The following is a 51,496-nucleotide window of genomic DNA, read 5'->3' as shown; positions in this document are numbered from 1 at the left end:
TCTTCAGAGATCTGACCTGCGAGCGCCTGCGTCGAGGCGTGTTCACCAGCGTGCCCGAACTGGTCGCTGCCATTGATCAATACGTCCAGCACCACAACACAGATCCCAAGCCGTTCATCTGGACCAAGAGCGCCCGTGACATCCTGCAGAAGGTCATCCGGGCGAATTCCAAGATAAGTTCCAAACAGAACGAAACACTACACTAGGATGCTCATTGATGGGTGCAGCCCGCCCTTGTTGGGGTACGGTGTGCCAAGCTCGTAAAATTGGGGGTATAAATGGGGGTAGATCATGACTAACAACAGCGTCGCTCGCCTTGGAGCCCACGTCTTTCCTAGTGCTGGCGTGGCAATTCCGCATCAACGTGTGACTCTTCCGTTTTAACGTCTGAGCCGGGGCACAGCCCGGACACAACAGGGGTCGCCGCCGGGAGGCGGTGATCCTTCACGCTTGAGGGCCTTTGCCGCCGCTCAAGGCGCTCAGCCAAACGGCCGATAGCACCTCATCCAGCGTTGCTGGCAGGGTGGTTGACTGCAAGGTGACGCACACGTTTGACCGTGGAGCCAGTCATGTCCCTGAGCAGCTTGATGCGCCGATTCACCATCCGCACCCGCATGATGGGTGCCATCGCGATGGTGTTGTCACTCCTGTTGACCGTCGGCGTGGTCGGGCTTTTGGGCCTGCACCGCACCATCGACGAGTCCAGGCATCACGCCGAACACACCTTCTCGGAAATGACCGAGCTCGCTCACATGCGAGAAGCCAGCGCCCTGATGCGGCTGGAGGCGATCCGCGTGGCGATGTTCGCATCGGTGGGTGACATGGGCGGCTTCAAAGACCATGCCAAGGCGTGGCAGGAGCAGGCGGAAAAGCTCAAAAGTGAATCCAGCTCGATGCTCGAAGGTCCCGAGGACGAGGACAACCCGATCGTTCGCGCCTTGCAGCAGGATCTCCAGGCCCACCAGTCCACGATGCAGGGGCTGATTCAGGCCATCGGCACCGGTCAACTCGGCGGCGACAACGTACAGCCCAAGGTGATGGCCGCCATCGCGCTGGCCGACCCGATCGGCCCCAAGCTCGACCAGATCGACCAGATCATGTCTGACGAATCCGTTGAGGGGCAGGCTTCGCTGGCCGAGCATGCGCAGTGGACACAGGGCGTGTTCATCGCCGTCATCCTGGTCGCGGCCCTCATCGTCACCCCCCTGACCCTGGTCAACCAGGAGTCGATCTGCAAACCGGTGGAGGCCGCGCGAGATGTGGCGCTGTCGATCTCCAAGGGCAAGCTCGACAACCGCATCCGCATCGATGGGGAAGACGAAGCAGGCGACCTGCTGCGCGCCCTGGAGCAGATGCAATCTGGCCTGAAGAACATCGTGGTGGAGGTTCGGGAGTCGGCACAGGCCATTTCAGTCGCCTCGACAGAGATCGCATCGGGGAACATGGATTTGTCAGGCCGCACGGAAACCGCCGCGTCCAGCCTGCAGCAGACCGCCAGCAGCATGGACGAGCTCACGCAGACGGTGCGCCAGAACGCCGATGCGGCCGGTTGCGCCAATGGCATTGCCCACGAGGCGGCCGATGCTGCCGAGCGTGGCAATGGCATCGTCTCGGGTGTGGTCTCCAGCATGGACGAGATCCAGCGCACGAGCCAGCGCATCCACGACATCATCAGCGTCATCGATGGCATCGCCTTCCAGACCAACATCCTGGCGCTGAACGCCGCCGTGGAAGCGGCCCGCGCAGGCGAGCAAGGCCGCGGCTTCGCGGTGGTGGCCAGCGAAGTGCGCAGCCTGGCTCAGCGCAGCGCGAGTGCCGCACGCGAGATCAAACAACTCATCCAGGACTCGGGCGAAAAAGTGGCTTCGGGCTCCAGGCTGGTGCAGGAAGCTGGCCACGCGATGGAGGCGATCATCGGCAGCGTGCAACGGGTCAGCCAAACCATTGGCGAAATTTCCGTGACGGCGTCCGAGCAGAGCAATGGCATCGGGCAGATCAACCTGGCGGTGGTCAACCTGGACCAGATGACGCAGCAAAACGCGGCGCTGGTGGAGCAATCGGCCGCCGCTTCGTCCAGCCTGCAGGAGCAGGCCGAGCGACTCAAGCAGACGGTTGCGGCTTTCCAAGTCTGAGCAAACAGGAGCCGAACATGGCACAACTCACCTTCAAACGGATGCTGTGTGGCCTGGGCACGATCGCCTGCCTGAGCAGCTCGCACGCCGCTCGCCCACTGACGGTGGACGACACCGGCGTCAACGAGGTCGGCACCTGCCAGCTCGAATCCTGGCGGGACCACGAGCATGGCTCGCGGCACGTGCACGTCGCCCCGACCTGCGGTGTGCTGCCCGGCCTGGAGCTGAACCTGGAGGTGGTGCGCAGCTCCCCCGCCAGCGAGCAGTCGCAAGGGCGCTTCCTGGGCTTTCGCTGGGTGCCGCAGTCGGCCAAATGGGGCGAATGGCAGTTCGGGCTGAAAGCCGGCTGGCTGCAGGAAAAACCGCCCGAGCAAAAACGCTGGCAGGACGGTGACTGGTCCGCCGCCGTGATGGCATCCAGGCCCCTGAGCGATTCGGTGACGCTGCTGATCAACGTGGGGCACAGCCACCTGACCGACCAGCAGCAGAAGCTGACCACGCATGGCGTGGCCCTGATGTGGAACCTGTCGCCGCGCTGGATGCTCTACGCCGAAGCGCTGGGCGACACCCGGCACACCGTGCAAAAGGCGCGGGCCTGCGCTACTGGGTGATCCCGGAGGTGCTGGGGCTGGATGTGACCGCCATGCGCACCAATTCGCGGGCCGACTCGCGCATCTGGGGCATCGGGTTTGGCTGGTACGGCATCCGGTTCTGACTTGAACACAAGAGAGCCCTTCAGTTTTCCGGCAACCTGGCCGATACCCAAGTCTGAGAGCATTGAACCGGTGTGCGCCCCGCTCGGCGCACGAGGACCCCAAGAGGACCGACATGGAAACCCTGCAAGCCGCCCCCCAGACCAGCTCCCCCGCTCGCAGCGATGCAGCCTCATCCGCGGCAGGCTTGGGTGCGCGCCAGAACAACACCCGCCAGGTGCGCCATGCCGCCACGGGTCGTGAATTCCTCACGTTCCGGCTGGGCTCCGAAGAGTACGGCATCGACATCCTGAAGGTTCAGGAGATCCGATCCTACGAGCCGCCCACCAAGATCGCCAACGCCCCCGCCTACCTCAAGGGCGTGGTCAACCTGCGCGGCGTGATCGTGCCGATCGTGGACCTGCGCGTGAAGTTCAACTGCGTGCGCGATGACGGCCAGTCCGACATCGACAGCTTCACCGTGGTGATCGTGCTCAACGTCAAGGGCCGCGTGGTGGGTGCGGTCGTCGACTCCGTCAGCGACGTGATGCAACTGGCCGAGCAGATGATCCAGCCGGCCCCGGAGATGAGCGCCTCGGTGATCGACACCAGCTACATCACCGGCATCGCCAACATCAACGAGCGCCTGCTGATCCTGATGGACATCGAGTCGCTGATGGGCAGCGCCGAGATGGGCCTGATCAACAGCCTGACCTCGCACTGAGCGTCACCCTCGCGGCGCGCGGGCCCATGGGCCCAGGAAAACGCCGCGAGAAGCTGCACCAAGCCGAGCCACCGCGCTCGGCTTTTTTGTCAGTCGGCGCGGCGCAACGTCATGGCCACGGGGCGCGCCAGCACCCCTCGCAGGCTCCACCAGCCAGCACCCCAGGCCAGCAAGGCCCCGACGAAGGCGCCCACCAGGGGCCACCACCAGGGCGCCGTCCAGGGGAACTCGAACACCCGCGAAGACAGCGCCCAGCCGATGGCCAGCGATGCCGACGCAGCCAACGCACCCGCCAAAGCGCCCAAGCCGATCAGCTCGAACCGCTGTACGCGCGCCAGCAAACCCTGCGTCGCGCCCAGCGATCGCAGGACGGCCCACTCGCGCGCCCGGCGCTCGCGCGAGGTCATCAGGCCGGCCATCAAGACGATCAGCCCGGCCGCCAGCGTGAACGCGAACAGGAACTCGACCGCCGTGATCACCTGATCCAGCACCGACTGCACCTGCGCCAGCGTGGCCGTCACATCGACCACGGTCACGTTCGGGAAGTCCTGCACCAGGTTTCGGTCCAGCACAGAGCCCGCCGGCATGCGAAAGGCGGTGATCCAGGTCGCGGGCCAGTTGGCCTCGGCGGCCCTGGGGGTCATCACGAAGAAGTTGACCCGCATGGACGACCAGTCCACCCGCCTCAGGCTGGTAATGCGGCGCTCGTCGAATTGGCCGGCCAGGTCAAAGCGCAAGGTGTCACCCAGCTTCAAACCCAGGGTTTGGGCAATGCCTTCTTCCACGCTGAAAGCGTTCGGCTCCTCGGGCAGGAATCGCCCACCGACCAGATCGTTGCGACGGGGCGGCTCCACGGCGTGACTGAGGTTGAACTCGCGGTCGACCAGGCGATGGGCCCTGTCATCGACGAAATCTTGCGGCCGCACGGGTTTGCCATTGATGGCCACCAGGCGGCCACGCGCCATCGGGAACCAGTCGTATTGGCCCACCCCGCCCTTTCGCAAGGCCTGCTGGAAGGCTTCGACCTGGTCCGGCTGAATGTTGATGACGAAACGATTGGGGGCGTCAGGTGGGCTGGCGGCCTTCCAGCTGGTGATCAAGTCGGTGCGGATGAGCACCAGCAGCATCAAGGCCAGCAGGCCAATGCCCAGGGCACACACCTGAACAATGCTGTGGCCCGGCTGCGCCGTGACCTGGCGGGTGGCCAGGCTCAACCAGTTGGGCAGGCGCTCGCCATGGCGCTCGACCGCTCGACGCAGCAGCACGATGGCGAGCCCGCCCAACAAGGCAAACAGCGCCATCGCGGCCACGAAGCCGCCCAGGGCGATGGCCCCCATCCGCAGGTCGCGGGCCACGGCCAGCAACAGGCCGAACAGCGCCACGGCACCAAACAGCCCCATGGCCGCCGACCAGGGCCGCAAGCCGCCCAAGTCGCGACGCAGCACGCGCAGGGGCGGCACGCTGGCCAGTTGCAGCACGGGGGGCAGGCCAAAGCCCAGCGTCAGCAGCACGCCCACACCCACGCCGAGCCCCCAGGGTTGCCAGCCAGCCTGCGGCAGACTGACTATGACCAGGTTGGCCAGCAGCTCCACAAAAACCAGGTGGAAGGCCCAACCCAACATCAGGCCCAGGGCGCTCGCCAGCAGGCCCACGAACAGGAACTGCAGGCCGTAGATCCAGGCCATGGTGCGCTGGGGCACGCCCATGACGCGCAACAAGGCGCAATCGTCGAGGCGGCGCTGAGCGAAGTCCCGCGAGACCAAGGCCACCGCCACCGCCGACAGCAGGGCCGCCAGCAAAGCCACCAGTCGCAGGAACAGGCCGGCTCGGTCCAGCGTGGCGCGCATTTCCGGGCGCCCCTGGTCCAGCGTTTCGACCTTCAGACCACGCAATGCCTCGATGCGCTCGCGGCTGTCAGAGACAAAACGCTGCACGGCTTGCGCGGCCCGCCCGTTATCGGGGCCTGACGCGTGTTCGGCATCCACCGCGCTGGTGAGTGCCGCCTTCGGCCCCTTGGCGGCTTCTGGCTCCTCTGAGCCGACCGGGGCCTGCGAGTCGCCCGCACGCGCCGGCCCCGCCACCAGCAGGCGGTGGGTCACGCGGCTGGCGGGCTGCACCAACTCCGTCGAGGCCAGGTCGGACTCGCGGATCAGCACACGCGGCGAAAAGTTGATGAACCCGGCCCCGCGATCAGGCTCGCTCTGTATGACCGCTGAAATGATGAAACTGCGCTCACCCAGCCAGAGCGAGTCACCCACCTGGAGGTTGAGTGCCAACAAGATGCCTGCATCGACCCAGGCGTGGCCCGCCTCAGGCCCCCCCGCCGGCGCTGGGCCCGTGGGTTGGACTTGTCCGTCGGGCTGCAAGGCGCCGAGTGTGAGGCGGCCGCGCAAGGGATGCCCGGCGCTGACCGCCTTGACAGCCGCCAGGCGAGCTTCGCCACCTTTGTCGTCGGGGGCGCGGGCCATGCTGGCCATCACCGAGGTGCGCGCCACCCGCAAACCCAGTTGCACGGCACGTGCTTCGAACTCGGCCGGCAGGGGCTGGTCTCCCACCACCACGGCGTCCGCGCCCATCAACTGGGCGGCGTCCCGACTCAACCCGCGCTCGATGCGGTCCGCGAAGAAGGCCACCGCCGTGAGCGCGGCCACGGCGAGCACCACGGCCACCAGCAGGAAACGCATGCTACCCGAGCGCAGGTCGCGTCGGGTCTGCAGCAACGCCCAGCGCCAGGCGGCAATGCGGAGGGTGGGCGCTGTTTCTGTTTGGTTGGTCGGCACGGTCTCGGGCATCGGATGAACAAGGGGCGAGAAAATCGGCCCTGGGTTGGCACACCAGCGGGCATCATCGCAGCATTCCCTCGGCCCTGCGCAGCATGAGGTCGGACGCTAGACTGGACGCATGTCTGCCGCCCTGCCCTCGCCCTTGCCCACGCTTTTCTTATCGCATGGATCGCCCATGATCGCGCTGGAGCCCGGCCCGGCAGGTCGCTTCATGCAGCGCTTGGGCCCCGCCATCGCGCGCGCATGGGGCCTGCCGCGGGCCATCGTCGTGATGTCTCCACACACGGCCACCGCCACGCCTTTCGTGCTGGGCGGCGCGCACCATGAAGCCATCCACGACTTCGGCGGATTTCCACCCGAGCTCGACGAGGTCCGGTACGACGCCCCGGGCGAGCCAGAGCTGGCCAGGCGGGTGGCTGGGCTGCTGAACCAGGCCGGGGTACCGGCGCAATGGACGCCCCACGGTGGGCTGGATCACGGCATCTGGACGGTGTTGATGCACGCCTTCCCCGATGCGAGCGTGCCCGTGGTGCCCTTGTCACTGGTGCCGTCCATGAGCCCCGACGAGGTGTTCGCCTTGGGTCGAGCCCTGCGCTCGCTGCGCCAAGACGGCGTGTTGGTGATCGGCTCGGGCAGCCTGACGCACAACCTGCGCCGATTCTTCACCCGCCCTGCGCCGGTGGATGCGCCGGAGGAGCCCGATTGCGCCGCTTTTCGGGCCTGGGTGAACGAGCGCGTCCAGGCGGCCGACTGGCCCGCCCTGCTCGCCTACCGCCAGCTGGCCCCGCACGCCATCGCCATGCACCCGACGCAGGAGCACTGGTTGCCCTTTTACTTCGCTGCGGGCGCGGCCTGTGATGAAGAGGCGACCACGCCCGAGCTGGCGGTGCGCCTGCATGCCAGCGTCACCCACGGCCACCTGGCCATGGATGCTCACGGCTTCGGTCAGGCCGCTGCGAAGCTCTCGAACGTCTGATCGAGCCGCGCCAGCCAGCCCGCTTTGGCCTGCTCGGTCACGAAGCTCGCCTCAATGCTGTTGCGCGCCAGGGTGTAGGCCTCGCTCACGCCCAGAGGCAGGGCCGCGAAGGTGGCCAGGTAGTTTTGGTTGACGTAGCCGCCAAAGTAGGCTGGGTCGTCCGAGTTGATGGTGACTTTCAGACCCGCGTCCAGCAGGGTCTTCAGGTTGTGCTGGGCCATGTCACCGAACACGCACAGCTTGATGTTGGAAAGCGGGCACACCGTCAGCGCCGTGCCCTCACGCGCCAGGCGCTTGACCAGCTCCGAGTCTTCAACACAACGTACGCCATGGTCGATGCGCTCGACGTGCAGGATGTCCAGCGCGTTGACGATGTACTCGGGTGGGCCTTCTTCACCCGCGTGAGCGACCAGGTGCAGGCCCAGCTGACGGCAGCGCTCGAACACGCGCGCGAACTTTTCTGGTGGGTGACCGCGCTCGCTCGAATCCAGGCCCACACCGATGAACAGGTGCTTGAACGGCAGCGACTGCTCTAGCGTCTCCAACGCCGCCTCTTCTGAGAGGTGGCGCAGGAAGCACATGATCAGCGAGGCGCTCACGCCCAGCTCCGCCTTGGCACGCTCACAGGCCGAGGTCAGGCCCTTGATCACGACCTCGAACGGCACGCCACGGTCGGTGTGGGTCTGCGGGTCGAAAAACATCTCGACGTGCACGACGTTGTCAGCCTTCGCCTTGAGCAGGTAGTCCCAGGCCATGTCGTGGAAGTCCTGCTCCTTGAGCAGCACCGACGCACCGGCGTAGTAGATGTCCAGGAAGCTTTGCAGGTCGGTGAAGGCGTAGGCCTGGCGCAGCGCCTCGACGCTGGGGTAGCTCAGTTGCACGCCGTTGCGCTGGGCCAGCGCGAAGATGCGCTCGGGCTCCAGCGAGCCTTCGATGTGCAGGTGCAGCTCGGCCTTGGGCATGGCGGCCAGCAGCTCGGGCAAGCGCGCGGCAGGGATGCGGGCAAAGGTGTCGGCGGACAGGGTCATGGTCGATCCGGTGGGTTCTTGAATCGTGGGGAGATCGCCCCGCTCGCCCTCGTGGAGCGCGGCCGGGCCATGGAAGCAGTGTGCCGGACTCAGCCGGCGGCGGCAAACACGGTGCGGCCGGCCACCAGCGTTTCACGCAGGTTGCGCTCGTCGCCCAGGGTCATCCACACGAAGACGCGCTCGTGCAGTTCGCGACACAGGCCGTCGCGGTGGCGGGACACGTCGTCGCGCGCCCAGTCCCACACCGTGAGGTCGGCATGGCGCCCGGGCTCGATGGCGCCGATTTCATCCTGCAGGCCCAGCGCTCGGGCGGCGCCCAGGGTGGCGGTGTAGAGCGCCTTCCAGGCCGTCAGGCGGGTGCCTTGCAGGGCCTGGATCTTGTAGGCGTCCTGCATGTTGCGCAGCATGCTCAGGCTGGTGCCGCCGCCCACGTCACTGGCCAGGCTCACGTGCAGGCCATCGCGCTGGGCCTGGGCCCAGTCGAACAGGCCGCTGCCCAGGAACAGGTTGGAGCTGGGGCTGTGGGCGATCTGGGCACCGTGTTCTCGCAGCACGGCTCGGTCGCGCTCGTCCAGCCAGATGCCATGGGCCAGCACCGCACGCGGGCCGATCAGGCCGTCACGGTCGTAGACGTCGAGGTAGCTGCGGGCGTCGGGGTAGAGCTCCATCACCCACTTGACCTCGTCGCGGTTCTCGGCGACGTGCGTCTGCATGTAGGTGCCGGCGTAGGTCTGGCACAGGCGACCGGCCATGGCCAGCTGCTCAGGGGTGCTGGTGGGCGCAAAACGCACCGTCACGGCAAAGGCGTTGCGCCCCTGACCGTGCCAGCGGTCGATCAGGTCAACGCAATCGCGCTCGGCTTGTTCGACGTCATCGAGCAGGCCCTCGGGCGCAAATCGGTTCATCAGCACCTTGCCGGTGACCAAGCGCATCTGGGCGGCCTCGGCGGCTTCGAACAAGGCTTCTGCGCTGACTTTGTGAACCGTCGGGAAAACCACGGCGCTGGTCGTGCCGTGGGCCCACAGGACGTTCAGGAAGCGATGAGCGCCTTCGCGAGAGACGGCGGGATCGGCGTAGCGCCGCTCGGCCGGGAAGGTGTAGGTGTTGAGCCAGTCCAGCAGCTCGGTGCCGTAGCTGGCGATGACGTCGAGCTGCGGGCAATGCACGTGCGTGTCGATGAAGCCGGGCAGGATCACCTTGCCCACCTGCTGCTCCACCGGCCCCCCTTCCCAGCCGGCCGGCAGGGCTTCATCGGGCGACAGCACCGCCGCGATGCGACCGGCGTCGATCAGCACGCGATGGCCGGGGCGCCAGCGCACGCCGGGTGATTCCTGCGGCGTGGCAAAGCCAGGGTCGTCGGTGAAGTCCAGCAGGTCGCCCTGGAGGATGCGGCGTGAAGATGCGGAAAGGGTGTCGGTCATGGGACTTGTGGAGTCAACCCACCTGAGCAGCAAGGCCCATGCCGGGTTCATCTTCGCGGCGCGGGGGGCGCTGGTGGGCCAGTTGCATCACCTTGGAGGGCAACTCGTTCTTCAAGGTGTGGTCCGACCACACCTGGCGCCAGCGGCGCGCGCCTGGCAGGCCGTTGTAGAGCCCCAGGATGTGGCGGATGACCTGGTGCCAGCGCACCTCGCCATGCGCCCAGCCCTTGGTGCGCGCCATCTCGCGCTCGACGTAGGCCACCATGGCGGCCTCCACGCCTTCGCGGGTCAGCGCCTCGGAGCGCTTGGCATGGCCGAAGAACTGCTCGTCCCACTCCGACAGGATCCAGGGCGTGTGATAGGCCGCGCGCCCCACCATGACGCCGTCAAGCGTCACGCCAGGCAACTCGGCGTCGGGCTGCAGTTGCTCCAGGCAGGCGGCGTTGTCGGCCAGGCCGCCGTTGAGCACGATGGTCAGGTGCGGGAAGTCGCGCTTGAGCTGGTGCACGGTGCCGTAGCGCAGCGGCGGGATCTCGCGGTTTTCCTTCGGGCTCAGGCCCTTGAGCCAGGCGTTGCGCGCGTGCACGATGAAAACTTGGCAGCCGGTTTCGGCCACGGTGCCCACGAAGTCGCGCACGAAGTCGTAGGACTCGCTCTGGTCGATACCGATGCGGTGCTTGACGGTGATGGGCAGCTTCGGGTCGCCATCGACGGCGTCGATCATCGCCTTGATGCAGTCGGCCACCAGCGAGGCCTCGTTCATCAGGCAAGCCCCGAAGGCGCCGCGCTGCACGCGCTCGCTGGGGCAGCCGCAGTTCAGGTTGACCTCGTCGTAGCCCCATTTCAAGGCCAGCCTGGCGCATTCGGCCAAGTCGGCCGGTTCGCTGCCGCCAAGTTGCAGGGCCACCGGGTGCTCGAATTCATCGAAATCAAGGAAACGGTGCATGCCGCCGTGGATGATGGCCCCGGTGGTCAGCATCTCGGTGTAGAGGCGCGCTTCGCTGCTCAGCAGGCGGTGGAAATACCTGCAATGGCGATCGGTCCAATCGAGCATGGGCGCCACGCAGGCGCGCCATGGCGAGGCTTCAGGGAGGGTTGAGACAGTGGGGGAATCGGACACAAGAGAAATTTGCTACGGAAATCGACGAAACCTGCCCTGTCACCCTTCAATCGTGGGGCCGATACAGGTAGTTACGCAGGATGAAATCAAAATAAGATGAACAAGGGCGTCCGTTCAGCGGACAGGTAAGTTCCGTGGATTTTCGGACACTCACCGGCGGGCCGCATCGAGCCTTGCCTCCCACACAAAAAAACACCTCTCGGAAAACAGGACAGGACGTCATGACTCAGCCCACCTACCAGCCCAGCGTGACGGCACCGGACTTTAGCCCAAGCCCCTTGACCCTGCCACCAGCCCCGGTGCGCTGAGATGGCCGCCCACCGCCCCAGCACCGACATGCCCACCCGCCACCTGTTCCCCCTTCGCCAGACCTTGCAGCGGGCCGCTCAGCGCTGGCCCGATGCCCCCGCGCTGTCGAGTGGCCAACAGGTGCTGAGCTACCGGGTGCTGGCCGACCTCGTGGCCCGCCGCGCCGATGCCTGGCGCGCCGCAGGACTGGTCGCGGGAGACCGCATCGGCATCGCCGCCAGCCGCAGCATCGAGACCATCGTCTCCATCGTGGCGGCCGTGGAGTCGGGCCTGGCCTACGTGCCGCTCGACCTGGGCTACCCGACCGACCGCCTGCAGGCCATGCTCGACGACGCCCAGGTGCGCGCCGTGGTCGGCGAGCCCGAAGCGCTGGAGACCCTGCAGTCGCGCCTGGACGCGCTGCCCAGCCTGGCTTCGCCCCGCCCGGCCGGCCCCGCTCCCCACGCCGCCGATGGCGACCTGGTCTATGTGCTGTTCACCTCGGGCTCCACCGGCCGCCCCAAGGGCGTGGCGATGGGGCTGGCGCCGCTGGCCCACCTGACCGCCTGGCATGTGACCCACCCCCGACTGGGCCAGGCCGCGCGAACGCTGCAGTTCGCGCCGCTGTCGTTCGACGTGCACTTCCAGGAAATCTTCTCGACCCTGGCCACCGGCGGCACGCTCGTGCTGCCCGACGACGCCGACCGCCGCGACCCGGCGCGTCTGCGCGCCTTGCTGGCACTGGAGCGCGTGCAGCGCCTGTACCTGCCCTATGTGGCCCTGCAGATGCTGGCCCAGGCCGATGCCGACGCGCACACGCATGCCGGCGTCCTGCCCTTGTCGCTGCAAGACGTGGTCAGCGCTGGCGAGCAACTGCAGGTCACCCCTGACATCCGCGCGCTGTTCGGCCGCCTCAGCGGGGCCGTGCTGCACAACCACTACGGCCCGACCGAGACCCACGTCGTCACCGCCTTCGAGCTGCAAGGCGATGCCGGCGCGTGGCCTCAGATCCCGGCCATCGGCACCGCCCTGCCTCATGTGCGCGTGTGGCTGCGGCCGGTGCAAGATGACGATGCCGCCGAGCCCCACACCGCCGCGAGCGAGTTGGCCCAAGGCGAGCTGATGCTCGGCGGCGACACCTTGGCCGAGGGCTACCTGGGCCGCCTCGACCTCACGGCTGAGCGCTTCCTCGACCACCTGCCCGGCCCCGATGGCGTGCCGGCCCGCTGGTACGCCACTGGCGACCTCGTGCGCCAGGCCCCCGACGGCACCCTCACCTACCTCGGCCGCGCCGACCAGCAGCTCAAGGTCGATGGTTTCCGCATCGAGCCCGGTGACATCGAACTGGCCCTGATGGCCCACCCGGGCATCCAGGACGCCGTGGTCACCGCCCCGACGGACCCGGATGGCAGCCGCGTGCTCACGGCCCACGTGGTGCTGCGCCCCGGCTCGGCGCCCGCCGACCAGACCGTCACCGCCTGGCGCGCGTGGCTGCGCGATCGCCTGCCCGAGTACATGGTGCCCGTGCGCTTCGCCGTGCTGGACAAGCTGCCGACCACGCCCAGCGGCAAGATCGACCGACGCGGCCTGCCTTCGGCCATGCCGGCTGCCCCGGCTTCGGGTTCAGTCGGCATGCCCTCGTCAGGCGAGCCGATCGACCGCCTGCGCGCGCTCTGGCTCGAACTGCTGGGCCTGGATCACTTGCCCGACGACGCCAACGTCTTTGACCATGGGGCCCGCTCGCTGCTGGTCATGCGTTTCGTCGGCCGCGCCCGCGAGCAAGGCATCCAGCTCAACGTGGCCGATGTGTACGACCGCCCCACGGTGGCGGGCCTGAGCGCTCTCCTCACCTCGCAAGCCAATGCAGGCAACGGTGAGGCCGGCGCCGCCCGCGCTCGTCGCCAGGCCACCTCGCCCACGGGTGAAGGCATGGCCATCGTCGGCATGGCCGCGCGCGTGGGCACCGCGACGGACGTCGACACCTTCTGGCAGCAATTGCTCGACAACGTCGAGACGCTGCGGCGCTTCCGCCCCGAAGAGATCGACCCCTCGGTGCCCGCCGCACTGCGCGACCAACCCAACTTCGTGGCCGCGCGCGGCGTGCTGCACCAGGCCGATTGCTTCGACGCCGGTTTCTTCGGCCTGTCGGCGCGCGAGGCCACGCTGACCGACCCGCAGCAACGCCTCTTCCTGGAGCTTTGCTGGAGCGCGCTCGAACACGCCGGCATCGACCCGAGCAAGCTGGGCGGAGACGCGGGCGACCGCGTCGGCGTCTACGCCGGCACCGCGAACAACGCCTACCTGCCCGCCATGCGGGCCGAGAACCCCGAGCTGATCGCGCAAGCCGGCGAGTTCGCGGCCATGCTGGCCAATGAAAAAGATTACGTGGCCACCCGCGTGGCCCACCGGCTCAACTTCAATGGTCCGGCGGTGTCCATCCACACCGCGTGCTCGACCTCGCTGGTCGCCATCGCCCAGGCCTGGCACGCGCTAGCCCAGGGGCAGTGCGACATCGCGCTGGCCGGCGGAGCGACGGTGATCGTGCCGCAGCTCGGCGGCTACCTGCACGTCGAAGGCGGCATGGAATCGGCCGATGGCCGCTGCCGCCCTTTTGATGCCCTGGCGTCGGGCACGGTGTTCGGCAGTGGGGGCGGCGTGGTCGTGCTCAAGCGGCTGTCGCAAGCCCTGGCCGATGGCGACACCATCTACGGCGTCGTCGAAGGCGTGGGCCTGAACAACGATGGCGGCGACAAGGCCAGCTTCACCGCGCCCAGCGTCAGCGGCCAGGCTCAGGCCATCCGCATGGCGCTGGAGCACGCCCAGGTCAACGCGCGCAGCATCGGCTACGTCGAGGCCCACGGCACCGGCACGGCGCTGGGCGACCCCATTGAGGTGGCAGCCCTGTCGCGCGCCTGGTCGCAGGACACGCGCGACACGGGCTTTTGCACCCTGGGCTCGGTCAAGGGGCACGTCGGGCACCTGGTGGCCGCGGCCGGCGTCATCGGCCTGATCAAGGCCACGCTGTCGCTGCACCATGGCCGCATCCCCGGTACGCTGCACTTCGACCAGCCCAACCCGCAGATCGACTTCGCGCACTCACCCTTCCAGGTCTCGGCCCAGGCGCTGGCGTGGCCCCGTGGCGAAGCACCTCGCCGCGCGGCCGTGAGTTCGTTCGGCGTCGGCGGCACCAATGCACACGTGATCGTTGCCGAGGCGCCTGCCAGCGCCCAGCAAAAACTGCCCGATGCCCCCGGCCTGCAACTGCTGCCGATTTCGGCGAAGCACCCCGAAGCCTTGCTGCAACGTGCCAGGGACCTGGCCGACCACCTAGAGCGTCACCCCGATCTGCCGCTGGCCGCCGTGTCCGCCACGCTGATGCGCGGTCGCCAGGCGATGACTCAGCGGCAGTGCGTCGTGGCCGAGCACCGCGACGAAGCCATCGCCGCGCTGCGCGCAATTGCCCAAGGCCAGCCCGCGCAACGCGGTGGCCGCATCGTCTTTGCCTTCCCGGGCCAGGGCTCTCAGCACCCCGGCATGGCGCGCGAACTGGTCACACAGTTCCCGGCTTTCCAACATGCTTTCGACGAGGTGCTGGCCGCTACGCCCCACGAGCTGGCCGCCACGCTGCGTCGCCTGCTGGTCGAGTCCTCCCCCACCGACGAAGCGGCAGCCGCCGAACTGGCCGAAACGCGCCTGGCCCAGCCGGCGCTGTTCGCCGTGTCGCACGCCATGGGCGCCTGGCTCAACAGTCTTGCCATCCGCCCGCACGCGCTGATCGGCCACAGCATCGGCGAATACGCCGCCGCCTGCTTCGCCGGTGTCATGACCCCGCAAGACGCCATTCGCGCCGTGATCGAGCGCGGCGAAGCCATGTTCGTGCAGCCGGCCGGCGCCATGCTGGCCGTGCGAAGTGGCCTGGCAGCCTTGCAACCGCTGCCTGCCAACATCGACGTGGCCGCGCTCAATGCTCCCGAGCTCACGGTGCTGGCCGGCCTGCACGCCGACATCGACGCGCTGGCCACAACGCTGGAACAACGAGGCATCGCCGTCACGCGACTGAAGGTGTCCCACGCCTTCCACAGCGCCTCGATGGAGGGCGCCCTGCCCCGCGTGCAAGCGGCCCTGGCGCGCGCCAAGCTGTCGGCGCCGAAGCTGACCACCTATTCCTGCGTGAGCGGAGCCCCCCTCAGCACTGAGCAAGCCACCGACCCGGCCTACTGGGCCTCGCAGGTGCGCGCGCCCGTCGCCTTCAGCCAGGCCGTGCAGGCCGAGCAAGCCTTGGGCGACGTCACCTTCATCGAGGTCGGCCCGGGCCAGGCGCTGACCGCGCTCATCCGCCAGCACCGCATCCAGGGTGCATTGCCCAAGGTCATGCCCTTGCTGAGCAACGCGCAAGCCGCCCTGCCACCCGCACGCCATGCCCTGCAGGCGCTGGGCCAGCTCTGGTGCCTGGGCCTGTCACCTGCCTGGCCGCTGCCCGCGCGCACCCCGCGTGTGGCGCTGCCCACCTACCCATTCCGCCGCGAGGTGCATTGGTTCAAGCGCCGCACAGCCGTGCCCGCACCGATCGCTTCCGAGCCCACCGTTTCCAGCCTCACTGCCACGACCACCATGAATCGACTGCCCCGCATCGAGCAAGAAATCGTCCGCATCCTCGCCGATGTGGCCGGCCTGCCGCCAGAAGCGACTGACCGCAGCGCCACCTTCGTGGACCAGGGGCTGGACTCGCTATCGCTGACCCAGGCAACCCTGGCCTTCGAGCAGACCTTCGGCATCCGGCTGCGTTTCCGTCGCCTGCTGGAAGACCTCGACACGCTGCCCAAACTGGCGGCTTTCTTCGATGGCGAGTTGCCGGCCGAACGATTTGCCGAGCCCCCTCCCGCGGCAACCGAGTCATGCTCGCAAGCTTCGCCCCAGGCGCCCTCGGCCACCGTGACACAGGCGGTTGCCCTGCCCCCGCTGCCACCAGCGGTGGCTGCCAGCAGCGGCCTGCAAGCCCTCATCCAGCAGCAAATGGCATTGATGCAGCAGCAACTGGCGCTGCTGACAGGGCAGCCCTTGCAGGTTGCGCAGACCGCTCAGGTTGCCGTCAAGGCACAGACCGAGGTCGCGCTAGCACCAGCCACCCCATCGCAAGCCGCGCCAAGCGCCACCTCCACCGACGCGCAGCCGAGCAAGAACACCCTCGTCGAGAAGCCATTCGGCGCCTCGGCCCGCATCGTGCTGACAGCCCAGAACGAATACACGCCGGCACAGCAGCAGTGGATCGACGATTTCATCCGCCAGTACAACGCCCGCACCGGCAGCTCCAAGTCCTTCAGTCAAAAACACCGCAAGGTGATGGCCGACCCGCGCGTGGTCACGGGCTTCAACCCGCAGTGGAAAGACCTGGTCTACCCCATCGTGGCAGACCGGTCCGAAGGCGCGCGCATCTGGGACATTGATGGCAACGAGTACATCGACCTGCTCTCGTGTTTCGGCGCCAACTTCCTGGGCTACAAGCGCGAAGACGTCACCCAGGCCATGATCGACCAGCTGCACAAGGGCATCGAGGTCGGCCCGCAGCACCCGCTGGCAGCGGATGTCGCGCAGTTGATCTCCGAGTTCACTGGCATGGAGCGCGTGGCTTTCTGCAACACCGGCTCGGAAGCCGTGATGGGCGCCATGCGCATCGCGCGCACTGTGACGGGCCGCAAGAAGATCGCCATCTTCAACAACAGCTACCACGGCATCTTCGACGAGGTCATCGTGCGCGGCACCAAGCAGCTGCGTTCGCTGTCGGCCGCGCCAGGCATCCTGGCCAACGCGGTCGAAAACATCCTGGTGCTTGACTACGACAGCCCCGAGTCGCTGGAGGTGCTGCGCAAGTGCGCTCACGAACTGGCGGCCATCATGATCGAGCCGATCCAGAACAAGTACCCGACCCTGCAGCCCACGGCCTTCGTGCAGCAATTGCGCGAAATCGCCACCAAGGGCGGCGCTGCGCTGATCTTCGACGAGGTGGTCACGGGCTTCCGCGTGGCCCCCGGTGGCGCGCAAGAGTTCTACGGCGTGCGCGCCGACATCGCCACCTACGGCAAGATCATCGGCGGCGGCCTGCCTTTCGCGGCCATCGCGGGCAACAGCCTGTGGCTCGATGCGCTCGACGGCGGCCAATGGCGGTACGGCGACGACTCCTACCCCGAAGCAGGCGTCACCTACTTCGCCGGCACCTTCGTGCGCCACCCGCTGGCGCTGGCCGCGGCCCACGCTTCGCTGTTGCACATCAAGCGCAGCGGGCGCTCCCTGTACCAGACCATCAACTCGCGCACGCAGCGCATGGTCGACCGCATCAACGCGGCCTTCGCCAGCCGTGGTGCGCCGGTCAAGGCCGTGCACTGCGCCTCGCTGTGGCGCCTGCAGTGGGACGACAACGTCCGCAACATCAGCCTGTTCTACTACCTTGCCCGCTTCAAGGGCCTGCACCTGTACGAGCAGTTCGGACACTTCGTGACCGAGGCCATGACCGATGCCGACTGCGACCGCATCGCCGACACGTTCCTGCAGGTGATGGATGAATTGATCCGGCTGGGCTTCATCGCACCACGCACCACGCCTCCCTCCATCACCGAATCTGGGTCGGCAACGACACGAACCAGCACGACGCCAGCGCTCACCTCATCGGCCCTAACGCCTGGCCAGACCGAGCGTTGGCTTGCTGCCATCTACGACCCCGCGGCCCGCATGGCGCTCAACGAGTCGTTCTGTGTCACGCTGAAAGGCGACGTGGATCTGCAGGCACTCAAGCAGGCGCTGAGGGACGTCCTCGAACGGCACGACGCGTTCCGGCTCCGGTTCGACCTCGACCAGCCGATGCAGATCATTGACCCCTCTGCCCAGGTTCCGATCGACGAGGTCGATCTGCGTGCATGGTCTGACAGTGAGCAAGCCCTCGATCAACACGGCTGGCAGGCTGCTGCCATCGAGTTCCCACTGGATCAGGCTCCGCTGGCGCGTGCCAGCATCCTGAGATTGGCCGATGGCCGCGTGGTGGTTCACCTGGTTGCCAGCCACCTCATCTTTGATGGCTGGGCATCGAGTGTCTTCAACACCGAGCTGGCCCAAGCCTACCAGGCTCGCAGGATGGGACACGCGCATGCGTGGGTAGAGGCTGAGTCCCCATTGAGTTTTGCCAACACCGAGCATGCCCGCTTCGAGCAGGACGATGGTCGATCAAGCGCGCGACACTGGTCTGAGGTGCTTCAAGCGCTGCCCACTCCAATCTCTCTGGGTGACAAAACACCCGTTGGCCTGCGCGCGTTCTCAGGCAACACGGTTCGCGCACGCCTCGACGGTGATCGTCTGACTCATCTGCGAGCGCAAGCGAAGTCACAAGGCGCCACGCTCTTTCAATGGTTGTTGCAGTCCGTGGCAGAGCTCATCTGCCAGGAAAGCGGCCAACGTGACATGGTGTTGAGCATTCCGTTTGCCGCACAAAGCCTGCAACGCCATGGCCCGCTGGTGGCTGACGGCGTGCTGGACCTGCCCATCCGTCTGCAAGTGAAGGATGGGGAAGCGCTGGCAGACAGGGTTCGCCGGACCAAAGCCGCCCTCATGGACGCCATGGAGTTCCCATTGATGACCCAAGGCACCGCAGCGCGGGCCCTGGGTCTTCAAGCCGAAGGCAGCAAGCCCCCACTGACATCGATCTACTTCAACCTCAATCCCAAAGTTGACCTTTCTGGCTGGGCTCCGCTACAAGCCTCGATGCACGAAGGCCGAAAGCGGGGGCTGCTCAGCGAAGTCTTCTTCAACTTCTACGAACAATCCGATGCACTGACACTCGACCTGCATCACAGCAGCGAACATCTGAGCCTGGAGCGGGCACAGGCACTGGTCAGCCGTCTGATGCAGATCCTGGCACCGGCCCCGGCAGCAACGGCGGTGTCCATCGATAAGCGCCTGCTTGACTGGAACCTGACCGACCGGGCCCTGGATGCGCACGCTCGCATCGAAACCTGGGTGAGCCTGCAGGCGCAACGCTCCCCGTCGCGCATTGCGGTGGTGACCCATGAAGGTCAGCTCACCTATCAGCAACTCGATGCACAAGCCAACCGCATCGCCCGTATGCTGCAATCCCGAGGCGCTGCGCCAGGCCAACGCGTGGGCATCAGCCTCCCACGGGGGCAGCACCTGCTTCCAGCGATGCTGGCGGTGCTCAAAACTGGTGCCGCGTACGTCCCGATGGATCCTGGGTTTCCAGCTGAGCGGCTGCAAATGATGGCCGAAGATGCCGGCCTCACCCTGGTGGTCACGCACTCCACCTGTGCAAATGCAAGTGGTCTGCCCCGATCCATGCAGGTGCAGCTCGATACCGACGCTCGACTGCTGGATGCCTCGAGCGATGCACCAACGCCTTTGTTCACCGACACCGAAGCAGCTGCCTACGTGATCTACACATCGGGCTCAACAGGCCGCCCCAAGGGCGTGGCCGTTCCCCATCGCGCCGTGTGCAATTTCTTGGCATCCATGCAGCGCGAACCCGGCCTGCAGGCGTCCGACCACTTGCTGGCCGTCACCACACTGAGCTTTGACATCGCTGTCCTGGAGTTGATGTTGCCCTTGGTCACAGGCGGCACAGTGGTGCTCGCAACACGTGATCAGTCCATGGATGGCGAAGCCCTCATGGCACTGATGGCGCAACAAAACGTCACTGTGATGCAGGCAACACCCACCACCTGGCATCTTCTGCTGGATGCTGGCTGGCACCCTCGCACAGGCTTCCGTGCGCTCGTGGGGGGGGAGCCGCTTCCGCCCTCGCTCGCCTCAGCACTGCTGGCGAAGGGCATCGACGTCTGGAACATGTACGGCCCCACAGAAACCACCGTGTGGTCGACCTTGGCGCACATCACCGATGCCGCAGCCAAGATCACGATCGGGCACCCCATCGACAACACGCAAGTCTGGATCCTGGACGAGCGCCTGCAGCCCCTGCCGGTGGGAGCCGAAGGGGAAATCTGCATTGGTGGCGATGGGGTGGCTTTGGGCTATCACGGGCGTCCCGACCTGACGGCAGAACGCTTTGTCACGGTACCTTGGGGCCCTCGACCGGGTCGCCTGGTCTATCGCACGGGCGACCTTGGTCGGTGGCGCGAAGACGGCCAGATCGAACACCTTGGCCGAATGGACTTCCAGGTCAAGATTCGCGGCTACCGCATCGAGCTCGGCGAGATCGAGGCCCAACTGGAGAAGCAGGCAGGCGTGTCTCGTTCCGTGGTCGTGGCCCGCGAGATCACCCCGGGTGACCTGGCATTGATCGGCTACGTCGTGCCGCAAAGCGGCGCTGCGCTGGACACGGCTGCGCTGCGCAACAGCCTGCGCCACACCTTGCCTGATTACATGGTTCCGCGTTCGGTGCTGGTGCTGCCGTCGCTGCCTCTGCTGCCGAACAACAAAGTAGACCGCAAGGCATTGCCCTTGCCCGCGGGTGCCCACGCGCCGACGGAGGCGTCGCCTGCCACCACACCGCCCGCATCGCCAACGGCCAGCGGCCCGGTTGCACAAGCCACCGAAACCGTGGCCCAGGAAATGGGCAAGTTGCTGGGCCGCGATCGCCTGGGGGCCAACGATCACTTCTTTGAGCAAGGTGGCCACTCCCTGATGGCCGCGAAACTGTCTGCGGTGCTGTCCAAGGCACTTGGACAGCGCCCAGGCCTGCGCGTGATCTTCGACAACCCCACACCAGCCAAGCTGGCAGCCGCCCTCGTTCAACTGACGGCTGCGCAGGGCAACTCCCCTGCCAGCACAGCGCCGATCGATGCCATCCCCATTCGCGCAGACCAGTCGACGGCACCCTTGTCGCAGATGCAGGAACGGGTGTGGTTCCTTGAGAACCTCACCCCCGGCACGGTCGTCCACAGCATCCCCACTGGACACCGCCTGCTGGGGCCACTCGACATCGAGGCGTTCAATCAGGCGTGGCGCATGCTCATCCAACGCCAGAGCGTGCTGCGCACGGTGGTCGAACGCACGGCCAATGGCGATGTCCAGCGCATCCTGCCCGAGTTGCCCTTCAGCCTGATCCCATTCGACGACTTCAGCAAGTTGCCGGAAGAAGAGCGCAAGCCGGCAATGAACAAGGTCATCGCTGAGTTGGTGGAAACGCCTTACGATCTGGAGAAGGGTCCCCTGTTCACAGCCCGACTGTTCCGTTTGTCTCCCGAAGAGCATGGCCTGCTGTTCCAGGCTCACCACTTGATCTGGGACGCGTGGTCGTTCGACCTGCTGTACGTGGACCTGCCAGAGCTTTACAGCGCCTGCCTGGATGGCCGCCAGCCCAACCTGCCGACACTCACGGTCAGCTATGGCGACTTCGCCGCCTGGCACAACGAGTGGATGGCTGGCCCAGAGCTTCAGCGCCAGTTGAGCTACTGGCGGGAGCAGCTCACCCCGCTGCCTCCGCCCCTGGATCTGCCGCTTGACCACCCCCGTCCAGCCATCATGTCTGGACGAGGCGGCTCCTTCCAGTTCAATCTGGCCAAAGACGTGACCGATGCGCTGCGTGCGCAGGCCCAACAGCAAGGGCGAACGCTCTACATCACCTTGCTGGCAGCATACGCGCTGGCCTTGCATAGGGTCAGCAAACAGCACGACTTTGTCATTGGCACACCCGTGCGAGGGCGTGAGCAGCCAGCGTTGGAGCACCTGATGGGCTTCTTCGTCAACATGCTGCCATTGCGCATGCGGCCCAAAGACGACATGACACTGCCGGCCTGGCTCAGCGCCGTGCATCGCCAAGTGGTGGACGCGTTCTCCTACCCCGATGTCCCCTTCGATCACCTCGTGCACGTCATGCAGGTGCCGCGCGACCGGAGTCGCCCCCCCATCCACCAAGCGTCGTTCTCTTACCAGGATGTCCGTGAACGCACCACTCGCTGGGGCAACGTGGACCACCAGCGCATGCCCACGCCCATGCTGGGTGCTGCACAAGATCTGTCGCTGTGGTGCGTGGAAACTCGCAATCACATCGAATTCGTGTTCACGTTCAATGCCGATGTGCTGGACACCAGCTCCGTCGGAGCTTTCGCGAAGGCGCTGGAGCGGCTGCTGCGTGAAATCGTGACCGACCCGGATCGTCCTCTGTCCCGATACGATTTCTCCCCTGGGGCAACGTCGGACGCACCTCCTGCAAACGCTCCTTCCACGGCCGCGTCAACACCCAGCGGCATTGCCACGACCTCCTCTGCCGAATCGGTGGAGTCGGCCATTGCCGAGATCTGGCGCGGCCTGCTCGGGCTCGATCGATTCGACATCGACGAGGACTTCTTTGACCGCGGCGGCCACTCGCTGCTGGTGATGCGCGCGGTGACGCAGATCCGCAATCGCACGGGCAAGCCGGTCAGCGTCCACACCATCTTCGACAACTCCACTCCGCGCCGCCTGGCCCAGGCGCTGAGCGCAACGATGACTCCGGCACACCCCACTGCGGAGGGTGCCCAGCCCATCGGTGCGCCAAGCGCTGCCCCCCAGGTGATTCCTCACCGTGGCGACACGACCACAGCACCGCTGTCGCAAATGCAACAACGGCTCTGGTACCTCGAAAACCTGACGCCGCACAGCGTCACGCATCACATCCCCTCCGCTCACAGGCTCGATGGCGAGCTCGATATTCAGGCCCTCGCTCAAGCCTGGCAGCAACTGCTGGCCCGGCAAGCCGCATTGCGCACCGTCATAGGGCGCACGCCCACAGGCGACCATCAGCAGGTGCTGCCCCGACTGGATGCGCCCTTGCTGCCACTGGAAGACCTCAGTCACCTGACAGAGTCCGAGCGCGAATCCACTCTGCGTCACCGCATGGGCGAACTCGCCATGCAGCCGTTTGACCTCGAGAAAGGTCCGCTTTTTGCCATCCGCTTGTTCAAGCTCTCTGATCGAGACCACGTCCTGTTCTTCTTGGTCCATCACCTGATCTGGGATGGGTGGTCGTTCCAGGTGTTCAACGACGAACTGTCGGAGTTGTACAGCGCTGCCATGGCCGGACGTCCGGCACAGCTGCCTACGTTGCCCGTCACCTACGGCGACTTTGCCGCCTGGCACAACAAGTGGATGAGCGGCGAGGAACTTCAGCGCCAAACTGCGTTCTGGCAGGCCCGGATGACACCAGCGCCGGCGCCGCTGGCCCTTCCCACCGACCGATCAAGGCCTCCCCTGATGTCTGGGCAGGGTGCCTCTTGCACTGTTCACCTCGACCAACAAACAACTCACCAACTGCGAGAGGCGGCGCAACGTCAAGGGCGAACCTTGTTCACCACGTTGCTGGGGGCCTTCGGCTTGTTGCTGAACAAGCTCACCGGTCAGGAAGACCTGGTCATCGGAACACCAGTTCGAGGGCGAGACCATGCGGAACTGGAGTCGCTCATCGGCTTCTTCGTCAACACCTTGCCGCTGAGACTGACGCCCCGCGCCGATCTGACCCTATCCGACTGGTTCGCGCAGGTACAGCGCAGCACCATTGATGCTTTGTCACATCCGGACGTGCCGGTTGACCACCTTGTTCGGACCTTGCAGTTGCCACGAGACGCCAGCCGTGCACCGCTGTATCAGGCCCTGTTCTCATACCAGGATGCCCGCGAGCGCCACACGAACTGGGGCAATGTCGAGCACAAACGGTTCGATGTCCCGATGGTGGGCGCCGCACAAGACCTGGCCTTGTGGTGCGTGGAAACGCCCAACGACATCGAATTCACGTTCAACTACAACACGGACATCCTCGACGAAGGGACCGTGCAACTGTTCGCACAACGGTTGTCGCACCTGCTCAAACAGCTCTCCAGTCACGCGAACACGCCACTGAAAGACATTTCGGTGCAATCGGAGCAGGAGACCCTGCAACTGAGGCAGTGGAACAGCACGTCCATCCAATGGCCTACCACCGCTGCGAACATGATCGACCTGCTGCTGCAACAGCAGCATGCGTCATCCAGCGAAATCGCGGTGAGCCTGGCCGGAGAGCGCTCACTCAGCCACGCTGAGCTTTGGGCTCGAGCAGCGCAAATCGCGCACCATCTGCGCGCCCAGGGCCTGGGCCGAGGAAGCCTGGTTGGCGTGTGCATGCCGCGCTGCCCGGACATGCTAGCAACGACGTTGGGCATCCTTCAAGCAGGCGCAGCTTACGTGCCGCTCGACCCCGACTACCCCGCAGAGCGACTGAAACACATGGCCGAAGATGCTCGCCTGGCCTGGGTGGTCAGTCGCTCAGACACCATGCAAGCCTTTGCCTGGCCACGGGAGAGAACCCTGCTGACGGACATCGACGATGCCCTGCTGCTGCTGCAGCCGACCCGCGCACCAGAGCCAGATGCCTCCCTCGATGCCAATTCATCCGACGCCGCCTACGTGATCTACACATCCGGCTCCACGGGCAAGCCAAAAGGCGTGGTGGTGCCACACGTTTGCGTGACCAATTTCCTGCAAAGCATGGCTCGGGAGCCTGGATTGCGGGCTGGCGAACGTTTGCTGGCAGTGACCACGCTCAGCTTCGACATCTCGGTGCTGGAACTCTTCCTTCCCCTGCTCGTCGGAGCAGAAATGGTGCTGTGCCGCAGCGATGACACCCGCGACCCATTCCAGCTCAAGGCGCTGGTGGAAGACGACATCAGCACGATGCAAGCCACACCCAGCACCTGGCACGCGCTCATCGAATCTGGATGGCAGGGGCACCCCGGCTTCACAGCGCTGGTCGGAGGAGAAGCGCTGCCAGCATCTCTTGCATCGGCCCTGCTGGCGCGTTGCGGTGCGGTCTGGAACATGTATGGTCCTACCGAGACCACGGTGTGGTCGACATGCTGGCGCGTGTCTCACCCTGAACGCGGTGTGCGCATTGGTCGGCCCATAGCCAACACCCAAGTGCACGTCCTGGATGCTCAAGGACAAACATGCCCCGTCGGAACACCTGGCGAGATCTGCATCGGCGGAGTAGGCGTCACGGCAGGTTACCTGTATCGCCCGGAACTCACAGCAGAGCGGTTCATTCGAGACCCCTTCCATGCAGCCCCCCATGCCAGGCTCTATCGCACAGGGGACCTGGGACGATGGGGGACAGAGGGTGAACTGGAGCACCTGGGCAGGCTGGATCACCAAGTCAAGGTGCGAGGCCATCGCATCGAACTCGGCGAGATCGAGGCCGCCTTGCTGAGCGACCCATCCATCGGGCAAGCCATTGTGATGGCGCGAGAGGACCTGCCCGGTGATGTGCGACTCGTCGCCTATTGCGTCCCGCGAACCCTGCACGGACTGCAAACCGATGTGACAGCACTGAGGGCTCAGCTGGCGACCATGTTGCCCGACTACATGCTGCCGCAACACATCGTGCTGCAGACGGATCTGCCAAAGCTACCCAATGGCAAGGTGGATCGATCAGCCTTGCCTCGCCCCACGGAATCCGCCCATCGAACTTCACCCACCCGACGCAACAGGCGCGAACCCACCACGGCGCTTGAAGTGGCGATGGCGGCCGTGTGGCAAGAACTGATTGATACCGATGACATCGGCCTTGACGACAACTTCTTCAACCTAGGAGGCCACTCGCTCCTGGCCATGCGTGCGGTCACCGAAATCAAACGTCGGACAGGGTTGACCATCAATGTGCGACGACTGATTTTCGAAACCCTGGGGCAGTTGGCCGCCTCCGAATCTGCCACACAGCCGGCTCGACAGACCGACGTGGACCACCCCGCCCAGGACACCCCGAAGCAAGCGGTGCAACCGTCGACCGAGGCCAGCAAAGGTGGCTGGTTCAGCCGCTTGCTGGGACGTTGATCCCGTGCCGACACCGAGCCCTTTCCTGCTCTGAGATGACACCATTTTTCTTTGGCCCAGCCGAGCGCAGGCTCTATGGGGTCTACCACCCGCCGGCCCCGGCGAATCGCACCGCTTTGCAAGTGTTGCTGTGCGCCCCCTTCGGACAGGAGGCCGTTCGCACACACCGCCTGCACAGGCTCCTGGCGGAACAGTTGGCGCGCCAAGGATTCCACGTCATGCGCTTCGACTACCACGGCACAGGAGAGTCCTCGGGAGAAGACACCGAAGGCTCGCTGGCGCAGTGGCAAGAAGACATCCTGGCCGCCCAAGAAGAGCTCGGTCGCCGCACACGAGCACGAGAAACCGTGTGGGTTGGCGCCCGCCTTGGAGGCACGTTGGCACTGCTCGCCTCGGCGCGCAGTGCCACGCCCCCCCTGCGCATCGTTTTGTGGGAGCCTGTCCTGGACGGCCCGACATATGTTCAAGAGTTGGCTATCGCCCACGTCAAGCACACGTTTGATCCGTTCATCCATCGACACAAGCCCCAAGCCGAACTGCGTCACGAAGCAATGGGGATCGGCGTGAGCGATGCCTGGCTTGCCGAAATGCGGAGCGTCTCTCTCGAGCGAATCCACCCGTCGTGTCTTCAGGCCTGCTATCACGTGGCAACAGCGCCGACGCCTGCAGCCCAACGCCTGTCAGAGCGTTTGCAAGCGCATGGGGCTGATTGGCGATACCTGCCAACCCAGGCACACATGGACTGGCACACCGAAGAAGCCGGTGGCAGTGCCCTGGCTCCCCCCGAGTTGCTTCGGCTTCTGACCTCCGCCATCAAAGGTGAGGTGGCATGAACGAGCACATCCTCACCTTTGGGCCAGGGTCTCATCTGGTCGGCACGCTCACGCGGCCCACTGGGGCGACCAAAGGCACGACCATCTTGCTGCTCAACGCCGGGGTCATTCATCGCATGGGGCCGCACAGGATCAACGTCAAGCTGGCTCGACGTCTGGCAGAGGACGGATTCACCGTCCTGCGCCTTGACCTGTCCGGGCAGGGCGACAGCGATGCTCCGGATGGCTCCCTGCCCTTCGAGCAGCAGGCAGTGAAGGATCTGCAAGAGGCCATGAACCACCTGCAACGCCTGACCCACACGGACTCCTTCGCTCTGGCTGGCATCTGCTCCGGAGCGCATCACGGCATTGCCGCGGCCCTTGATGACGATCGTCTCAAGGCACTTTGGATGATGGACCCTCATGCTTACCCCAGCGCCAAGACAAAGTGGGTGCGCGCGCGCAAACAACTTCAACTGGACTTTGCTGGCACCTTGGCACGTTGGGTCACCAAGGCCTGGCAGATCATCCGCATGCGCATCGACACCCGGGCGCCGCCCGATGGGGAACCGCCCATGCTGATCGACAACCCGTACCCCACCCCACCCAAATCCGAGTTTGCGGGCTGGATTCAAACCTTGCTTGACAAGGGGGTTCGGCTGCAAGTGGTGTATTCCGGCGGCATGTTCTGGCAATACAACCACCCCTCACAGTGGCGAGAAACGTTCAGCGCTTTTGGCAGGGTCGCTCACGTTCCGTGCGAACTGCTGCCCGATGTTGACCACACCGCCTCGACCCTGCACGCCCAACGACGGCTGATGGACTCTGTCCTGAAGTTTGTCGCTCATCTCCCCTGACCCACCAGCCACCCAAATGAGCACCTGTTTTGCCACCGATCTCAACAGCGAACTGCTGGACAAACAGCCGTTCAAGTTTCATCACAACCTGATGGGGCACCCCGCACTCTCTCTGGAGAACCTCTCCAGGGTCCTGCCAACTTTGCCAGAGCAGCAGGTCATGTACTCCAAGGGCCTGCAGGATGTCGGAGCCGATTTCGAGTCAACCTTCCGGAAAAAGCCAAAGGACCGGTCGCTGGAAGAGACCATCGAGTCCATTCGCACTTCAGACTCGTACATCATGGTGCGCTCACCGGAAGCAGATCCGTCGTTCGCAGACCTGTATCGAGACCTGTGCGGGGAGGTCTCGGCGCTGATGAAAAAACGCGGCGTTGGTGATTTGCCGGTGGGTGCACAGCTGTACCTGTTCATTGCCTCACCAAACAGCATCACCCCGTTTCACATCGACCGCTATTCCACGTTCCTGATGCAGTTCCGCGGCAGCAAAGCCGTCACGGTGGCCAAGCCCTGGGACGATCGGGTGGTGTCCCAAGCGAACCGCGAGGCTTATGTCATCCGCCAGAACACGAAGCTACCCTGGACACCCCAGGTTGACCAGATGTCTACCGTCTTCGAGTTCAGCCCCGGCGAGGCGCTGCACATTCCGTTCGTGGCGGGGCACCACGTGCGCAACGGTCCGGAAGATGTGTCCATATCCATGTCGATCATCTTCAACACCGATGAGAGCATTCGCTGGCGCGATGCCCTGTCATTCAACCATGTGCTGCGCAAAAATCTGCGCCGTGTGGGCTTGCAGCCTTCCAAGGTCGGTCAATCGGCGTGGCGGGATTCACTGAAGTCGAACATGTGGCACGGTTACCTCAAGATGCGCGGTTTTGGCGACTGAGGTCGGCGCTCTCAACGCATGCCCAGTTGTCCATCCGCATCCACGAAGTTCACCAGCTCGTCGGTGCTCAAGCCGGGAACGTTCAAACCGAAGCGTTCATTGATCAGCTCGACCATCGACTGAGCCCACAGTGCGTTCCAGACCGTCCCGGCATGGCCGTCTTGCAAGGTGGCGTGCCGAGGATCGTCTCCCCCGGTGTTGCTGACTTCGAAGCGGCTCCCGAAACGAACCCGGCGATAGTCGGCCATGCCAGTTGCCTCGCGAGAGCCCCAGCGGGCAGCAAACCAGGCCTGATCATCGAAGAATGCCATGCGAGGATCCTGAGCGACCAGGGCACGCAGCCCCTGGTCGAATCGCGCAAGGCCCAGTCGAATGGCCGCCAAGGCCTCTGGCGACTGCCAGAGGTGATGAAATTTCTCCCACTCGGCATTGTTGAAGATGCCCACCAGCACGATTCGCAGTTCCGGTTGAGTCTGCCGAAGCCTTTTCACGGCTCTGGCGATGTGCGACAGGCACGAGTCGATCAAGGCCACCACATCCGGATCGGACGGGTTGCGGGACAAGGCATCCAGCGCGGCCTGCTTGCCAAAATCATTCGTTCCGATGCGAATCACCACCACCCCCTGTTGCCAACGCACTGGGGCGCGAGCCATCAGCGTTAACAGGCGTTGGGTCTGGTCTTGGGGGGGGGCATTGAGGTTTGAGCACACTGCACCCGAGTACGCCTGATTGAACAAATGATCCTGCTTCGCGGGAAACCGTCCATCCTGACCCAACGCGTCGCGCAACATCGACAGGCGCCGGAAGCGGGTTCCCCACGTGCCCCAAGGCCCAGGATCAAGCTGCGTTGATCTCAGGTTAGCCAACACCTCGGTCCATTGCCACGTGCGTTGGCGCAATTGCCCGCCTCTTGCACCAGGCCAGCGGGCAAATGTCAATTCATCGTGGTACGCATGGCTGTCGGAATCACCCAGAACCCCGAATGGCACGGCAGAGTCGTCAGAGGACCTGCCGTGCAGCGACTGCTGCATCCGCTGATCCGGCGCAAACACGAGCCACAACACGCCAAAGATGAGCACCCCGCACAGCGCCAGCCAAATGAACTTCTTCATGATGTCGTCGCACGTTGTCCAAGACGCTGCCGCAACCTCCCCTGGCGCGGTTCGGTGTATCTTATCCGCCAAACAAAGACCTGCTTTGCCCAGCCTGACTCCCATGCAACTGGCCACCATCAAACGACTGCCGCTCATCCGCACCTGGTTGCATCGACGTGCGATCGGAAAGTACCTGTCGCCACGCGGCCGTGGTTTCCACTGCGGGCACTTTCAGACCTTTGCGCAGGCACGCGCCTGGCTGCCCCCATCTGCAGAGTTCAGCCACGAGAAGTTCACCGAGGAGTACGTCAACGAACGGTGCCACCGCATCTGGTCTTTTGACTACCCCGTGCTTTTCTGGCTGCGAGGAGCATTCGAGACAGGATCCACCTCGCTGCTGGACATAGGCGGCTCGATCGGCAACCAGTACTACGCCTACCAGCGCTATCTGGCGTACCCGCCCGCACTGCAATGGCGAGTCCAGGAGCTGAGCGCCTTCATCGAGCAAGGGCGAGACATTGCCCAACAGCGTGGAGCCACTGCGCTGTCCTTCTCAGACGACTGGCCTGACCCATGGTTGTCATGCGACATCTGGATGGCCGCAGGCGTCCTGGAGTTCATGGAGGATGTTGATCTTTTCTCGCTTCTCTCGCGTGCGCCCCGCAAACCTCGCCACATCCTGATCAACAAGCTACCGCTGACCGAAGCCCCGGCCTTCGTGTCCAGTCAGAACATCGGCTTCGGCTCCTACGTACCGCACCATGTGTTCAATCGCCAGGCCTTTGTCAGCGGCATCGAGCAGCATGGTTATGAACTCGTTGACCAGTGGGAGGTCCCCGATCGAAAATTCCTTTCCTTGGGTTTCGATGAGGACGAGTTCGACACATACAGTGGCCTGTACTTCCGGCTGAAGCCGTGATGTGGGACGTGTCCAGCGCCCGACAGAGTTGGGTTTGCGTGACCCCCTTCAGCGGTGCGCAGGTGTGGCTCATCACCCTGCCAGATGCGGAGCAATCGGTCAGCCGGGACACGCTGGCCTGCCTGAGCGAAGCAGAGCATCAACGCGCACTGCGCTTCACCCGGCGCCATGACGCCTGCCGTTACCAAGCGGCCCATGCTGCCTTGAACGTTTTGCTGGCGGAGCGGTTGCACCGTGAGCCGGCGGCGTTGGCGATGCAAGCCAGCGCCCATGGCAAGCCCGAACTGATTCCCCCCTCACTTCGTTTCAATCTCTCGCACAGCGCTGGCTGGGCGCTCGTGGCAATGCACCCCGACCTGCCCCTGGGAGTGGACATCGAAGTTCACCAACCGTCACGAGACAACGAATCGCTCGGCAGCGCCATCTTGACTCCGAGCGAATGGCAAGCCTGGGCCCGCCTGGCCCCTTCCCAACGTGACGCGGCCCTGTTCAATGCCTGGACTCGCAAGGAAGCTTGCCTCAAGGCATTGGGAACGGGGCTGCTGACCCCGCCTGACCAGGTGCCAGTGAGCGTGTCCCCACAGGCTGACAAAGGAGATTGGCGCCCGCCCCTTGGGCCGCAGGTGAATTGGACCGACCTGATCCTCCCTGTTCATCAGGCGCACTCGGCCAGCTTGGCCTGGATCAAAGCCTGAAGGTCACAGGTCTTTGAGTGGATGGGCGTGCAAGGGCCACACCTGCTCGAAAAACGCCTCGACCTGCGCGGCGTCCAGGTCCGAAATCTTGGCCGGCCGCCACTTCGGAGCGTGGTCCTTGTCGACCACCAGGGCGCGCACGCCTTCGACCGTTTCGCTCTCGGCACCCTTGCGCAACTGGAAACAGTGCCGCACCAGCGTGCGCTCCATGCGGAACACCTCGGCCAGTGGCATGCTGCGCCCTCGCCGCACCTGCTCCAGCGTGACGGCCATCATCAGTGGCGAGTGACCGGCCATCTGCTGCAGCGTGGCTTGGGCCCACTCGCTGCCATCGGCCTGCAACGACGCCACGATGTCCTGCAGGCTGGGCAGGCTGAAATGCCGCTGGATGGCATCGAAATGGACCGTCACCGTGGCCTCTGGCAGGTGCTCAAGGGGGTGCAGGTCCAGGTGGGCCCGCAGCCGGGCCACGATCGCCTCACCGCTGTCGCCTGGTGTTTGACGCAGGTCGGCCAGGAAGGCGGGCAGGCAGCCGCCCTGGGCTGCCACGTCGGCCAGGCCCAGGGTGAGCGCATCGGTCACGTGCAGGTGGGGGCCGACCACACCCAGGTACTCGCCGATGGCCCCGGCGCATCGAGGCAGGAAGTAGCCGCCCCCGACGTCGGGGAACAGGCCGATGCGCGTCTCGGGCATGGCCATGCGCAGCGTCTCGGTGGCCACGCGCAACTTGCAGCCCTGCGCCAGGCCCATGCCACCGCCCATGGTCACGCCCTGCAGCCAGGCGATCGTGGGCTTGGGGAACACATGGATGAAGTGGTCCAGCGCGTACTCCTCGCTGAAGAAATCCTCCACCGCCGGGTCGCCTGCCAGGGCCGCATCGTGCATGAAGCGGATGTCGCCGCCGGCACAAAAATGCGTCACCGGCTGCTTGCCATCGCTGGCCTCGCGGGTTGCGCCTCGCAGCAGCACAGCCAGCACAGCGGGGTCATCGGCCCATCCGCGCAGGACGGTGCTGAGCTCACGCACCATCTCCAGGTTGAGCGCGTTGAGCGCGCGGGGGCGGTTCAGTGTGATGACACCCAGGCCACCCACGACTTCGGTTGCAACAGGACAGGACATGGACAACAAGGAACGAAGACCAGAGCCGGACAATGTATTACAGCCAGGCGCGCAGCTGCCGATAAGCCTCTCAAGAGGCCCGTGACATCACGGCCACCGCCGGCATTGCAAACCCATGAGCATCCCTGCCCTCAACATCCTGCTGGTCGAAGACCAGACCGCTGTGCGAAAGGCCCTGGGCTTTCAGCTGCAGCGGCAAGGCCATCGCGTGATCGAAGCAGCAGACGGGCAACAGGCCCTGGCGCTGTTTCGCTCCGAGAGGCCCGACCTGGTTCTGATGGACGTGGTGCTGCCAGGCGAGGACGGCTACTGGGCGGCGCAACAAATCCGCTTGCTCGAGGGCAGCGACTGGACCCCCATCATCTTCCTGTCCAGCCGGGACAGCGAGCTCGACCTGCAAAAAGGCATCGAAGCGGGCGGCGATGACTACCTGTTCAAACCGGCCTCGCCGGTGGTGCTGGCCGCCAAGTTGCATGCGCTGACCCGCCTGCAACGCATGCGCAGGCAGCTGATCGACACATCCGAAGCGCTGCGTCAGGCCAACGAGCGCCTCTCGCACCTGTCGCTGCTCGACGAACTCACACAAATCGGCAACCGACGCAGCTTCGACGAGCGACTGCACCAAAGCGTGAAGGCTTGCGCCCGAGAGCAGCAACCCCTGAGCCTGTTCCTGTGCGACGTCGATCACTTCAAGGCCTACAACGATCACCACGGGCACTTGCAGGGTGACGCGTGCCTCAAGGAGATCGGGCAGGTGCTGCGCGGCGTGTGCCAACGACCGCAGGATCACGCCGCCCGCTATGGCGGAGAGGAGTTCGCGCTCATCTTGCCGAACACGCCCCGCTCGGGTGCCATGACCTTCGCACGGGCGCTGCAGAACATGCTGGCGCGCCGAAGCCTGAACCACCCCGGATCTCCCTTCGGGTGTGTGACCTTGTCAGGCGGCATCACCACCCTCGTGCCAGACGCCACCACCAACGCACAGCAGCTGGTCATGAGGGCAGACCAGGCCCTCTACAACGCCAAGGCCAAAGGACGCAACTGCTACTTCAGCTTCGAGATGCAGATGGACACCCACGAGCAGTTGCAATCCATCCTCAGTCACTGAGGGTGTTGTCCGCTCGCGGGTGCCGTCGCGTGGTGCTCGGTGATCGTCACATCGATGCGATGATGCGTTCGATGTTGCGCTCGGCAAACGCCGTGACCGAGAGTGCCGGGTTGGCCACCAGCGAGTCAGGGAACAAGGCCGAGTCCATCACATACAGGCCCGGGTAACCCTTGACCTCACCCACGTCGTTCGTGGCCAGACCAATGGGGCAACCGCCCAGCGGGTGGTAGGTGGCGTTGTCGCCCACCGTCTTGCCGCCGAACCAGCTCTTGTTGTAGGTGGCGCCGTTGGCCTTGTTGATCTTGTCGTAGACCGTGCGCGCGCTCGTCACCGGCTCGTTCTTGGCCGTGTCCGACCAGTTCAGCACCGCCTGCTGCTTGGCCGCGTCGTAGCTGAAGCGCCCCAGTTCCGGCGTCTGCGTCATCGTGATGTGCGCGGTGCTGAAGGTGTCGATGCCCAGCGGGATCGCGATGTTCATGGAGTACACCTGCTGCCCCTTGTGGTCGAAGGCATCCAAGCCCGTGGTCGGCAGCACCGAGGTCTTGGTGCCGGTCGGCGTGTAGACGTTGCGCACCATGAAGATCTCGCCATTGGAGCTCCAGCGCGTGCCCACGTGCTCGTTGAGGTTGGGCAGCGTGCCGGTGGCGCGCGCCTTGACCAGCAGGTTGGTCGTGCCCATGGAGCCGCTGCCCAGGAACAGGCGGTCGCAGCTGATGGTGCGCGTGGCCAGCACCGTGCCCTTGACGTCGATCTGCTTAGTGCTGACCAGGTAGCGGCCGTCGGCGGCGCGGCCGATCGAGGTCACCTCGGTCAACGGCTGGATGCGCACCAGGCCCGTGCCCAATGCTTCTGCAATGTAGGTTTTGTCCAGGCTCATCTTGCCGTGGTTGTTGCCGAAGCCGCCTTCGGCCCCCAGCGCTGACTTGGGCACCGTGCCGGCTTCTTCCTGCTCCATGTAGGCCATGTCGTAGCCCGAGTCGAGCGTGCGCCACTGGAAGCCCGCCTTGGCGGCCTGAGCGCAAGCCACGCGCGCATAGCGGTGGTAGGCGCTGGCCTGGTAGTACGCGGGTCGGATCTTGTTGCCCTTGAGGCCCGACAGCGCTCGCGGGTAGTAGACGTTGTAGAGCTCGTTGATGTCGATGCCCGAGGGCAGGATGCGCTGCAGCGTCTCGCGGTAAGGCGTGATCAGCATGGCCAGGTTGACCAGCGAACCACCGCCCACGCCACGGCCCAGGTAGACGTCCATGTTGGGCGACGACACCACGTCGAGGATGCCCGCGGCCACCGGCACCTTCAGCAGGCTGCTGACCGGGATGACACCGCCAATGGTCGAAAACACCGCCGTGATGCGGTCCTTGAACCACATGGCGCGCTCGTCGGGCGAGAAGGGCTTGCAGAATATCTTGCCGTCCGAGCCAGGCGTGTTCCACAGCCGCCCCATTTCCAGCACCGTGACGCGCTGGCCCTTTTGCGCCAGGCGCAGAGCCGTCACGGCACCACCGTAGCCAGAACCCACAACGAGGTTGGGCACGTGCTCTTCGGCTTGTGCGGCATAGGCCTCTTCGGTCATCAAGCCCGCGAGTGCCGCGGCCGAGGTGATGCCACCGGTGACGGCGCGCATGGGCAGGCCCACGCTCCCCAGGCCCAACTGGGCCCCAACTGCCAGGACGCTTTGCCCCCACTGGCGACGATTCAGCTTGTTCATGATGTGCTTGCGCTCCGTGTTTTGGAAGTACAGGCATCGTAGGAACCGTGGCTGAGGCGCGCATTCACCGATGCGGCCAGTGATATCCATCACGCGGCCAGATGTGGGAAAGCCCTGATCCCGCCTTGCACGGCGGCATCAGGGCTTCCATCATCTACCCGTTCGGGGTAGGTGCCCGATCAGGCGATCAGGCGATCAGGCGTTGGCTTCGCGCGAAGCACGCTTGCGATCGTGTTCCTTCAGGAAGCGCTTGCGCACGCGGATGCTCTTGGGCGTGATCTCGACCAGCTCGTCGTCGTCGATGAAGTCCACGCCGTATTCCAGCGTCAGGTCGATCGGCGGCGTGATCTTGACGGCGTCTTCCTTGCCCGAGACACGGAAGTTGGTCAGCTGCTTGGTGCGCGTGGCGTTGACCACCAGGTCGTTGTCGCGGCTGTGGATGCCGACGATCATGCCTTCGTACACCGGGTCGTTCGGCTTGACGAACATGCGGCCGCGGTCGTCCAGCTTGCCCAGGGCGTAGGTGAAGATTTCACCGTCGTCCATGGAGATCAGCACGCCGTTCTTGCGACCGCCGATTTCGCCCTTGTGCGCTTCGTAGCCGTCGAAGATCGACGAGATCAGGCCCGAACCGCGGGTCAGGTTCATGAACTCGTTGCTGAAACCGATCAGGCCACGGGCGGGGATGCGGTACTCCAGGCGCACGCGGCCATGGCCGTCCGGCTCCATGTTGATCATCTCGCCCTTGCGCAGGCCCAGGGCCTGCATCACGCCACCCTGGTGGATTTCTTCCACGTCGGCGGTGACCAGTTCCATCGGCTCGGACTTCACGCCGTCGATGTCCTTGAACATCACGCGGGGCTTGGAGACAGCCAGCTCGTAGCCTTCGCGGCGCATGTTTTCCAGCAGGATGGTCAGGTGCAGTTCACCACGGCCGCAGACCTCGAAGATGCCGTCTTCGTCGGTTTCCTTCACGCGCAGGGCCACGTTGTGCTGCAGCTCTTTTTGCAGGCGGTCCCAGATCTGGCGCGAGGTCACGAACTTGCCTTCGCGACCAGCCAGCGGCGAGGTGTTCACGCAGAAGTTCATGGTCAGGGTGGGCTCGTCCACCTTGAGCATGGGCAGCGGCGCGGGGTTGGCCGGGTCGGTCACGGTCACGCCGATGCCGATGTCCTCGATGCCGTTGATCAGCACGATGTTGCCGGGGCCGGCTTCGGTGACCTGCACGCGGTCCAGGCCCTGGAAGGTCAGCACCTGGTTGATGCGGCCATTGACGGTCTTGCCGCCGGGGCCTTCCATCACGACCACGTTCTGGCCGGGCTTGGCCGTGCCCTGGCTGATGCGGCCCACGCCGATGCGGCCCACGAAGGTAGAGAAGTCCAGCGCGGAGATCTGCAACTGCAGCGGCGCGGTCGGGTCACCCTTTTGCGCCGGCACGTGCTTGAGGATGGTGTTGAACAGGGCCGACATGTCGGGGCCCCATTGCGCGCCGGGTTCGCCCTCTTCCAGCGAGGTCCAGCCGTTGATGCCCGAGGCGTACACCACGGGGAAGTCGAGCTGCTCGTCGGTGGCGCCCAGCTTGTCGAACAAATCAAAGGCGGCGTTGATGACAGCGTCGGGCTTGGCACCGGGCTTGTCCACCTTGTTGACCACGACGATGGGGCGCAGGCCCAGGGCCAGTGCCTTCTTGGTCACGAAGCGCGTTTGCGGCATCGGGCCTTCTTGCGCGTCGATCAGCAGCACCACGCCGTCGACCATGGACAGCGCGCGCTCGACCTCACCACCGAAGTCCGCGTGGCCCGGGGTGTCGACGATGTTGATGTGCGTGCCTTCCCAGCTCACGGCGCAGTTCTTGGCCAGGATGGTGATGCCGCGTTCGCGTTCGATGGCGTTGTTGTCCATCACGGTGTCGACGACCTTTTCATGGTCGGCGAAGGTGCCGGACTGGCGCAGCAGTTGGTCCACCATGGTCGTCTTGCCATGGTCCACGTGGGCGATGATCGCGATGTTGCGGATTTGAGTGCTCATGGGAATCTCTCAGGTCTGAAATCAGTGAGTGGCCAGCGCGACTGGCTCGGTTGCTTGCTGGCTCACCAGGCCCTGCACCTCGAGGGGGCTGAGCAGGCGGGTGGGGATGAGTTCGCCGGACTGCACGTGGGCGCTGCCCAGCAGCACACGGCCTTCAGAGGCGGTGGCGCCAGGCATGGGCCCGTAGACGCGCACCAAATCGGCATCGGGCAGCGTCACCTTGCGGCGCAAGCCGGTGAGGAAACGCGCCGCTTCGTCTTGCGACAAGACCACCTCGGAGCAATCGGCGAGCAGGACGTCGGGCGCCATCAGGTGTTCGTCGCGCTCGGCCTCGGTCATGGCCTGCAAGGCTTCGAGCGTGACCGCACCTTGCAGGCTGACGCCGCCGCTGCCGGTTCGGCGCAGGCCGATGAGGTGGGCGCCACAACCCAGGTGCTCGCCGATGTCCTCGGCCAGCGTGCGGATGTAGGTGCCCTTGCTGCAACGCACGTCGATGGTCACCACCGCACCTTGCACCGACAGGATGTCAATGGCGTGAAGGGTGACGCGGCGCGGCGCGCGCTCGATCTCGACGCCTTCGCGGGCGTATTCGTACAGGGCCTTGCCCTGGTGTTTGAGCGCCGAGTGCATGGGCGGGACCTGGTCGATCGTGCCCAGGAAAGCATCGCAGGCCTGGCGCAGGCGCTGGGCATCCAGCATGGCAGCTGTCACCTCGCGGGTGCCAGTGACTTCGCCTTCGGCATCGGCCGTGCTGGTGCGCACGCCCAGCTGAAGCGTGGCGGTGTAGCGCTTGTCAGCGTCCAGGGACACTTGCGAGAACTTGGTGGCCGCGCCAAAACACAGCGGCAGCAGGCCGGTGGCCAACGGGTCGAGCGTGCCGGTGTGACCGGCCTTCTCGGCTCGCAACAAGCGCTTGACCTTCTGCAATGCGTCGTTGCTCGACAGGCCCAGGGGCTTGTCCAGCAGGATGACGCCATGCAGCGCCCGGCGCGGTTGACGCGGCGGGCGGGTCAGCTGTTGCGATGCCGTGGCCATGTTCACGCGCCCTGTCCCTCCGTGCCCGGCTCGTCGGCGTCCTTGGCCTTGTCGGCAACGGCGCGGTTGATCAGGGCGTTGAGCTCGGCCGCGCGCTCGGTGGTGCGGTCGAAGTGGAAATGCAGCGTCGGCACGGTGTGGATCTGCAGGCGCTTGAACAGGCCGTTGCGCAGGAAGCCGGCGGCCTCGTTCAGGCCTTCTTCGGACGCGGTCGGGTCACCCACCAGCAGCGAGAAGCGGATCTTGGCGTGAGCGTAGTCCGGCGTCACCTCGACGTTGCTGATCGTGACCATGCCGATGCGCGGGTCTTTGAGGTCGCGGATGAGCTCGGCCAGGTCACGCTGGATCTGGTCGGCCACTCGCAAGCCGCGATTGGGGGTGGAACGTTTGTGGCGCATGGTGCTTGACTCTTTCCTGGTGCCCGCCCTCCAAGCACAAACCCCGCCTGGGTTTCAGGCGGGGTTGATCGGGGGAGCGGTCGCTGCGTTTTTTACAGCGTGCGAGCCACTTCCTTGATTTCGAAGAACTCGAGCACGTCACCTTCCTTGATGTCGTTGTAGCCCTTGATGTTGAGACCACACTCGAAGCCTTCGCGCACTTCCTTGACGTCGTCCTTGAAGCGCTTGAGGCCTTCGAGCTCGCCGGTGTAGATGACCACGTTCTCGCGCAGCAGGCGCAGCTTGGCGCTGCGGCGGACCACACCGCTGGTGACCATGGAGCCACCGATGGTGCCGATCTTCGAGGCGATGAACACCTGACGGATCTCGGCGGTACCGATGACTTCCTCGCGCTGCTCAGGAGCCAGCATGCCGCCCATTGCCGCCTTCACATCGTCCACGGCGTCGTAGATGATGTTGTAGTAGCGGATGTCGATGCCGTTGTGGTCGGCCACCTTGCGGGCGTTGGCGTCCGCGCGGGTGTTGAAGCCGATCAGCACGGCCTTCGAGGCGATCGCCAGGTTGACGTCCGACTCGGAGATGCCACCCACGGCAGCGTGAACGATCTGAACACGCACTTCTTCGGTCGACAGCTTGAGCAGCGAAGAAGCCAGCGCTTCCTGCGAGCCTTGCACGTCGGCCTTGATGATGATCGGCAGCGTCTGGACGTCGCCGCCCTGACCCATTTGCTCGAACATGTTTTCCAGCTTGGCGGCCTGTTGCTTGGCCAGCTTGACGTCACGGTACTTGCCTTGACGGAAGGTGGCGATTTCACGGGCGCGGCGCTCGTCCGACAGCACCATGAACTCGTCACCGGCCGAGGGCACCTCGGTCAGGCCCTGGATTTCCACGGGGATGGAAGGACCGGCTTCGGTGGTCGGCTTGCCATCTTCGTCCAGCATGGCGCGAACACGGCCATACGAAGCACCGGCCAGCACGACGTCGCCGCGCTTGAGCGTGCCGGACTGCACCAGCACGGTGGCCACAGGGCCGCGGCCCTTGTCCAGGCGCGCTTCGATCACCAGGCCCTTGGCCATGGCTTCCTTGGCGGCCGTCAGCTCCAGCACTTCGGCTTGCAGCAGGACGTTTTCCAGCAGCTCGTCGATGCCTTGGCCGGTCTTGGCCGACACCGGGCAGAACGGGGCGTCGCCGCCGTAAGCTTCAGGCACGACCTGTTCGGCAACCAGCTCCTGGGTCACGCGCTCGATGTTGTTGCCCGGCTTGTCGATCTTGTTGATCGCGACCACGATGGGCACGCCAGCGGCCTTCGCGTGGTGGATGGCTTCCTTGGTCTGGGGCATGACGCCGTCGTCTGCGGCCACCACCAGGATGACGATGTCGGTGGCCTTCGCACCGCGGGCACGCATGGCCGTGAAGGCCTCGTGACCCGGGGTATCCAGGAAGGTGATCATGCCGCGCGGGGTGTCCACGTGGTAGGCACCGATGTGCTGCGTGATGCCGCCCGCTTCGCCCGCGGCGACGCGAGACGTGCGGATGTAGTCCAGCAGCGAGGTCTTGCCGTGGTCGACGTGACCCATGACGGTGACCACCGGCGCACGGGGGAAGAGCTCGGCCGTTTGTTCGGCGTGTTCTTCTTCCAGGAAGGCATCGGGGTCGTCCAGCTTGGCGGCGAGCGCCTTGTGGCCCATCTCTTCCACCACGATCATGGCGGTTTCCTGGTCCAGCTGCTGGTTGATGGTGACCATCTGGCCCAGCTTCATCATCTGCTTGATGACTTCGGAGGCCTTGACGGACATCTTGTGGGCGAGGTCGGCCACCGAGATGGTCTCGGGCACGTGCACCTCGATGACCTGCGGCTCACTCGGCGGCACGAAGTTCGACTGGTTGTCGCCACCACGGTCACCACCACGGCGACCACCGCGACCACCCGGGGCCTTCCAGCTGTTGCGGGCATTGGCGCCAGCATCAGAGCGGCCTTTACCGGCCGGTGCCCCGCGTTTCTTGTCGTCGTTGGCCCAGCTGGAAGACAGCTTCTCGGACTTGACCGACTTCTTGTCACCAGGCTTGGCCGCCGTGTTGCCCGGTGCAGCGGTGGCACCCGGGGCGCCCTTGGGCTTGTGGATCGTGCCCTTGATGCCAGCCGCGTCTGCAGGCTTGGCTTCTTCGGGCTTCTTGGCGGTCAGCACCTTCTTGGGCGCGTTCATCATCGCGCGGATGGCTGCAGCCTCGGCTTCGGCAGCCTTGCGGCGCGCGGCCAGGTCAGCGGCCTTCTGCTTTTCTTCGGCTTCGATGTCGGCGGCCTTGACCACGCGAACGGCCGGGGCCTTGGGGGCTTCGGCAACGGGCGCCGGTGGAGCCACGGGCGCGACCTCGGCAACAGGTGCCGGGGCTTGCTCGACCGGCGCAGCTTCGGGGGCGGATTTGTCTGCAGCGGCTTTGAGAACGCCACCACGCGCGCCACGCTGAGCGGCGGCGGTCAAGGCGGCAGCTTCGGCACGGCCAGCGGCCTGAGCAGCGGCACGGCGCGCAGCAGCGGCTTCCTTCTCGGCGCTGTCATCGACTGCGGGAGCGCTGGCGCCACCCTCGGCAACCACCGCTGCTGCAGCTTGCGCGGCCTGCTCGCGGGCGGCGGCTTCAGCGGCCTCACGGACGGCGGCAGCTGCTGCGGCGGCTTCGCGCTCCTGGCGCTCTTGCTCTTCGCGCTGACGGCGAGCTTCGGCCAGGGCCTCTTCCTGCTGACGCAGCTCTTCGGCCTGGGCTCGCGCTTCTTCTTCGCGGCGAGCCAGTTCGGCTTCGGCCTGCGCGGCTTCGTTGGACTCTTCCACGCCGGACTCATCGCGCTTGACGAAGACGCGCTTCTTCTTGACCTCGACCTGGATGGTGCGGGCCTTGCCAGATGCGTCTGCCTGCTTGATTTCGGTGGTCGACTTGCGCGTCAGGGTGATCTTCTTGCGATCGCCGCCGGCGGTGCCGTGGGCGGTGCGCAGGTGATCGAGCAGACGCTCCTTGTCGACCTCCGTCAGCACGTCTTCAGGCGCTGCCTTGGGCACGCCTGCAGACTGGAGCTGCTCCAGCAGTGTCGCAGCCGGGCGATTGAGCTCCGCGGCGAATTGTGCGACGGTGGTCACGGCCATTGTTTAGATCCTTGCGATGAGCTTGCTTGAGTGAGAGTAGGCGGTGGTCGGGCTTCGATCAGGCGAACCAGTGTTCGCGGGCCTTGATGATGAGCGCGCGAGCCTGATCATCGGACACACCGGTGATCTCGGTCAGCTCGTCCACAGCGAGGTCGGCCAGGTCGTCACGGGTGTGGATGCCAGCTTCCGAGAGCTTGTTGATCAGCTCCGGCGTCAGGCCTTCCAGCCCCTTGAGGCTTTCCGACAGGGCTTCGACTTCTTCTTCCTTGGCGATTTCCATGGTCAGCAGCGCGTCCTTGGCACGGTTGCGCAGCTCGTTGACCGTGTCTTCGTCGAAGGCATCGATTTCCAGCATTTCCTGCAGCGGCACATAGGCCACTTCTTCCAGGCTGGAGAAACCTTCGGCGATCAGGATGTCGGCGACTTCCGCGTCCACGTCGAGCTTGTCGACGAAGATCTTGCGGATGGAGTCGGATTCGACCGCCTGTTTCTGGGCCGATTCCTCGGCCGACATGATGTTGATCTTCCAGCCAGTCAGCTCGGACGCCAGGCGCACGTTCTGACCACCGCGGCCGATGGCGATGGCGAGGTTTTCCTCGTCCACGACCACGTCCATGGCGTGCTTTTCTTCATCAACAAAAATCGATTGCACGTTGGCCGGGGCCAGCGCACCGATGACGAACTGAGCCGGGTCTTCGGACCACAGCACGATGTCGACGCGCTCGCCGGCCAGCTCGTTGGTGACGGCGGTCACGCGCGAACCGCGCACGCCCACGCAAGTGCCGATCGGGTCCACGCGCTTGTCGTGCGAGAGCACGGCGATCTTGGCGCGCGAGCCGGAATCGCGGGCGCAGCTCTTGATCTCCAGCAGGCCTTGCTCGATCTCGGGCACTTCCTGGCGGAACAGCTCGATCATGAAGTCGGGCGCGGAGCGCGAGAGCATGATCTGCGGGCCACGGGCCAGCGAATCGATGCCCAGCATGTAGGCGCGAACGCGGTCGCCGGAGCGCAGGTTTTCCTTCGGGATCATCTCGGTGCGCTTCAGTCGCCCTTCGACGCGACCCGACTCGACGATGATGTCGCCCTTGTCCAGGCGCTTGACGGTGCCCACGAAGATCTTCTCGCCACGCGAGAGGAAGTCGTTGAGCAGTTGCTCGCGCTCGGCGTCGCGGATCTTTTGCAGGATGACCTGCTTGGCGGCCTGCGCACCGATGCGCCCGATGGGCACGGATTCGATGGACTCTTCGATGTAGTCACCGACTTCGATGTCGGCGATGCGGTCGATGGCGTCAGAGAGGATTTCTTCGGCTTCCGGGTTCTGCAGGCCGGCCTCGTCGGGCACGACGAGCCAGCGGCGGAAGGTCTCGTACTCGCCGCTCTCGCGGTCGATGGCGACGCGGATGTCGACTTCGCCCTGGTAGAGCTTCTTGGTGGCGGAGGCCAGGGCGGATTCGACCGCACCGAACACCACGTCACGGTCCACGCTCTTCTCACGGGAGATGGCGTCCACCAGCATCAGCAATTCACGATTCATTTCTTCTGACCTCCGAGTTCTTGCGCCTCTTCGACGGCAACTTCACTCGCCGGGGTTGCCTCCCGACGCACACGACCCTTGAAACTCACTTCAGGCACCAGTCTGGCCTCGCGAATTTCATCGAGTGTGAAACCCAATATTTCATCCACCTGTTGCGGCACGGGTTCACCCCGGGCCGCGAGTTCCTTGGCCAGCTTCTTGGCCGCCGTCTTGGACAACGGCTTGTCGCCATCGGCCGAATTGAGCAGCAGCCCCCAAGCCTGGCCTGCGGCAACGGCGGCCTCGTCCCCGTCGGGCGAGGCGCACAGCACGCCGGTGTAATGTTTGCGCCCCTGGAACGGGGCCTTGAGCGCGATGGTGATGCGCTCACCCTGGAATCGGGCGAAGTGCGCCGGTGTCTTCAGGGGGCGATCCACGCCAGGAGAAGAAACCTCCAGGCGCGCGTAATCGGCATCGACCGTTTCCAGCGCGTACTGCAGCTGGCGAGTCACTTTTTCGCAGTCGTCCACGGTGACGAGGTCACCGGGCAGGTCGTAGGCCTGCTCGGGCAGCCGGTCGATGTACACGCGCAGCAAACCCTGCGAACTGCGTTCACAGTCCACGAGCTCGTAACCGAGACCGGTCACGGTGGTTTCAACGACATTGAGCCAACTCATCCTGATGGGTGCGATCGACGAAAAACGGTCAAGCAAAAAAAAAGGGCTGGAATGATCCGCCCTCACACTGCACGGAAAGCCGCCAGGCAGGCATGTGAACAACACACGCAGCCAGCAACGCCCGCCACATTCACGAAGCGAACCGCCAGGTCAACTCACTTCGTTTTACCCAAGCAAAACGGGCACCCCTGAAAACCATGTCGGGCACCCTGCAGGGCAAAAACCGTGAATCAGCCTGAGCAGCCAATCCCGCATTTTACCCCGATGAAACGCCCCACATCAAGAGCACCCCATGAAATTCATCGATGAAGCCACTGCGCACCGCCCCAAGCCGCCCTGCTGCGCAACGTGTCAGAATGCGCGCCTGGTTTGACCCCTCGAATGGAGACTCCATGGGATTCCTCGCTGGCAAGCGCCTGTTGATCACCGGCCTGCTGTCCAACCGTTCCATCGCCTACGGCATCGCCCAGGCCTGCCACCGCGAAGGCGCCGAGCTGGCTTTCAGCTACGTGGGCGAGCGCTTCAAGGACCGGATCACCGAGTTCGCCAAGGAATTCAACTCCGAGCTGATTTTCGACTGCGATGTCGGCAGCGACGAGCAGATCGCCCAGATGTTCGCCGACCTGGCCAAGGTGTGGCCGACGTTCGACGGCTTCGTGCACTCCATCGGGTTCGCTCCGCGCGAAGCCATCGCTGGTGACTTCCTGGATGGCCTTTCGCGCGAGGGTTTCCGCATCGCGCACGACATCTCGGCCTACAGCTTCCCGGCCATGGCCAAGGCGGCCCTGCCTTATCTGAACCCGAAATCGGCCTTGCTGACGCTGTCCTACCTGGGCGCTGAGCGCATCGTGCCGGCTTACAACACCATGGGCCTGGCCAAGGCTTCGCTCGAGGCCTCCGTGCGCTACACCGCCGCCAGCCTGGGCCCCAAGGGCATCCGCGCCAACGGCATCTCGGCAGGCCCCATCAAGACCCTGGCAGCCTCGGGCATCAAGGGCTTCAGCAAGATCCTGAGCGTGGTCGAGCAGAACGCCCCGCTGCGCCGCAACGTCACCATCGAAGACGTGGGCAACGTCGCCGCCTTCATGCTGTCCGACCTGGCGGGCGGCGTGACGGCCGAGATCACCTACGTGGATGGCGGTTTCAGCCACGTCATGGGTGGCCTGGGCGACCTGGCCGAGTGACACATCAGCCTGCCACCCGTTGGTGGCGATCGATCCAAGGGGCCTGACGGGCCCCTTTTTTTTGTTGGCGCGGCCAGCACCCCAGTTCGAGACCGCGCAAGCGACAAGTGACCAAGGCGCGACAGGTCAAGCCTGCAGGGGCTCGATGGCGTGCCGCTGACGCCAGGCGGCTGGCGTCAGGCCTGTCATCCGTTTGAACAGGCGGCCAAAGGCCACCCTGTCCGAATAGCCCACGGCCTCGGCCACATCGGCCACAGGCAAACGCCCGCTTTCCAGCAGGGCCTGGGCACGGGCCAACCTCAATGCCTGCTGGTACTGGATGGGCGTCAAGCCGGTCGCCGCCAGGAAACGCCGCTGCAAGGTGCGCACGCTCACATGGATGGCTGCAGCCAGCTCCGCCAGAGACAAGGGCTTGGCGCAATCGGTTTCGATGCGGTCCTGCAGGCGGCGGATGTCGGCATCGGCATGGCGGCGCCAACCCGGCGCAGGCACGTAAAGCGACTGCGGCCCCCGGTCCAGCTCGGTGACCAGCATGCGCGCCAGTGCCCGAGCGGTTTCGCGGTCACTCAAGGCCTGCACGGCGCGCAAGCAGGCGTCCACACCGGCGAGCGACCCTCCTGAGCAAATCCAACCCTCGGCATCGGACTGCACGAGGTTCAGGCTGGCGTGCACCCGCACATCCGGGTGGCGCGCCTGCAGGTCGTCGGCCAGCATCCAATGGGTCGTTGCCACGTGGCCGTCGAGCCGTCCGGTGGCTGCCAGCAGGAACACCCCGGAGCACAGCGTTGCCACCCTCACGCTGGCCGGCAGGCCTCTCAAAGCGGCGATGACTGCGGGATGGCTGGCGGCTGCAGCGGGCCCTTCGGTCCACAAAGAAGGGATCACGACCAGATCGGCCCCACTCAGGCGATCGGGGCCGCCCTCGACCGCCAGCAGACCATCGGGGTGAGCAACGGGCTCGCCGTCCTCGCTGACGCGGATCAACTCGAAGCGGTGCGCACCGGGCAGCTGGTTGGCCATGCGAAAGACATCGAGAACCAGCCCCACGCTGCCCAGGCTGTGCTGTGGGCAGATCACCACGGCAACCCGGTGAACCTGCCTGGGGCGGCGCGCTGCAGGCGACGGAAGCGGCGCCTGAGGTGGATGAGGTGGGCGCGATTTGTCCATATCGGCATCAAAGATGTCTTTAGCGACCATATCACGTGCAGACGCCCCTCGCGAGAATCAGCAAACCGTTCTGCCCTGTTCGCCCATGCACACCCCCATCCTCCACCACTACAACGAATCCCCCTACGCCGAAAAGGCGCGACTGATGCTGGGCCACAAAGGCCTGACCTGGCGCTCGGTCAAGGTGCCCCGCGTCGCGCCCAAGCCCGACCTGGTGGCGCTGACGGGCGGCTACCGCAAGGTGCCGGTGCTGCAGGTCGGTGCAGACATCTACTGCGACACCCGGCTGATCGCCGAGGTGCTCGACACCATGCAACCCGAACCCAGCCTGCGCGCCCGCGCAGGGCATTTCGATGAGATCGTGGCGAACTGGGTGGACACGCTGCTATTTGGGCGCGCGGTGGGCTATACCTTTGGCGCGCTGGCCGACCTGCTGCCCGACGCCTTGCTCGAAGACCGCGCGGCATTGCGAGGCGCCCCGCTTGAGCGCGAGGCCCTCAAACGCGCCCTGCCCCTGGCCACCCAAGAGTTGCACAGCCACATCGCCTGGCTGGACACCGCCTTGCGCGGCAACAGCCCCTTCGTCAACGGCGAGATGCCCGGCAACGGCGACTTCACGCTCTACGCCACCCTCTGGTTCCTGGCCAACGGCCGCTTCGACTTCAGCCGCCACCCCGCCGTTCAGGCGTGGATGACACGCATGATTGGCATCGGCCATGGTCACCGAGAGGACATCAGCGCAAAGGAAGCCCTGGTGGAAGCGGCTGCCGCCCTGCCGGCGCCCCTGCCGGACACCGCCGGGGAGCAAGGCAGCGCCGACGCCACGGGCCTGATCCTGGGCCAGGTCGTGCAGGTGACGCCCGAGCAACTCGGGCACGGCACGAGCGTCACGGGCGAACTCGTCAGCCTGCTGCCACAGCGCCTGACCCTGCGCCTGCACAGTGAGCGCTGCGGCGAGTTGCACGTTCACTTTCCGCGAACCGGCTACCGCCTCAAAGCGGCTCAGGGCACGCCAGCGGCTTGAGAGAACAAAATGCCCACACACGCCCCCCTGACCCTCTACACCTTCGCGATGTCGCACTACAGCGAAAAGATCCGCTGGACGCTCGACGCCTGTGACATCCCCTACCGCGAGGTCTGCCTGAGCCCGGCCTTTCACATGCTCCCCGCGCTGCGCATGGGCGGGCACGGACAGACCACGCTGCCGATCATCCAAGGAGACGGCTTTTCGGTCCAGGACAGCCCGCGCATCCTCACCTGGCTGCAATCGAACCGCGGACCTTTGGCGGTGATGCCGCTGTCCATCGACACCGACACCCGGGCGGTCGAGCAGCGCTTCAATGCCATCGGCAAGGACGTGGCACGCTACCTGTACGCGGGCAGCTTCGGCGTGGCCGATGAGCACATCGTCAAGCTGTGGACCGACCACGCCAATGCGCTGCAAGCAGGCGTGATTCGCGCCTCCTACCCGCTCATGCGCTGGGTCTTCAAGCAAAAGCTGCAGATCAAACCCAAGCGGGTGGAGCTGGCGCGCCAGCGCATCCGCGAGGCGCTGGACTGGCTCGATGCACAACTGGCCGATGGGCGCCGCTTCCTGGTCGGGGACACGTTCACGGTGGCAGACATCACCGCAGCTTCGTTGCTGGCGCCGCTGGCCTGCCCGGCTCAGCACCCGGTCTATGGCGAGCCCGCCTACCGGGAGGGCATGCGTGCCGCTGTGCAGGAGTGGCAAGACAGGCCCGGCATCGCCTGGGTGCGTGAGCTTTATGACACGCAGCGCGGCGCGATGAAGGGCGGCGTGTTCTGAGCTTGCATCCCCCGCGCGAAACGGCAGAATGGGTCTCAAAGGAGACCCGATCATGAACCGCGAGGAACTGACTGCACTGCTGCAGAAGCTGCACACCGAGCTGGCGGCGCGCCCCCAGGTTGACGCATCGACGCGCCAGGCCCTGCAGACCCTGGACACCGACATCCAGCGCGTGCTGGCCCAGGCGGGCGAGCAGGCCGCCAACGACCCGCAAAGCACCGCAGATCAGGACGACATCAACGCCCTGGCGCAAACGCTGGAGGCCAAGCTCGAGACGGACCACCCGGTGCTCATCGGCACCTTGCGCGACCTGATGGACCGCCTGGGCAAAATGGGCATCTGAGCGCCAGGGCAGCTGGCCTCAACCCAAGCTGGCCGACACCAGCTTCTGGGTGTAGGGGTGGCGAGGGTGCTTGAGCACCTCCTCCACTGTGCCGCGCTCGACCACCTCGCCCGACTTCATGACGATGAGTTCGTGCGCCATCGCCGCGACCACGTCCACGTCGTGGGTGATCAGCAGGTAGCTGAGACCTCGCTCGCGCTGCAGGCGTTGCAGCAAAGCCAGCACCTGCTTTTGAATCGTCACATCGAGCGCGCTGGTGGGCTCATCGAGCACCAGCACCTGGGGCTCGACGACCAGGGCACGGGCCAGCGCCACGCGTTGGCGTTGCCCACCCGAAAACTCATGCGGGTAGCGAGACAAAAGACCAGGGAACTGGGCCTGTGTCAACCCGACATCCGCCAGCGTCTGCTCGACCTGTTGGCGGCGCTGAGCCGGCGTCATGTCCGGGCGGTGGATGCCCAGGCCCTCGCCGACCAGCTCTTCGATCGTCATGCGCGGCGACAGGGACGAGAACGGGTCCTGGAACACCACCTGGACAGCCCGGCGCAAAGGCCGGTCCTTCAGGGCATGGTGCTGCCAAGTCAGGCCCTTGACCCACAGCTGCCCCTCGCTGGGCTGCAGCCCGAGCGCGGCCTGAGCCAGCGTCGACTTGCCTGAGCCCGACTCGCCGATGACACCCAGCGTGCGGCCAGGCGGCAGGGTGAAATCAACGGCCTTGACCGCATCGAAATGCCCCCGGCTGAACCAGCCCTTGATGCCTGGCTTGGGCACGGGATAGCGCACCCACACCCCTTGCCCCTGCATGAGCGGCGCTGCGTCATCGCTGGGCGGCAAAGGCTGCGGGTCGCGCACAGGCTGGCTGTCAAGCAGCTTGCGGGTGTAGGCGTGTTGCGGGTTGGCGAAAACGTCGGCCACCGGGCCGCATTCCACCAGCACGCCCTGCTCCATCACGGCCACCCGGTCGGCAAAGCGGCGCACCAGGTGCAGGTCGTGCGTGATCATCAGCACGGCCATGCCATGGGTGCGCTGCAACCCATCCAGCAGGTCGAGGACCTGGCCACGCAAGGTCACGTCCAGCGCGGTGGTGGGCTCGTCGGCCAGCAGCAGCTTGGGCTGGCAAGCCAGGGCCATCGCGATCATGGCGCGCTGGCGCTGCCCGCCCGAGAGCTGATGCGGAAAGCTCTGCGCCCGCCGCTCAGGCTCGGGGATGCCGGTCTGCGCCAGCAACTCGATGGCACGCTGCCAGGCCTTCGCCTTGCTCAGCGCCTGGTGCAGCTCGATGACTTCGGCGATCTGGTCGCCGATGGTGAACAGCGGGTTGAGCGCCGTCATCGGCTCCTGGAAGATCACGGCGATGTCGCGGCCGCGCACGCCGCGCAACTCGCGCTCGCTCAGCTGCAGCAGGTCGCGACGCTCACCTTTCTGTCCTTGATCGCTCAGGCCATTGAACCAGGCCTGGCCTGAAACACGCGCCTGCGGCACCAGCTTGAGCAGGCTCATCGCGGTGATGGACTTGCCCGAACCCGACTCGCCGACCAGGGCGAGCTTTTCGCCCGCAGCGATCTGCAGGCTCACGCCCTTGACCACGGCCTTGTCGCCAAAAGAAACGTGCAGATCCTGGAGGTCGAGCAGCGGCGTGCCCGAGGTGTGGCGACTCATTGGGCGTGCTCCTTGCGCGGATCGAGCGCGTCACGCAAGGCGTCGCCCATGAAGGTCAGCAGCAGCAGGCTCAACACCAGCACACCGAACGTCGACAACGAAATCCACCATGCATCGAGGTTGTTCTTGCCCTGCTGCAGCATCTCGCCCAGGCTGGGGGTGTCCAGCGGCACGCCCAGCCCCAGGAAGTCCAGCGAGGTCAACGCCAGGATGGCGGCGCTCATGCGAAACGGCAGGAAGGTGACCACGGGTGTCAAGCTGTTGGGCAGGATGTGACGGCGGATGATCTGCCAGTTGGTCAGCCCCAGTGCACGCGCCGAGCGCACGTGATCGAGCTGCCGGTTGCGCAAGAACTCCGCGCGCACGTAATCGGACAGACCGATCCAGCCGAAGAGGCTGAGCAGCAGGATCAGCAAGCCCACACTGGGCGAGAGGACGGCCGAAAAGATGATGAGCAGGTAGAGCTCGGGCATGGAGCCCCAGATCTCGATGAAGCGCTGAAGAAACAAGTCGGTGCGCCCGCCATAAAAGCCCTGGATGGCGCCCATCAGCACCCCGACCACCACGCCGATGAGGGTCAACGCCAAGCCGAACAAAACCGACACCCGAAAGCCATAGATCAGGCGCGCCAGCACATCGCGCCCTCGGTCATCCGTGCCCAGCCAGTTGTCGGCCGATGGCGCCGATGGGTTGGGTGACTTGGCGAAGTAGTTGATGGTTCGGTGGTGCGACGGGTTGATGGGGTAGATGGCGAAATTGCCTGGCTTGTCGAACTGGGCTTGGATGAACGGATCCAGGTAGTCGGTGGCGGTTTCAAAGTCACCGCCGAAGGTGGTCTCGGGCACGTCCTGAACGATGGGCACGTACCACTTGCCCTCGTAGCGCGCCAGCAGCGGCTTGTCGTTCGATACCAGTTCGGCCCCCAGGCTGATGAGCACCAGAACAGAAAACAGGATCAGGCTCCAGAACCCCAGGCGGTGCTGCTTGAAGCGCAGCCAGGCGCGACGGCTTGGCGAGATCGATGTGGTGGACGGGATGGTGAGTTCGCTCATGCGGGTGGCCTCAGGCATCCAGCTTCACGCGCGGGTCCACCCACACGTAGCAGAGGTCGGAGATCAGCTTGGTGACCAGGCCGATCAGGGTGAAGAGGTAAAGGGTGCCCAGCACCACCGGGTAGTCGCGCCGCATGACCGACTCGTAACCCAGCAGCCCCAGGCCATCGAGCGAGAACAGCGTCTCGATCAGCAACGAGCCCGTGAAGGGGTCGCCTCAGAAAACGGAAAATAAAGCACGCTAAGCCGGTTGCAGCGGTCGTAGCGGCCTGAACTTGCCCGCGCCGATCTTGGCGCTGCTGCGCCAGAGGTAATCGCCGGTGAGGTTGATGTGCTCCCAACCG

31 protein-coding genes and 2 pseudogenes are annotated in these 51,496 nt (G+C 65.2%); 16 read left to right on the top strand and 17 right to left on the bottom strand.

Annotation, left to right across the window (positions count from 1 at the left end):
- The 4 genes and pseudogenes from ABG80_RS23340 to ABG80_RS01770 form a co-directional block, all read left to right on the top strand.
- A pseudogene (locus tag ABG80_RS23340) lies at positions 1-206 on the top strand (IS630 family transposase); the annotation flags it as partial.
- A 363-nt stretch (positions 207-569) separates the two neighbouring features.
- Positions 570-2,132 (top strand): methyl-accepting chemotaxis protein, encoded by a 1,563-nt coding sequence (locus ABG80_RS01780; protein ID WP_058086084.1) that lies wholly within the window; start codon positions 570-572, stop codon positions 2,130-2,132.
- 17 nt (positions 2,133-2,149) lie between these two features.
- Positions 2,150-2,743: a hypothetical protein gene (locus ABG80_RS01775; RefSeq protein ID WP_152987407.1), complete on the top strand. Its 594-nt coding sequence runs from the start codon at positions 2,150-2,152 to the stop codon at positions 2,741-2,743.
- 217 nt (positions 2,744-2,960) lie between these two features.
- On the top strand, positions 2,961-3,548 hold the full coding sequence (locus ABG80_RS01770) for a chemotaxis protein CheW (RefSeq protein WP_083505723.1): 588 nt from the start codon (positions 2,961-2,963) through the stop codon (positions 3,546-3,548).
- Between the two features lie 89 nt (positions 3,549-3,637).
- Here the strand turns inward: ABG80_RS01770 and ABG80_RS01765 are convergent, their stop codons facing one another.
- Complete coding sequence (locus tag ABG80_RS01765) at positions 3,638-6,340, bottom strand: ABC transporter permease (protein ID WP_058086082.1); 2,703 nt, start codon at positions 6,338-6,340, stop codon at positions 3,638-3,640.
- 109 nt (positions 6,341-6,449) lie between these two features.
- On the opposite strand from ABG80_RS01765, the gene ABG80_RS01760 reads away from it, so the two are divergent.
- Positions 6,450-7,307 (top strand): DODA-type extradiol aromatic ring-opening family dioxygenase, encoded by an 858-nt coding sequence (locus ABG80_RS01760; RefSeq protein ID WP_058086081.1) that lies wholly within the window; start codon positions 6,450-6,452, stop codon positions 7,305-7,307.
- On the opposite strand, the gene ABG80_RS01755 is transcribed toward ABG80_RS01760, so the two are convergent.
- The 3 genes from ABG80_RS01755 to dusA all read right to left on the bottom strand — a co-directional run bounded on the left by ABG80_RS01755 (position 7,277) and on the right by dusA (position 10,810).
- The gene (locus ABG80_RS01755; RefSeq protein WP_058086080.1) at positions 7,277-8,335 is read right to left on the bottom strand and encodes an adenosine deaminase; all 1,059 of its coding nucleotides are present in this window, start codon (positions 8,333-8,335) and stop codon (positions 7,277-7,279) included. The genes ABG80_RS01760 and ABG80_RS01755 overlap by 31 nt on opposite strands.
- Positions 8,336-8,424: 89 nt before the next feature.
- Positions 8,425-9,756, bottom strand: coding sequence for a guanine deaminase (guaD, locus tag ABG80_RS01750; protein WP_058086079.1), 1,332 nt, complete (start codon positions 9,754-9,756; stop codon positions 8,425-8,427).
- A gap of 13 nt (positions 9,757-9,769) precedes the next feature.
- Positions 9,770-10,810, bottom strand: coding sequence for a tRNA dihydrouridine(20/20a) synthase DusA (dusA, locus tag ABG80_RS01745; RefSeq protein ID WP_058086078.1), 1,041 nt, complete (start codon positions 10,808-10,810; stop codon positions 9,770-9,772).
- Between the two features lie 375 nt (positions 10,811-11,185).
- Here dusA and ABG80_RS01740 point away from each other — a divergent pair, with 375 nt between their 5' ends.
- From ABG80_RS01740 to ABG80_RS01725, 4 genes are read left to right on the top strand one after another with little or no spacing between them, the layout of a single operon-like run.
- Positions 11,186-25,960 carry a hybrid non-ribosomal peptide synthetase/type I polyketide synthase gene (locus ABG80_RS01740; protein WP_058086077.1) on the top strand — a complete coding sequence of 4,925 codons (14,775 nt, stop codon included), beginning with the start codon at positions 11,186-11,188 and terminating at the stop codon, positions 25,958-25,960.
- Between the two features lie 35 nt (positions 25,961-25,995).
- Complete coding sequence (locus ABG80_RS01735; protein WP_058086076.1) at positions 25,996-26,793, top strand: serine aminopeptidase domain-containing protein; 798 nt, start codon at positions 25,996-25,998, stop codon at positions 26,791-26,793.
- Positions 26,790-27,629, top strand: a complete 840-nt coding sequence (locus tag ABG80_RS01730) for an alpha/beta hydrolase (protein ID WP_058086075.1) — start codon at positions 26,790-26,792, stop codon at positions 27,627-27,629. Before ABG80_RS01735 ends, ABG80_RS01730 begins: the two co-directional genes overlap by 4 nt.
- Before the next feature lie 16 nt (positions 27,630-27,645).
- Entirely contained in the window at positions 27,646-28,515 is an 870-nt protein-coding gene (locus tag ABG80_RS01725; protein ID WP_058086074.1) for a cupin-like domain-containing protein, read from the top strand.
- An 11-nt stretch (positions 28,516-28,526) separates the two neighbouring features.
- On the opposite strand, the gene ABG80_RS21805 is transcribed toward ABG80_RS01725, so the two are convergent.
- Positions 28,527-29,627: an SGNH/GDSL hydrolase family protein gene (locus ABG80_RS21805; protein WP_152987406.1), complete on the bottom strand. Its 1,101-nt coding sequence runs from the start codon at positions 29,625-29,627 to the stop codon at positions 28,527-28,529.
- Between ABG80_RS21805 and ABG80_RS01715 the strand changes: the two genes are divergently transcribed.
- Together ABG80_RS01715 and ABG80_RS01710 are read left to right on the top strand one after the other, a co-directional pair.
- The gene (locus ABG80_RS01715) at positions 29,614-30,528 is read left to right on the top strand and encodes a methyltransferase, TIGR04325 family (RefSeq protein WP_160322401.1); all 915 of its coding nucleotides are present in this window, start codon (positions 29,614-29,616) and stop codon (positions 30,526-30,528) included. The two genes, ABG80_RS21805 and ABG80_RS01715, sit on opposite strands and share 14 nt — an antisense overlap.
- The gene (locus ABG80_RS01710) at positions 30,528-31,223 is read left to right on the top strand and encodes a 4'-phosphopantetheinyl transferase family protein (RefSeq protein WP_058086071.1); all 696 of its coding nucleotides are present in this window, start codon (positions 30,528-30,530) and stop codon (positions 31,221-31,223) included. Before ABG80_RS01715 ends, ABG80_RS01710 begins: the two co-directional genes overlap by 1 nt.
- 3 nt (positions 31,224-31,226) lie before the next feature.
- On the opposite strand, the gene ABG80_RS01705 is transcribed toward ABG80_RS01710, so the two are convergent.
- On the bottom strand, positions 31,227-32,342 hold the full coding sequence (locus ABG80_RS01705; protein WP_058086070.1) for an enoyl-CoA hydratase/isomerase family protein: 1,116 nt from the start codon (positions 32,340-32,342) through the stop codon (positions 31,227-31,229).
- 115 nt (positions 32,343-32,457) lie between these two features.
- Between ABG80_RS01705 and ABG80_RS01700 the strand changes: the two genes are divergently transcribed.
- On the top strand, positions 32,458-33,450 hold the full coding sequence (locus tag ABG80_RS01700; protein WP_058086069.1) for a GGDEF domain-containing response regulator: 993 nt from the start codon (positions 32,458-32,460) through the stop codon (positions 33,448-33,450).
- A gap of 46 nt (positions 33,451-33,496) precedes the next feature.
- On the opposite strand, the gene ABG80_RS01695 is transcribed toward ABG80_RS01700, so the two are convergent.
- The 7 genes from ABG80_RS01695 to rimP form a co-directional block, all read right to left on the bottom strand.
- On the bottom strand, positions 33,497-35,155 hold the full coding sequence (locus ABG80_RS01695) for a GMC oxidoreductase (RefSeq protein ID WP_160322400.1): 1,659 nt from the start codon (positions 35,153-35,155) through the stop codon (positions 33,497-33,499).
- Positions 35,156-35,350: 195 nt separating this feature from the next.
- On the bottom strand, positions 35,351-37,183 hold the full coding sequence (gene typA / locus ABG80_RS01690; RefSeq protein WP_058086068.1) for a translational GTPase TypA: 1,833 nt from the start codon (positions 37,181-37,183) through the stop codon (positions 35,351-35,353).
- 21 nt (positions 37,184-37,204) lie between these two features.
- Positions 37,205-38,218 (bottom strand): tRNA pseudouridine(55) synthase TruB, encoded by a 1,014-nt coding sequence (truB, locus tag ABG80_RS01685; RefSeq protein ID WP_058086067.1) that lies wholly within the window; start codon positions 38,216-38,218, stop codon positions 37,205-37,207.
- A gap of 2 nt (positions 38,219-38,220) precedes the next feature.
- The gene (gene rbfA, locus ABG80_RS01680) at positions 38,221-38,616 is read right to left on the bottom strand and encodes a 30S ribosome-binding factor RbfA (RefSeq protein ID WP_058086066.1); all 396 of its coding nucleotides are present in this window, start codon (positions 38,614-38,616) and stop codon (positions 38,221-38,223) included.
- A 92-nt stretch (positions 38,617-38,708) separates the two neighbouring features.
- The gene (gene infB, locus ABG80_RS01675) at positions 38,709-41,750 is read right to left on the bottom strand and encodes a translation initiation factor IF-2 (RefSeq protein ID WP_058086065.1); all 3,042 of its coding nucleotides are present in this window, start codon (positions 41,748-41,750) and stop codon (positions 38,709-38,711) included.
- 58 nt (positions 41,751-41,808) lie between these two features.
- Entirely contained in the window at positions 41,809-43,284 is a 1,476-nt protein-coding gene (nusA, locus tag ABG80_RS01670; protein ID WP_058086064.1) for a transcription termination factor NusA, read from the bottom strand.
- On the bottom strand, positions 43,281-43,940 hold the full coding sequence (gene rimP / locus ABG80_RS01665; RefSeq protein WP_058086063.1) for a ribosome maturation factor RimP: 660 nt from the start codon (positions 43,938-43,940) through the stop codon (positions 43,281-43,283). Before rimP ends, nusA begins: the two co-directional genes overlap by 4 nt.
- A gap of 392 nt (positions 43,941-44,332) precedes the next feature.
- On the opposite strand from rimP, the gene fabI reads away from it, so the two are divergent.
- A complete protein-coding gene (gene fabI, locus ABG80_RS01660) occupies positions 44,333-45,124 on the top strand; it encodes an enoyl-ACP reductase FabI (protein WP_058086062.1) in 792 nt (263 codons plus the stop codon).
- Between the two features lie 126 nt (positions 45,125-45,250).
- Here fabI and ABG80_RS01655 read toward each other — a convergent pair whose 3' ends face one another.
- Entirely contained in the window at positions 45,251-46,291 is a 1,041-nt protein-coding gene (locus ABG80_RS01655) for a GlxA family transcriptional regulator (protein WP_160322399.1), read from the bottom strand.
- Between the two features lie 85 nt (positions 46,292-46,376).
- Here ABG80_RS01655 and ABG80_RS01650 point away from each other — a divergent pair, with 85 nt between their 5' ends.
- Genes ABG80_RS01650 through ABG80_RS01640 form a run of 3 tightly spaced genes read left to right on the top strand, consistent with a single transcriptional unit; the run spans position 46,377 to position 48,441 of the window.
- On the top strand, positions 46,377-47,315 hold the full coding sequence (locus ABG80_RS01650; protein ID WP_058086060.1) for a glutathione S-transferase family protein: 939 nt from the start codon (positions 46,377-46,379) through the stop codon (positions 47,313-47,315).
- A gap of 9 nt (positions 47,316-47,324) precedes the next feature.
- Positions 47,325-48,098, top strand: a complete 774-nt coding sequence (locus tag ABG80_RS01645) for a glutathione S-transferase family protein (RefSeq protein WP_058086059.1) — start codon at positions 47,325-47,327, stop codon at positions 48,096-48,098.
- Between the two features lie 52 nt (positions 48,099-48,150).
- Positions 48,151-48,441, top strand: a complete 291-nt coding sequence (locus ABG80_RS01640) for a DUF4404 family protein (RefSeq protein WP_058086058.1) — start codon at positions 48,151-48,153, stop codon at positions 48,439-48,441.
- Between the two features lie 18 nt (positions 48,442-48,459).
- Here the strand turns inward: ABG80_RS01640 and ABG80_RS01635 are convergent, their stop codons facing one another.
- The 3 genes and pseudogenes from ABG80_RS01635 to ABG80_RS01625 form a co-directional block, all read right to left on the bottom strand.
- A complete protein-coding gene (locus ABG80_RS01635) occupies positions 48,460-50,100 on the bottom strand; it encodes an ABC transporter ATP-binding protein (protein WP_058086057.1) in 1,641 nt (546 codons plus the stop codon).
- Complete coding sequence (locus ABG80_RS01630) at positions 50,097-51,152, bottom strand: ABC transporter permease (protein WP_058086085.1); 1,056 nt, start codon at positions 51,150-51,152, stop codon at positions 50,097-50,099. Before ABG80_RS01630 ends, ABG80_RS01635 begins: the two co-directional genes overlap by 4 nt.
- Before the next feature lie 10 nt (positions 51,153-51,162).
- Positions 51,163-51,360 (bottom strand): annotated as a pseudogene (locus tag ABG80_RS01625) (ABC transporter permease subunit); the annotation flags it as partial.
- Positions 51,361-51,496: the final 136 nt, after the last annotated feature.

The sequence above is a fragment of the Aquabacterium parvum genome (genome assembly GCF_001447195.1).
GTDB classification, from domain to species: domain Bacteria; phylum Pseudomonadota; class Gammaproteobacteria; order Burkholderiales; family Burkholderiaceae_C; genus Aquabacterium; species Aquabacterium parvum.
The sequence above is the reverse complement of the archived record's forward strand: the minus strand, read 5'-3'. Positions and strand labels throughout refer to the sequence as shown.

What these genes read in the sequence shown, in the direction of transcription:
- ABG80_RS01650 (WP_058086060.1), top strand. Translation starts at nt 46,377, where the DNA reads ATGCACACCCCCATCCTCCACCACTACAACGAATCCCCCTACGCCGAA.
- ABG80_RS01735 (WP_058086076.1), top strand. Translation starts at nt 25,996, where the DNA reads ATGACACCATTTTTCTTTGGCCCAGCCGAGCGCAGGCTCTATGGGGTC.
- ABG80_RS01760 (WP_058086081.1), top strand. Translation starts at nt 6,450, where the DNA reads ATGTCTGCCGCCCTGCCCTCGCCCTTGCCCACGCTTTTCTTATCGCAT.
- truB (WP_058086067.1), bottom strand. Translation starts at nt 38,218, where the DNA reads ATGGCCACGGCATCGCAACAGCTGACCCGCCCGCCGCGTCAACCGCGC.
- ABG80_RS01780 (WP_058086084.1), top strand. Translation starts at nt 570, where the DNA reads ATGTCCCTGAGCAGCTTGATGCGCCGATTCACCATCCGCACCCGCATG.
- ABG80_RS01645 (WP_058086059.1), top strand. Translation starts at nt 47,325, where the DNA reads ATGCCCACACACGCCCCCCTGACCCTCTACACCTTCGCGATGTCGCAC.
- nusA (WP_058086064.1), bottom strand. Translation starts at nt 43,284, where the DNA reads ATGAATCGTGAATTGCTGATGCTGGTGGACGCCATCTCCCGTGAGAAG.
- ABG80_RS01740 (WP_058086077.1), top strand. Translation starts at nt 11,186, where the DNA reads ATGGCCGCCCACCGCCCCAGCACCGACATGCCCACCCGCCACCTGTTC.
- ABG80_RS01710 (WP_058086071.1), top strand. Translation starts at nt 30,528, where the DNA reads ATGTGGGACGTGTCCAGCGCCCGACAGAGTTGGGTTTGCGTGACCCCC.
- ABG80_RS01630 (WP_058086085.1), bottom strand. Translation starts at nt 51,152, where the DNA reads ATGAGCGAACTCACCATCCCGTCCACCACATCGATCTCGCCAAGCCGT.
- ABG80_RS01640 (WP_058086058.1), top strand. Translation starts at nt 48,151, where the DNA reads ATGAACCGCGAGGAACTGACTGCACTGCTGCAGAAGCTGCACACCGAG.
- ABG80_RS01755 (WP_058086080.1), bottom strand. Translation starts at nt 8,335, where the DNA reads ATGACCCTGTCCGCCGACACCTTTGCCCGCATCCCTGCCGCGCGCTTG.
- ABG80_RS01695 (WP_160322400.1), bottom strand. Translation starts at nt 35,155, where the DNA reads ATGAACAAGCTGAATCGTCGCCAGTGGGGGCAAAGCGTCCTGGCAGTT.
- ABG80_RS01725 (WP_058086074.1), top strand. Translation starts at nt 27,646, where the DNA reads ATGAGCACCTGTTTTGCCACCGATCTCAACAGCGAACTGCTGGACAAA.
- ABG80_RS01715 (WP_160322401.1), top strand. Translation starts at nt 29,614, where the DNA reads ATGAACTTCTTCATGATGTCGTCGCACGTTGTCCAAGACGCTGCCGCA.
- dusA (WP_058086078.1), bottom strand. Translation starts at nt 10,810, where the DNA reads ATGCTCGATTGGACCGATCGCCATTGCAGGTATTTCCACCGCCTGCTG.
- typA (WP_058086068.1), bottom strand. Translation starts at nt 37,183, where the DNA reads ATGAGCACTCAAATCCGCAACATCGCGATCATCGCCCACGTGGACCAT.
- rimP (WP_058086063.1), bottom strand. Translation starts at nt 43,940, where the DNA reads ATGAGTTGGCTCAATGTCGTTGAAACCACCGTGACCGGTCTCGGTTAC.
- fabI (WP_058086062.1), top strand. Translation starts at nt 44,333, where the DNA reads ATGGGATTCCTCGCTGGCAAGCGCCTGTTGATCACCGGCCTGCTGTCC.
- guaD (WP_058086079.1), bottom strand. Translation starts at nt 9,756, where the DNA reads ATGACCGACACCCTTTCCGCATCTTCACGCCGCATCCTCCAGGGCGAC.
- ABG80_RS01635 (WP_058086057.1), bottom strand. Translation starts at nt 50,100, where the DNA reads ATGAGTCGCCACACCTCGGGCACGCCGCTGCTCGACCTCCAGGATCTG.
- ABG80_RS01770 (WP_083505723.1), top strand. Translation starts at nt 2,961, where the DNA reads ATGGAAACCCTGCAAGCCGCCCCCCAGACCAGCTCCCCCGCTCGCAGC.
- ABG80_RS01765 (WP_058086082.1), bottom strand. Translation starts at nt 6,340, where the DNA reads ATGCCCGAGACCGTGCCGACCAACCAAACAGAAACAGCGCCCACCCTC.
- ABG80_RS01730 (WP_058086075.1), top strand. Translation starts at nt 26,790, where the DNA reads ATGAACGAGCACATCCTCACCTTTGGGCCAGGGTCTCATCTGGTCGGC.
- ABG80_RS01775 (WP_152987407.1), top strand. Translation starts at nt 2,150, where the DNA reads ATGGCACAACTCACCTTCAAACGGATGCTGTGTGGCCTGGGCACGATC.
- ABG80_RS21805 (WP_152987406.1), bottom strand. Translation starts at nt 29,627, where the DNA reads ATGAAGAAGTTCATTTGGCTGGCGCTGTGCGGGGTGCTCATCTTTGGC.
- infB (WP_058086065.1), bottom strand. Translation starts at nt 41,750, where the DNA reads ATGGCCGTGACCACCGTCGCACAATTCGCCGCGGAGCTCAATCGCCCG.
- rbfA (WP_058086066.1), bottom strand. Translation starts at nt 38,616, where the DNA reads ATGCGCCACAAACGTTCCACCCCCAATCGCGGCTTGCGAGTGGCCGAC.
- ABG80_RS01655 (WP_160322399.1), bottom strand. Translation starts at nt 46,291, where the DNA reads ATGGACAAATCGCGCCCACCTCATCCACCTCAGGCGCCGCTTCCGTCG.
- ABG80_RS01705 (WP_058086070.1), bottom strand. Translation starts at nt 32,342, where the DNA reads ATGTCCTGTCCTGTTGCAACCGAAGTCGTGGGTGGCCTGGGTGTCATC.
- ABG80_RS01700 (WP_058086069.1), top strand. Translation starts at nt 32,458, where the DNA reads ATGAGCATCCCTGCCCTCAACATCCTGCTGGTCGAAGACCAGACCGCT.